Source organism: Serratia sp. ME47, from assembly GCF_903970925.1.
Taxonomy (GTDB): Bacteria; Pseudomonadota; Gammaproteobacteria; order Enterobacterales; family Enterobacteriaceae; genus Serratia; species Serratia ureilytica.
This window is the reverse complement of sequence record NZ_CAJCKE010000029.1, coordinates 1-56086: the sequence shown is the minus strand read 5'-3', so window position 1 is coordinate 56086 and position 56086 is coordinate 1. Positions and strand designations below refer to the sequence as shown.

Below are 56086 nucleotides of genomic sequence, written 5' to 3'. Positions count from 1 at the left end.
CTGTCGCAACCGGCCTCAATGCGGTATGGCGGAGGGAGGGAAGTTGGCAAAGCCAACCGTCTGATAGGGCAAAGGCGCGGGTTGCCAGGGGCCGCGCCTTCGGCCCCTGGCTCGGTCGAGGTGCGGGAGTCTCATGATGCACCTCTCATTTATCGACCGAAAGCGTCACGAGTACTTCAAAAAAACGCTAACTGACACGCATTACGGCATCGCCGGGATTTTTTTATCGCGCAGCGCGGTTCAGTGCTTCGCTCACGCGTTCGACGACGTGCTGGGCGGTGACGATGCCGCCGGACAGATACACCTCGGCCGCCGGCAGGTAAACCACCTGGCCTTTTTTCACCGCCGTGGTTTTCTTCAGTGCGGTGCCGGTGAGGATTTTCTGCGGCGCCACCGCGTTCGGCCGACCGGTCGCGGCATCTCTGTCGATGACGAACAGCCAGTCCGGGTTCAGTTTGGCGACCTGCTCAGGCGTCAGCTTATTGCCGCGCACGTCTTTTTCATCGGACTGCAGCGCGGACGAGAAGCCTAGGGCGTCATAGACGAAGCTGAAACGGCTCTTGGGGGCGTAAGCGCTGATCTTGCCGCCGGAGAACAGCACCACCAGCCCGCGTCCGGCCTGGGCGGCCTGCGGTTTGACCGCCGCGATCTGCGCATCCAGCTTATCGATCGCCGCCTGCGCCTGTTGCGGTTTATCGAACAGCTCGCCCAACTGGCGGGTGCGCTGTTTCAGGCTGCCCAACTGATCCTGCTGATCGACGGACATGTTCAACGTCGGCGCCAGCGCGTTCAGCTCGTCATAGGCTTTGGACGCCCGGCCGGCGATCAGGATCAGATCCGGTTTGGCGGCGCGCAGCACGGCCATATCCGGCTCGAACAGGGTGCCGGCATTGAGGTATTTGTCGTTCTGATAGCGCTTCAGGCTATCCGGCAAGTTCTTGCGATTGCCGGGCAGCGCCAGCGGCTCGACGCCCAGCAGCTGCAGCGTTTCCAGCGAAGCGTAATCCAGTACCACGATGCGCTGCGGGTGCTTCTGCACCTCGGTGCTGCCGTTCAGGTGCTGGACGTTGACGGTGGCCGAGGCCGCCGGCGCGTCGGTTTTGCTGTGGCAACCCGCCAGTGCCATCGCGGCCAGCAGGGCGATCATCAGGGGGGAGCGGCGTAATCTCATGGGGCTTCCTCTCGGTGATGGAATGAAAAGGGCGCGCAGCGCGCGCCCGGGGGCATCAGAAGTTGTAGGTCATGCCGACGGTGTAACGGCGGCCGTCCAGCGTGGTGCGGTAGTGATCGTAATCCACGGTCTTGTCGAGAATGTTGTAGACCCCGCCGGTCAGCTGCAGGTTTTTCGCCGCCTGGTAGCTCAGGCCCGCATCGACGAAGGTATAGGATGGGGTGCTGGTCTCCATCGACGTGCGGCTCAGGTAGTCTGAGGTGCGGCTGCGGAAGTTAACGCGCGACCACAGGCTGAGGTCTTGCGTAGCCTGCCAATCCAGCACGGTGTTGATCATGTGCTTAGGCATTTGGTTCAGCGCCTTGCCCTGGAACTCGCCGCTTTTCTGCTCGGAAGCGGTGTAGGTGTAGTTGGCGTTCCACTTCCAGTCTTTATTGATCTGCCAGCCGAAGGTGGCCTCTACGCCGCGCATATTGGCTTTGTCGACGTTGACGCGATCGCTGATAAAGTCATAGGGCGTACCGCCGATGGTGCAATCCGGCGTGTCTTCGCAGCGGCGCACTTCGGTGATCTTGTTCTTGAAGTCGGTGTTGAAGACCGTCACCCCGGCGTTGACGCCTTTCAGGCTATCCCACATCAGGCCGATCTCTTCGCTCAGGCTCTTCTCCGGCTGCAGATCCGGGTTGCCGACGATGATGCCTTTACGCACGCCGCCGCCCGTCGACTGGCCCCAGCTGGCGGAGGATTGGCGCAGATCCGGCGAACGGTAGCCGGCGGAGACGCCGCCTTTCATTGTCCACTGTTCGGTCAGGTGCCACACGCCGTACATGCGCGGCGACCAGTGGCTGCCGAAGTTCTGATCGCGATCCATACGGATGCCGCTGGTCAGGCTGAAGTCGTTGGTCAGCGCCCATTCGTCCTCGGCGAACAACGCCCAGCTCCAGCGCGTCAGCTGGTTGACGTCTTGCGCCGAGCTCAGCTGGTTGCCGCTGTCGCCCAGTTTCTCATAGCGGTATTGGCCGCCGAGGTTCAGCATGTGGGCACCCAGCTCGAACTGGTTCTGGGTGTTGAAGATGGTGTTGTACATCTTCATCTTGCGGCCCGGGTTGTTGGTCTCTTCGCGCTGAACGTAGCTGGTGGAGTTGCCGAAGTCGTAATAACCGTTGTGGGTCAGCGAGTAGTTGGTGCGGGTGTAGAGATCTTCGCTGCGTGAGGACGGTTTGCACTTGCCTCTGCTGCAGCGCTCCGCCGCCACCGATTTGCCCGGCGTGCTGTTGCGATCCTGCAGCGAGCGGCCGATTTCAAAGTCGAATTCGTTTTTCTCGTCCGGGGTCAGGGTGAACACCGCGGTGCCGCTGCGCATGCGCTGTTCGTTGTAACCGTTGACGATTTTATCTTCCGCGCGGCGCGACAGCAGGCCGTTGACCCGCACGCCGAGCAGGCCTTCAATCAGCGGACCGGACGCGTAGGCGTTGGTCTGGAACAGATCGCCGGAATCGCGGTTTTCCTGGAGGGTGGCGTCGCCGTGCAGCGAGCCTTTCCACTCGGTGCGGGAGGTCTTGCGGGTGATGACGTTGATCACGCCGCCCATGGCGTCGGAACCGTACAGCGAAGACATCGGCCCGCGTACCACTTCGATGCGCTCGATGGCTTCCATCGGCGGCAGCCAGCCCTGTTCGATGCCGGCGTTATCGCTGTTCGGCCGGGTGCCGCGGGTATCGACGCGCTTGCCGTCCACCAGAATCAGCGTGTACTTGGAGGACATGCCGCGGATGCTGATGTCGCTGCTGCTGGCGCCGCCGGTGACGACCACGCCCGGCACGTCTTTCAGCGCATCGGTCACATCGCGATAGGCTTTATCTTCAATTTGCTGGCGCGGGATCACTGAGATGGAAGCGGCGGAGTCCTGAATTTTTTGCTGAAAGCCGGAGGCGGTGACGACCATGGTGTCCTGGGCGTCAGTCTGCGGCGCGGCCAGCGCGGCGGTGGCGCTGAGCGAGGCGATGACCATGGCGGCGAGCTTGCTGTAACGTGGCGTTTCCATGAGGTAAACCTTTCCTGGATTGAAGTGAAAGTAATTAACCAATTGAATTTCTGATGAAATTATTCATCGTTCGCTGAGAAATCCGGTGCTTCGTCAGCGTTGCGTGAGGGTATTGTAAGGATTTTTTACTTAATGTAAACGCTAATGATAATTCATATCATTTGTATGCTTGTTATTCTGGCGGGAAAGAGTAACCGGATGAATTAAAGGGAAAACCGGCGCAGCGGATGTGCGCCGGGCAGGATCAGCGTTTCTGGATGTAAGTGATGGCCAGCGCCAGCGCCAGCACCAGGCCTTTGATAATGTCCATGGCGTAGTAGGGCACCGACAGCATCACCAGGCCGTTTTGCAGCACGCCGAGGATCACCGCGCCGATCAGGGTGCCGAGCGCATTGGGTTTGCCGGAGCCGGCCAGCGAGAAGCCGATGTAGGCCGCCGCCACCGCATCCATCAGATAGCCGCCGCCGGCGTTGACCTGCGAAGAGCCGATACGTGACGCCAGCAGGATGCCGCCAAGCGCCGCCAGCCAGGAAGAAATGACGTAAGCGGCAACCCTGTAACGCACGGTGCGAATGCCCGACAGGCGCGCCGCCTCGGGGTTGCCGCCGATGGCGTACATGCGGCGGCCGTGCTTGGTCAACGACAGGAACAGCTGCACCGCCACGGTGACCGCCAGCATGATCAGCACGATCACCGGCACCTGGCCGAGGGCGGAAAACATTTCCGGGATCAGGCCTTCGGCCATGTCGCCATTCGGCAGCACCATGTTTTGGGTGATGGAGCCGCCGTAGCTGTAGGTCATCGCCACGCCCTGGATCACGAACAGGCTGGCCAGCGTCGCCAGCATATCGGGGATTTTGAGCACCACGATCAGCAGGGCGTTGAACAGGCCGACCAGCGTGCACAGCAACAGCGTCACCACGATGGCGCCAGCGGTGCCGAACCCGTGCCAGACGAACAGTGAAATCACCAGCGCGTTGGCCAGCGAGGCGGTCGAGCCGACCGACAGATCGAAACCGCCGACCGACAGCGAGATAGAGACGCCGATGGCGATCACCGTCACGATGGCGATCGAACGCAGGATATTGATGATGTTGTTGGCATCGAGAAAGTTGTCCGACGCCAGGCCAAACAGGGCGACCAGCGCCGCGACGGTCAGCAGCATGCCCCACTTGTAGAGGAAATCAAACAGCTGTTGGCGCCAGGGCAGCGCAGGCCGCAAGGCAAATTCTTTACTCACGCAGGGGTTCCTCCGGTGGAATAGAGCAATAAGGTTTCTTCGTCGGTATCGGCGGCGTTCAGCTCCGCCACGATGCGGCCATCCCACAGCACGCAGATGCGATCGCACAGGCCAACCAGCTCGGCGAACTCGCCGGAGGCGTAAATCACGCCTTTGCCGGCGCGGGCCAGGCCGTCGATCAGGCTGAACAGTTCCTGTTTGGCCTTGATGTCCACGCCCTTGGTCGGCTCATCGAAGATCAGCACGTCGGCGTCGCCGCGCAGCCACTTGCCGATCGCCACTTTTTGCTGATTGCCGCCGGACAGCCGCGCCAGCCGCTGTTGCGGGCCGGAGGCGCGAATGTTCAGACGCTGCATGATCTCGCGCGCCCAGCGCAGCTCTTCTCGCCGGCTGAACAGGCTCCAGCGCGAGAAGCTGTCATCGGCGCTGACGCTCAGGTTCATCGGGATCGCCTCATCGATAAAAATGCCTTCTTTGCGGCGTTCTTCCGGCACCAGCGCCAGCCCCTGTTCGACCGACAGATGCGGCGCACGCGGCGCCCAGGGCTGCCCGCGCAGTTCGCCGCGTTCCAGCTGCGCGGCGCCGGCGCCGAACAATGCCTTGCACAGCTCGCTTTTCCCGGCCCCGGCCAGACCGGCGATGCCGAGGATCTCGCCTTCATGCAGCCGCAGCGAAACGTCGCGCAGCTTATGGCGATCGCGCAAGCCCTCCACCTGCAGCAGCGTACGCTCCGCGTGCGGCGGGCGCGGCGGCGGGAAAATGTCGTCCAGCCGGTGGCCGAGCATTTTCTCGACGATCTGTTCGCCGCCGAGGCCGCGCATGGCGTCTTCGCTGACGCGGCGGCCGTCGCGCAGCACCGTCAGCCGATCGCAAATGTCGCTCAGTTCGTGGATGCGGTGAGAAATGAACACGATGCCGATGCCTTCGGATTGCAGGCGGCGCACCACGTTGAACAGGCGCTCGCTCTCGGCGCGATCGAGCGGCGCGGTCGGTTCATCGAGCACCAGAAAACGGCAGCGGTGCGACAGCGCGCGCGCCAGCAGCACCTGCTGTTTTTCCGCCAGCGTGCAGTCCGCCAGACGTCTGCGCGGATTGAGCGGCAGCGCCCATTGCTGCAGCAGCTGTGCGGCGCGGCGGTGCAGCTCCGCCCAGTTCAGCCAGTGGCCCGGTTCGTTCAGCCAGTCCAGCATGATGTTTTCCGCCACCGACAGCGTGGGGATCAGCGCGACATCGACTTCTTGCTGCACCACGTGGATGCCGTGGCGGCGCGCCTGCAGCGGGGAATGAATTTCCACTGCCCGGCCGTCGATCAGGATCTCGCCGCGGTAGTGATCGTGGGCGCCGGAGAGGATCGCCATTAGCGTCGATTTGCCCGCGCCGTTGGCGCCGACCAGCGCGTGGATTGAGCCGCCGTGCAGCGTGAAGTCCACGTCCTGCAGCGCGTTGAAGCCGGCGAAGGCGATCGAGATATTGCGCATCTCGAGGCGCGAAGGCGTTGCGGTTGACATTGCGTAGTGAGGCCGTTTAGATGTTTAGATGGCTGTTTTGCTCTGTTGTAACACAGATTGCGCCGTTGGCAACCAACAAAATGGCATAACGGCGATGAAAAGCGTGGGCGGGCAGGGGCGCAACCCGCGTCAGGCTGCGCCGGAGCGATAAACGGTCAGAAGGTGGTGGGGGTGTGTGCGCTGACGATGCGGCAGATGCGCGCCGAGGTATTGCTGAAGCTGTGCGGAATGCCGGTGTTGATGGCGTAGCTCTGACCGGCGGTCAGGCAGTAACTCTGGCCGTTGATGGTCAGCACGATCTCGCCCTCCAGCAGGGTGCCTATCTCTTCGCCCTGATGTTTGATCTTTTCGCCGGTGGTGGTGCCGGGCTGGTAGGTTTCCAGCATCATCGCCAGGTTGCGCGTCGGGCTGCCGTTGTGCACCAGCTTCATCGACACCCCCTGGCTGCCGATCTCAATCAGATCCTCGGCGTCGATCACCACGCGCGGCTCGTCGACGGCCTCCGGTTCGGCAAAGAATTCCGACAGCGACAGGCCATACACCTTAAGCAACTTTTGCAGCGTGCTGATGGCCGGGCTGACTTTGTCCTGTTCGATGGTGCTGATCGCACTGTGGGTTAACCCGGACAGTTCGGCGACCCGGCGCTGCGACAAACCCAATTGCTGGCGGATCTGCGACAGGCGTTTGCCCGGTGCCAAGCTGGCTTCGCTCATAGCGGTACTTCCTTCTGGTAAGGGCGACAGGCAGAAATGACGATCGGTATCGGGCGCCTGCCTGGTCGATAACGATGCTGCATGATATCGGTAGTTAGGGTAGGTTTGGAAAATATATTGCCCATGCTCACCGTCGGCGCGGCGGACAAAATAGTTGACGTGAAAATGGCATCAAGGCCTTTTCGGTCAATATTTTATCAATTTAGCAGCCGGTGGCGAATAATCAAACAGGATTGTAACATTTGCAAACCCATTCTGTTAAGACTATGTTTCATGTTGTGGATGTTATTTTGAGCGCCCGCAGCGGCGCGACCTGGCGAGAAATCCAATCATGTGTTGAATCGAACGGCGGACGGGCGCCAATGCGCCTTAAGAGCATAATGGCGGGTGACGTATGCAAACCAATAGCGCAGCAGTTGAACATTTTGCACAGCATCATGAAGAGAGGCGAAGTAGCGCGTTCCAAAATGAGGTCGCTCATTATTTGGAACGCCATCCCGCCACGCAGTATATCGATATCCTTCTCACCGATCTCAATGGTTCCTTCCGCGGCAAACGCATACCCGTCTCAGGGTTGAAAAAACTGGAAAAAGGCAGCTACTTCCCCGCGTCGGTGTTCGCTATGGACATCCTCGGCAACGTGGTGGAGGAGGCGGGCCTTGGGCAGGAACTCGGCGAACCGGATCGCGTATGCCTGCCGGTGCCCGGTTCGCTGACGCCGTCGGCGGCCGATCCGCAGCACATCGGCCAGGTGCTGCTCACCATGCTGGATGAAGATGGCACTCCCTTTGACGTTGAACCCCGCAATGTGCTGAACCGCGTGTGGCAGGCGCTGCGACAGCGCGGCTTGTTCCCGGTGGCAGCGGTAGAGCTGGAGTTTTATCTCATCGATAGGCTGCGCGACGCGGAAGGCGATTTGCAACCGCCGTGTGCGCCCGGCACGCAGGAGCGCAACACCCAAAGCCAGGTGTACTCCGTTGATAACCTGAACCATTTCGCCGAGGTGTTGAACGATATCGACGCGCTGGCGAAGCTGCAGGGGCTGCCGGCGGACGGCGCGGTGGCGGAGGCCTCGCCGGGGCAGTTCGAGGTCAACCTGCGCCATACCGACGATATCTTGCAGGCCTGCGACCACGCGCTGGCGTTGAAGCGGCTGGTGCGGCTGGTGGCCGAGAACCACGGCATGCACGCCACCTTTATGGCCAAGCCCTATGAGGATTACGCCGGCAGCGGCATGCACGTGCACGTCAGCATGCAGGATGGCGCGGGCAACAACCTGTTCGCCGACGGCGAAGGCGAGGATTCGCCGCTCTTGAAACAGGCGCTGGCCGGGATGATCACCCTGATGCCGGCGTCGATGGCGCTGCTGGCGCCGAACGTCAACGCCTACCGGCGTTTCCAGCCGGGGATGTATGTGCCGATCCAGGCCGCCTGGGGCCACAATAACCGCACCGTGGCGCTGCGCATTCCCTGCGGCGAACCGGAGAACCATCGGGTGGAGTATCGCGTGGCCGGCGCCGATGCCAATCCGTATCTGGTGATGGCGGCGATCCTGGCCGGCATGCTGTACGGGCTGGACAACCTACTGCCGCTGCCTGAGCCGGTGACCGGCAACGGGCTGGAGCAAGAGGGGCTGCCGCTGCCGATCCGCCAGAGCGACGCGCTGTACGAGTTTGAACATCAGCACGCGCTGACGCACTATCTCGGCGAGCGTTTCACCCGCGTTTATCACGCCTGCAAGACCGACGAACTGCTGCAGTTTGAACGGCGAGTGACGGAAACCGAGATCGACTGGATGTTGAAAAATGCCTGAATAGGCGTATAAAGTAAGAGGTATGTGCGGGCGACTGGCCTGCCGGCAGCGGATTAATTCGCCTGCCGGGCTGGTTTTCCGTGCGATCGACAAAAAGAATTTGTATTTGAGGGTTTCCGGATCTTGTCATTCGGAGGCATTCTGGTGCAAAATATCTCAAATGCAGATAGCCGACGTTTTGAAAGCGTCGGTTATTTTTTTTGCATTATGTTTTACCAACGTAGCGTTTCATCCACCAAGCGAGGCCGGACACCGATCCGGATAGATAAATAGTTTCGTGCACGATCAAACAAAACTTTATGGTCGTGACTCATGAGGATTAGAAAGATGGGGCAATTTTTCACTTTAGCGCCGGTGCCCGCCGGTTTCCGCTGTGGCCGCAGCGACTATGGAGCAGCCGAGGTTACCTCGACCCGTTATCCAGCTTACAACCCCCTTCTTTTAGAATTAAGTCGCTCGTTGCGAAGTTTCCCCGCAACCTTAAGTCTTGGCGTGTCCGCCATCCGCAAGGCTCAAGGTAAGGGGGGGCTGAACAATGTCCGATAACACCCTTAACGCCGCTCCGGCTCAGCGCACTCAGCTGCGTAAAACCCTGACTTTAGTTCCGGTAGTGATGATGGGCTTGGCTTATCTGCAGCCAATGACCATCTTCGATACCTTCGGCATCGTATCCGGCCTGACCGATGGTCACGTCGCGACCGCGTACGCCTTCGCTCTGCTGGCGATCCTGTTTACCGCCCTGAGCTACGGCAAGCTGGTGAAGAAGTTCCCTTCCGCCGGTTCCGCCTACACCTACGCCCAGAAAGCCATCAGCCCGCACGTCGGCTTTATGGTGGGCTGGTCATCGCTGCTGGACTACCTGTTCATGCCGATGATCAACATTTTGCTGGCCAAGATTTACCTGGAAGCGATCTTCCCGGGCGTACCGTCCTGGATCTTCGTGGCGGTGCTGGTCGGCTTGATGACGATTTTCAACCTGCGCGGCATCAAGCTGGTGGCTAACCTGAACTCCATCATCGTGGTGGTGCAGGTGGCGATCATGATCGTGTTCCTCGGCCTGGTGATCAACGGCATTTACCACGGCGAAGGCGCCGGTACGCTGGTCAGCAGCCGCCCGTTCTGGTCCGATAACGCTCACGTGGTGCCGATGATTACCGGCGCGACCATCCTGTGCTTCTCGTTCCTGGGCTTCGACGGCATCAGCTCGCTGTCCGAAGAGACCAAAGACGCGGAAAAAGTGATCCCGAAAGCCATCTTCCTGACGGCGCTGATCGGCGGCATCATCTTTATCGTGGTGTCTTACTTCGTGCAGCTGTACTTCCCGGACATTTCGCGCTTCAAGGATCCGGACGCGTCGCAGCCTGAAATCATGCTGTACGTGGCGGGCAAATTCTTCCAGTCGGTGATCCTGGTGTTCTCCTGCGTGACGGTATTGGCGTCGGGCATGGCGGCGCACGCGGGCGTTTCGCGTCTGATGTACGTGATGGGCCGCGACGGCGTGTTCCCGACTCGCTTCTTCGGCTATGTGCATCCGAAGTGGCGTACCCCGGCGCTGAACGTGCTGCTGGTAGGCGCCATCGCGTTGTCCGCGGTGTCGTTTGACCTGGTGACCGCGACCGCGCTGATCAACTTCGGTGCGCTGGTGGCCTTCACCTTCGTTAACCTGTCGGTGATCTCGCAGTTCTATATTCGCGACAAGATGAACCGCACCGTGAAGGACACGTTCAACTACCTGATCCTGCCGGTGATGGGCGCACTGACCGTCGGCGCGCTGTGGATCAACCTGGAAGCCAGCTCGATGACGCTGGGCCTGGTTTGGGCTGCCATCGGCCTGATCTACCTGGCCTTCGTCACCCGCAGCTTCCGTCTGCCGGTGCCGCAAGCGAGCGAAGACGCCGCCTAAACGCGAGCCGTCTCCTCAGCCACAAAAAAGGCCGCTTTCGCGGCCTTTTCCTTTTCTGCTGCGGCGGATTTTATCCCACCAACTCTTTGCCGTAATCGAACAGCGCTTTCAGCAGGGCGGTTTTCTCTTTGTCGCCTTCGTGCAGGTTATACAGCGATTCGAGCTGCAGCAGATAGCTCTGCACGCGCTCCGCGCTCAAGGCTTCCTGACGATGTTGCAGCCAGCGGCGCTGCTCGGCGTCGTCCAGCGTATTCGGGTAGTTGCGCGCGCGGAAGCGGAACAGCAGCTCTTTCATGCGGCCGTCGCTGAAGGCCAGATCCAGCGCCGGCAGGTTCTGCGGCTTGGTCTGCTGGATAATCCTCATCGCCGCCTTGTCGGCGTCGCTGAAGAAACCGTCGTACAAGCGGGCGTCGACGTCCTCGGAACCTTTGAACGGCTCGGCTTCGGCGAACAGCGCGACCACTTTCTCGCGCACTTCCGGATGCTGTTTCAGCAGCTGCAGATTTTGCAGGCACGCCTGACGATCGATGCCCAGCCGCTCGGCGTTCTCCGGCAGCAGGGTTTTGGCCGGCGCCAGCACCGGGCATTTGTTGATGTGCACCAGCTTGATCGGCACCGGCGCCTGATCCGGCGCCAGATCGTCGCGGCGGGTGTACAGCCGCTCACGCAGCTGCTCGGCGCTCAGCGTCAACAGCGGCGTCATGTCGCCGGCCAGATCGCACATGATCACCGCGTTCTTGTTGTCCGGGTGCCAGGCCAGCGGCGATACCCAGCTGGTATTGCCGCGCGCCGCGCCGAACATGCCGGAGACGTGCACCAGCGGCGTCATGTCGGCGACGTCGATCAGGGCGTTCAGCTTGTGTTTATTACGGTGCTGCAACAGGAAATCGAACAGCCGCGGCTGCGCCTGCTTGACCAGCTTGGCCATGGCGATGGTGGCGTAAACGTCCGACATCGCATCGTGAGCCTGCGTGTGCTCGACGCCGTTGGCGCGCGTCAGGTGTTCCAGGCGGAAGCTGGGGAAACCGTCTTCGTTTTCCGGCCAAACGATGCCGTCCGGGCGCAGAGCGTAGCAGGCGCGCATCACATCCAGCAGATCCCAGCGCGAGTTGCCGTTTTGCCAGCTGTAGGCGTAGGGATCGTAGAAGTTGCGATAGAAGATATTGCGGCTCACTTCGTCATCGAAGCGGATGTTGTTGTAACCGAGAATGCAGGTGCCGGCCACGCTGAAGGCCTGATGGATTTGGCGGGTGAACTCGGCTTCGTTAACGCCTTTGGCGCGCGCCACCTGCGGCGTGATGCCGGTGATCATCACCGCCTCCGGTTCCGGCAGGTAATCGTCGGCCGGGGCGCAGTAGATGACCAGCGGCTCTTCGATAATGTTGAAATCCATATCGGCGCGCACGCCGGCGAACTGCGCCGGGCGGTCCAGCGACGGGCTCTTGCCGAAGGTCTCGTAATCGTGAATATAAAATGTGGCCGTTGCCTTGCTGCTCAAAATCGCGTCTCTTCAGTGGCGGATACAATATGCCTCTATTGTAACGGCGTGGGGAGCGATGCCAAGCGGCGGTTAGCGAAATGCGCGCAATTACGCACGGCGATAATAATTCAGCCGTTGATGAAAGTAGGGGAGCAGGTGGTCGGGAACCTGTTGTTCTGTTTCCGCCTGAGTGGAGGCGATGCCGTAGCGTTCGTTGTAGATCACGCTGATGGCCAGCAAATCGGTTTCTATTTTCTCGCGTTGCGCCTGCGGTAAGCTATCCAGCTTTCGAGCCATCGTTATCTCCCTGTCAACCTTAGGGCATAATAGGATCGTTAGCGGATATTGTCCCTACCCATTCCGGGGGGCAGTCGACGCCTGAGCGCCGGGTTGCGCGCAAGGCGCCTGGCTGTGGCGGGCGGCGAACTCGCTCTCTGCGTGATGTGCCTGGAAGCGATCCACGCGTTGATACAGCGAACAGGCGCCGCCGATCACCGCCACCCAAAACAGGGTGCATAGCAGCAAAACCCCCAACCAGATTTTTTGGTTATAGGTCATAAGTCCTCCACGGACGCTAAGAGAAATAACATTGACCATTAAATTAAATCAGGGGTTACATCAATGGTATTTAAACAGTAGGGATTAATCGTAATCTTGTCCCGACTCTTTTGTTACTAAACCCATGATGGATGTTTCAAAAGATTCCTTAAGATAATATTAAGAAAAGTGTTTAAGGGCGCCGTAATTCTATTTAATAATTGTTTAATTATCCGCAGATACAATCTTCCACATTCAATGCCAATGTGGGTGACAATTATGAAAACGCTGCTGTTGACCGGCGCTACCGGCTTTCTCGGTGGTGCGGTTCTTGAAAAATTATTGATTGAAAATCAGTCTATTAATTTTCTTTTACTGGTGCGCGCCGACGATGCGCAGCAAGGGCTGGCCCGTATTCGCGCGAATATGGAAAAGTTTAATATCGACGCGAATCTGCTGTCTAAAATTACGATAGAAAATATATTGTTGGGCGACCTTTCCGAGCCGGCCAACTTTTTAACTGACGCACGCATTAACAAAGTCACGCACGTTATTAACTGCGCGGCCGTTGCTTCTTTCGGTAATAACCCGCTCATTTGGAAGGTAAACGTAGAAGGCACACTGGCCTTTGCCGAAAGAATGGCGCAGGTGCCGGGATTAAAACGCTTCCTGCACGTCGGTACCGCCATGTCCTGTTCGCCGGAGCCGGGTTCACTGGTGTCGGAGAGCGGCGAGTTTGAGGAAGACGCCGAGCACCTGGTGGAATATACGCGTTCCAAATCCACCATCGAACAGCTGATGCGCCAGCGCTGCCCGCACATGCCGCTGACCATCGCCCGTCCGTCGATCGTCGTTGGCCACACTCGCCTGGGCTGCCAGCCTTCCAGCAGCATTTTCTGGGTGTTCGGCATGGCGCTGATGCTGCGCAAGTTCATGTGTTCGCTGCAGGACAATATCGATGTGATCCCGGCGGACTACTGTGCGGATGCGTTGGTGATGTTGATGAACAGCGAAACGCTCGAGAACGACGTTTATCATATCTCCGCCGGTGAGGAGAGCAGCGTCAGCTTTGCCGAAATCGACCGCGCCATGGCGGCGGCGCTGGAAAAGGCGCCGGTGGGCGATGAGTATGCGCAGGTGACGTATGACGCGCTGGTGAAAATGCGCCGTCAGTTGAAAGACATTTTCGGCCCGTGCAACGAGCGGCTGATGCTCAAAGCGATGCGCCTGTATGGATCGTTCGCCATGCTCAACGTGCGTTTCAGCAACGAGAAAATCCTCAAGCTGGGCATGCCGAAACCGCCGCGCTTCACCGACTACATCGCCGGCTGCGTGCAGTCGACCCGCGGGCTGTCCATTCAGCAGCAGATGGTGGTGGACTTCAAATAACCGCCGGGCGCCCTGGGCGCCCGACGCTGTGGTCCGTTACCAGGACGAAGATGACCAGAAGACGCGGCCGAGCACCACCAGTTGCTCTTTGCGCTGCTGATAGCTGAGATGCTCGTCCTGGTACTCTTCCCGGTTGAGGGAGCGGATGATGACGCCGCCGTCCGGCTGCTCGATAAGCACCTTCACCCGCAGCAAATTGCCGTGGCGGATGGCGTAGGTCTTGCCCTCGCGGATGCGCGTGTCGTCGGTGTTGATGCCGACCACATCGCCGTCCTGCAGGCGCGGTTCCATGCTGGAGCCGGAGATGCGGATAATGCGCGCGGCGTTGACCGCCACCCCCATCTTGTGCAGATAGTAACGGCGAAAGATCAGCGAAAACTCCTCGCGATCGACGATTTCGTAGCAGCCGTCGCCGGCGGAAAAATCGATATCCAGCAGCGGGATCTCCACAAACTCTTCCTTGTCTTGTTCGGTATCTTCCCATACCACCGGTTTCAAGCGGGCGGGTTGGAAGTCCGACTCCGCCGCCACGTTGTCAAACGGGCGCACCAGCTGCTTTTCATGAAACACGTCGAACCAGCCCTTGGGCAAATTCAGCTTGGCCTCGATCCGCCTGGCCAGATTGTCGCCAAGATTGCGGGAGGATTTCTCCCCGATGATTTGGCTCAGCGTCGGCGCGGAAGACTCAACCAGCGTGGCGAATTCATTCTGGTTGACGCCTTGCCGGGCGTAGCGGGCCATCAATTCGCGCAGATTGTTGCGCCTGATTTCTTTAGTTTCCATCGTGCAATGATCGCACTCTTTAGCAAAAAGGTAAATAACGATTTTGCTAAAAAAGACTTGCGCATGATTTAGCAATTAGCTAAAACAAAAAGGGTGAGCCAAGGGTTCACCCGTGCGGGGCGGTCTGTCATGATGAGGGGCCGCTCAGTGAAATCAAACGAGAGAGGGACTTTACGATGTACAAGATTGATTACAATAGCTACCGATCGGTCGCCAGCTTCGGCCACCGCGTGCGCTTTCTGGTGCTGCACTACACGGCGCAAAACTTCGCCGACTCGGTGAAGTCGTTGACCGGAAAATCGGTCAGTGCGCACTATCTGGTGCCGGATCCGACCGAGGCGACCTATCAGGCGGCCGGCTTCAGCGGCGTGCGCATCTTCAACCTGGTGGACGAGAATGAGCGCGCCTGGCATGCCGGCAGCAGCCAATGGGGCACCCGCAGCAATATCAACGACACCTCGATCGGCATCGAGATCGTCAACCTGGCGAGCGGCGACGGTGGAAACATCACCTTCCCGCCGTTCAATCCGCAGCAGATCGAGGCCGTCACCCAGCTGGCGCAGAACATCCTGCAGCGTTATCCGGACATCTCGCCGGTGAACGTGGTGGCGCACTCGGACATCGCGCCGGGCCGCAAGAGCGATCCGGGCCCGCAGTTCCCGTGGCAGCAGCTGTATCAGGCCGGCGTCGGCGCCTGGTATGACGAAGCGACCAAGCAGCAGCGCCAGCAGGAATACTGCAGCCAGGGTCTGCCGGCGCAGGCCGATCTGCTGAAACTGTTCGCCCAATATGGCTACGACACCTCGGCGGCGAACACCGCAGAAGGCTATCGCCAGCTGGTGCGCGCGTTCCAGCTGCACTTCCGTCAGCAGAAGTATGACGGCGTGATGGATGTTGAAACCGCCGCCGTTCTGCGCGCGCTGGTCGACAAGTACGTCGCCTGAGCCTGAAGGTGAATGGGGGACGCCTCATTCGCCTTTTCCTCGCCGGGCTTCCTCCGCTAAAATAGCGGCCTGGCTGGTCTTTATCGGAGGCACTGTGCGCCTCGATCGAAAAATCTCTTCCCTTGAACTGCTGACCTATCGCCACTACCGCATCGTACACGGCGTGCGCATCGGGCTGGCGTTTATCCTGACCTTTCTGCTGATCCGCCTGCTGGCGGTGCCCGAAGGCACCTGGCCGCTGATCACCCTGGTGGTGGTGATGGGGCCGATCTCGTTTTGGGGCAACGTGCTGCAGCGCGCGCTGCAACGCATTGCCGGCACGGTGTTCGGCGCCGCCTCCGGCCTGATCGCCCTGTATCTGGAGCTCTATTCGCTGCCGCTGATGCTGGTCTGGTGCGGCGTGGTGATGTTCGTCTGCGGTTACCTGACGCTCGGCAAACGGCCGTATATGGCGCTGCTGGTGGGGATCACGCTGGCGGTAGTGTGCGGCGCGGGCGCCGGCGACATGCACACCGCGCTGTGGCGCAGCGGCGACGTGATCTTCGGCTCGCTGTTGGCGTTGCTGTTCACCAGCATCTACCCGCAGCGCGCCTACATTCTGTGGCGCATGCAAATGGCGGACTGCCTGCAAACCGCCGCCCGCCTCTACGGCGCGTATTTTTCGCCGAACGTTATCGAGCGGCCGCGGCTGGAGCCGCAGCTCAAGGATCTGTTGAATCAGGTGGTGAAGCTGCGCAGCCTGATCGTGCCCGCCAGCAAGGAAACCCGCATCCCCAAAGCGGTGTTCGAAGCGGTGCAAACCCTCAGCCGCAATCTGGTGTGCACGCTGGAGCTGATGGCCGATGCTTACTGGGCCTCGCGCGAAACGCACTTCATCATGCTGAATGCCCGCACGCTGCGCAGCACCCAGCTGCTGACGCTGAGCTCGCTGGAGTCGCTGGCGGTGCTGATGCGCGAAGGGCCGCAGGCGCAGCGCCAGGCGGCGGCGGGGCAGCTGGCGGAAATCGCCGGCGAGCTGAAAACGCTGATGCAGGAAGTCAGCGTCGGCCAACACGGCGAAGCGCCGATTTACGGCTACGTTTGGCTCAGCATGGAGCTGGCGCAGCAGCTGGAAGAGCTGGGGGATTTGCTCCAGGTTTGCACCGCCGCCGGGCGCGAATAAGGGGTCAGATCATGAAGGCGGCGCTTTGGGTTTTGGCCGCCGGGGCAAAGTGGGTAAGATAAGCCAATCACTGTTGTGCCGGACCGCCACAAACCTGTATCTTGGTGCCATGTGGCCGTAAGCAAATGAATCTGTGTATTACTAAAGCAAGGGTATAAAGATGGATAATGCAAATAAGCCGAGTTTCCAGGACGTGCTGGAGTTTGTGCGTATGTTCCGCCGCAAAAACAAACTGCAACGCGAGATCGTCGACAACGAAAAGAAAATTCGTGATAACCAGAAGCGCGTGCTGCTGCTCGACAACCTGAGTGAGTACATCAAGCCCGGCATGAGCATTGAAGACATTCAGGGCATCATCGCCAACATGCGCAGCGACTACGAAGATCGCGTTGATGACTACATCATCAAAAATGCCGATCTGTCCAAAGAGCGCCGCGAGCTGTCCAAAAAGCTGAAAGCGATGGGCGAAGTGAAGTAACCCGCTTTATCGGGCCGGGCGCGATGCCTGGCCCGCATTCCTGCCAATCATTCTCTTCCCGCCGTTTCGATCATCTCCCGATCCGCATCGATCCTGTAAATGGGATCGCGATCCGCATTTGTAGCATTTTTAGCCGCAATGTTAACGAACTGTGATTTTGCTCAAACAATTCTTTTTGCAGCTTTGGTTATATGTCGATCAATGTTCACGTTGTCATTTTGAGTTTTCGGGATGTGTGATGATTAATTCATTGAAATTTAACATGTTGTGTCGTTACTCATTTTTTGTTGAATAAAAATGACAACGTCAACATTAATAAAATTCAAGCGTTTAACGAATGTATTGGAGGAAGAGATGAGCCAGTTGCCGGAAAAAATGCGCGCGGTCGTTTGCCATGGCCCGCAGGATTATCGTTTCGAACAGGTGCCTACGCCGCTGCCGAAGGCGCGCGAGCTGGTGATCAAGGTGGAAGGCTGCGGCATTTGCGCCGGCGACTGCAAATGCAAGAACGGCGCGCAGATGTTTTGGGGGGAGAACCCGTGGGTTAAACCGCCGGTGGTGCCGGGCCACGAGTTCTACGGCCGCATCGCCGCGCTGGGCGAGGGCGCGGAAGGCAAATACCGGCTCGGCGAGCGGGTGATCGCCGAGCAGATCGTGCCGTGCTGGGAGTGCCGCTACTGCAAATCCGGCAGCTACTGGATGTGTGAGACGCATAACATTTACGGTTTCCAGAAAGACGTGGCGGAGGGCGGCATGGCGGAGTACATGCGCTTTTCCGAGAACGCCATCGTCCACAAGATCCCGGAAAGCCTGAGCCATGAAGACGCGGTACTGATCGAACCGATGGCCTGCGCCATCCACACCGTGGCGCGCGGCGACATCCAGCTGGACGACGTGGTGGTGCTGGCCGGCGCCGGGCCGCTCGGGCTCTGCATGGTGCAGGTGGCGCGCCTGAAGACGCCAAAGAAACTGATCGTGATCGACGCCATCGACGAGCGGCTGGCGCTGGCGAAGGAATTCGGCGCCGACGTGGTGATCAACCCGCTGAAGGAAGACGCTGACCAGATCGTCAAATCGCTGACCGGCGGCTACGGCTGCGACGTCTACATTGAGGCCACCGGCGCGCCGATCGGCGTCACCCAGGGGCTGCAGATGATCCGCAAGCTGGGCCGCTTCGTGGAGTTCAGCGTGTTCGGCAAGGAAACCACCGTCGACTGGTCCATCATCGGCGATCGCAAGGAGCTGGACATTCGCGGCGCGCACCTGGCGCCCTACAGCTACGAAATCGCCATCGATCTGTTCGAACGCGGGCTGGTGACTTCCAACGGCGTGGTCACCCACAGCTATTCATTGAACGACTGGGACGAAGCCTTCGCCCTGGCGGACTCGACCGACTCCATCAAGGTAATCCTGGTTCCCTGACCCTCCCGCCGTACCGCTGTTGCAGTCACGACCGCCGGCCCGTTCCGCAACGGAAGGGCCGGCCGGTCGGCCAAACGTAAAGACATGCTGTTGCTCTGATAACCACAACAAGAAGCTTCCCTACAGGAGAATTGGCTATGTTTTCATTATTCAAAAAGACCCTGCCTTTTATCGTCGCCGGTGGAATGTTGGCGGCCAGCCAGGTGGCGCTGGCCAAACAAATCACGATCGGTATGTCGTTCCAGGAAATGAACAACGACTACTTCGTCACCATGAAGCAGGCGCTGGATCAGGCGGCGGCGGATATCGGCGCCAAGGTGTACGTGGCCGATGCGCGCCATGACGTCGCCAAACAGATCGGCGACGTGGAGGACATGCTGCAGAAGAAGGTGGATATCCTGCTGATCAACCCGACCGATTCGGTGGGGGTGCAGTCGGCGGTGATCTCCGCCCATAAGGCCGGCGCGGTGGTGGTGGCGATCGACGCGCAGGCGGAAGGGCCGCTGGACGCGTTCGTCGGATCGGAAAACTACGACGCCGGCTTCCAGGCGGGCGAGTACCTGGCGAAAGCGCTGGGCGGCAAAGGCAAGGTAGCGATCCTCGACGGCATCCCGGTGGTGCCGATCCTGGAGCGCGTGCGCGGCTTTGAAGCGGCGATGAAGAAATACCCCGACATCAAGATCGTCACCAAGCAAAACGGCAAGCAGGAGCGCGACACCGCGCTGACGGTGACCGAAAACATGCTGCAGTCGGCGCCGGATCTGGCGGGCATCTTCAGCGTCAACGACGTCGGCGCGCTCGGCGCCCTGGCGGCGATCGAAAGCAACGGCGCCAAGGTCAAACTGGTGAGCGTCGACGGCCAGCCGGAAGCCATCAAAGAGATCCTCAAGCCGAACTCGCCGTTTATCGCTACCTCAGCGCAGTTCCCGCGCGACCAGCTGCGCATCGCGCTCGGCATTGCGCTGGCCCGCTACTGGGGCGCCACGGTGCCGAAAACCGTGCCGGTCAAAGTGAAGCTGATCGACCGCAGCAATGCGGCCGGCTTTAGCTGGTAACAGCGGCCGGGTTCGCCCCGCTGCGGCGGGGTGTTCGGCGCGGAGGGCAATGCGGTGACACCTTTACTGGAACTGAAGCGAATCAAGAAAAGCTTTCCCGGCGTGAAGGCGCTGGACGGCATCGATCTGGCCATTCAACGCGGCGAAGTGCACGCCCTGCTGGGCGAAAACGGCGCCGGCAAATCGACGCTGGTAAAAATCATGTGCGGCATCTATCAGCCGGACGAGGGCGATATTTTTATCGACGGCGAGCAGCGCCGCTTTAACAACTATCGCCAGGCGATCGAGGCCGGGGTCGGCATTATTTTTCAGGAATTCTCGTTGATTCCGTACATGAGCGCCATCGACAACATCTTCCTCAACCGGGAGATCAGGAACCGCTGGGGCCTGCTGGATCGCCGGGCGATGCGGCGCAAGGCCGAGGCGATCTTCAAGCGGCTGACGGTGGCTATCGATCTCGATTGCCCGGTGGAGCAGCTGAGCGTGGCGCAGCAGCAGTTCGTTGAGATCGCCAAGGCGCTGTCGCTGGAGGCGCGGGTGCTGGTGCTGGATGAACCGACCGCCACGCTGACGCCGGGCGAGGCCGAACACCTGTTCAGCGTAATGAACGATCTGCGGCTGCTGGGCGTCGGCATGGTGTTTATCTCGCACCACCTGGACGAAATCTTCACCATCTGCGATCGCATCACCGTGCTGCGCGACGGCGCCTACATCGAAACGCTGGCCACCGGCGACACCAACGTGGAAGAGCTGGTGCGGCTGATGGTCGGGCGCAAAATCGAGAACGCCTTCCCGGTGAAACAGCACCCGGTCGATACCGCGACGGTGCTGCTGGAGGCGGAGATCCAGCGCGAGAAGCACGGCGCGACCGACCGCTTCCACCTGCACAAGGGCGAGATCCTCGGCTTCGCCGGGCTGGTGGGCTCCGGGCGCACCGAGACCGTCTCGGCGCTGATCGGCGCCAGCCGCTGCCACCGCAAACGCGTCAGCCTCGGCGGCCAACCGGCGGCGCTGCGCTCCCCGGCGCAGGCGCTGGCGCAGGGCATCGGCCTGCTGCCGGAGAGCCGCAAAACCGAGGGCCTGGTGCTGCCGTTCTCGGTGGCGCAGAACATCACCCTCAACCGGCACCACCGGCGCGGCAAGATCTTCGTCAGCGCCCGCAAAGATCGCGACGTGGTGCAGCGGCTGATCCGCGCCGTGGGCGTGAAAACCCCGGATGCCGAGACCGCCGTCAGCACCCTGAGCGGCGGTAACCAGCAGAAGGTGGTGATCGCCCGCTGGCTCAACAACGACTGCAACATCCTGATCTTCGATGAGCCGACGCGCGGCATCGACGTGGGCGCCAAGGCCGAGATCTACCAGCTGATGCAGCAACTGACCCAGCAGGGCATCTCCATCATCATGATTTCTTCCGAACTGCCGGAGATCATCGGCGTGTGCGACCGCGTGCTGGTGTTTCGCGGCGGCCACATCGTTGCCGAACTGACCGGCGACGACATCGAATCCAACCACATCATGCTTCACGCGACCGGGAGTGCCTTATGATCGGAATTGAACAACCCGCCGTGGCGCGCCGCGCCGCCGGCCCCAGCCTCGGCAAGCGCTGGGAAAAACTGCTGCATCACCCGGCGGTCTTGCCGTTTATCGGCTTCGTTGTCCTGTTCGTGCTAATGAGCCTGCTGAACGACAGCTTCCTCAGCGTCAACAACCTGACCAACGTGGCGCGCCAGGTGTCGATCAACGCCATCATCGCGGTGGGCATGACCTGCGCCATCCTGACCGGCGGCATCGATCTCTCGGTGGGGCCGGTAATGGCGCTGGCCGGTTCGGTCGCCGCCGGGCTGATGCTGGCGGCGGTGCCCATCCCGCTGGCGATGGTGGCGGCGCTGGCGCTCGGCGCGCTGTTCGGCCTGGCCAACGGCGCCTGCATTGCCTACCTGCGCATGCCGCCGATCATCGTCACCCTGGCGTCGATGGGCATTGCCCGCGGCCTGGCGCTGCTCTATACCGGCGGCTACCCGATCTCCGGCCTGCCCGACGTCTTCTCCTTCTTTGGCCGCGGCACGGTGCTGGGCATCCAGGTGCCGATCCTGATCATGATCGGCGTGTACCTGCTGGCCTGGCTGATGCTCAACCAGCTGCCGTTCGGCCGCTACGTCTACGCGATGGGCGGTAACGAAGAGGCGGCGCGCCTGAGCGGCATCCGCGTGCCGCGCTACAAGATGCTGGTGTACGTGATCAGCGGCCTGACCGCCGCGCTGGCCGGGCTGGTGCTGACCTCGCGCCTGATGAGCGGGCAGCCCAACGCCGGCGAAGGCTTCGAGCTGGACGCCATCGCCGCGGTGGTGCTGGGCGGGGCGGCGATCTCCGGCGGGCGCGGCGCCATCGTCGGCACGCTGGTGGGGGCGATGATGCTCGGGGTGCTCAACAACGGCCTCAATCTGATGAACGTATCGCCGTATATCCAGAACGTGGTGAAGGGCGGCATCATCCTGGCCGCCATCTACCTCAGCTCCGTGCGGCGCAAATAGGAGGCGCGATGTCAGTCTTTCTTGGCATAGACGTCGGTGGCACGGTGATCAAGGCCGGGCTGTACCGGGCAAGCGGCGAAGAGCTGGCAGTCGCCGAGCGCGACGGCGCGGCGATTGCCGCCCAGCCGGGCTTTAGCGAACGCAATATGGACGCGCTGTGGGATGACGTTTGCGCGGCGATCCGCCAGACGCTGCATGCGGCGGGGCTGGCGGCCGGGCAGGTGCGCGGCGTCAGCTTCTCGGCGCACGGCAAAGGGCTGTACGCCATCGACCGCCACGGCAAACCGGTCGGCAACGGCATCCTCTCTTCGGACAACCGCGCGGCGGCAACAGTGGCTGAGCTGCGCCGCGCCGGCGTGGACGCGCAGACCTACCCGCGCAGCCTGCAGCCGCTGTGGCCCAGCCACCCGGCGCTGCTGCTGCGCTGGCTGAAGCAGCGGCAACCGGCGCAGTACGCCGCCGTCGATCGCATCCTGATGGCGCACGACTACCTGCGCTTTCGCCTCACCGGCGAGGCGGCGGCCGAGGTGACCAACATCTCCGGCAGCAACCTGTTTAACCAGCGCAGCGGCGCTTACGATCCGGCGCTGATGGCGGCCTTCGGCATCGAAGAGGCGCAGGAGAAGACCGCGCCAACGATCGGCTCGGCGCAGCTGGCCGGGCGGGTGACGGCCGCGGCGGCGGCGCAGTGCGGCCTGCGAACGGGCACCGCGGTGTACGGCGGCCTGTTCGACGTGGTGGGCGCGGCGCTCAGCTCCGGCGTGGCCGACGATCGCACGCTCAGCGCGGTGGCGGGCACCTGGTCGATCGCCACCTGCGTGACCGAGCGCATCATTCCTGCCGATTACCCCTACGCCTGGGGGCGCTACTGCATCGACGGCCGCTATTTCGTGCACGAAGGCAGCCCGACCTCGGCCGGCAACCTGGCCTGGTTCCTGCGCCAGTTCTGCGCCGACGACCGACAGCGCTACGCCCAATTCAACGCCTGGGTGGCCGAGCGCCGCGAGCAGCCGAGCGGGCTGCTGTTCCTGCCTTATCTGTACGGCTCCAACCTCGGCGGCAACACGCCGGGCGGGCTGATCGGCCTGAGCGCCCACCACGAGATGGCGGACGTGGTGCAGGCGATCTACCAGGGCATCGTGTTCTCGCACCTGATCCATCAGGAGCGCATGGTGCAGCTGAACCCGCGTATCGAGCGGGTGCGCATGACCGGCGGGCCGACGCAGTCCGAGGTGTGGATGCAGATGTACGCCGACGCCGGCAACCTGCCGCTTGAGGTGGTGGAAACGCGCCAGAGCGGCTGCCGCGCCGCCGCCTTGTGCGCCGCCGTCGGCGCCGGGGAGTACGCCGGGTTCGCCGAAGCGATCGCCGCCGCGCCGCCCAAACTGCGCTGTTATTATCCCGCGACCGCCACCCATCGGCGCCTGCGCGCCCAGCAGGCGCGCTATCTGGCGGTCGCTCAGGCTTTGAGTGAGGTGACTGATGCAAACGACTAACGCCGCCTGTCTGGGGCTGTATGAAAAGGCGCTGCCCGCCAATCTGAGTTGGCCGCAGCGGCTGGCCACCGCCGCCGAGCTGGGCTTTGAATTTGTGGAGATGTCGATCGACGAACAGCCGGCGCGCCAGCAGCGGCTGGACTGGGATCGCCGCCAGCGGCTGGCGTTTATCCAGGCGCGGCTCGACAGCGGGGTGACGGTGCCGAGCCTGTGCCTGTCGGCGCACCGGCGCGATCCGTTCGGCAGCGCCGACGCCGCCACCCGCGAACGGGCGCGGGTGCTGATGAGCAAGGCGCTGGAACTGGCGACGGATCTCGGCATCCGCAACATCCAACTGGCGGGCTACGACGTCTATTATGAACCCGCCGATCGCCACAGCCGCGAGCGCTTTATCGAGGGCATGCAGTGGGCGGCGGCGCAGGCCGCCAGGGCGCAGGTGATGCTGTCGGTGGAGGTGATGGATACGCCGTTCATCAACAGCATCAGCAAATGGCGCGACATCGCCCGCCACGTTAACAGCCCGTGGTTCACGGTGTATCCCGATCTCGGCAACCTCAGCGCCTGGGGCAACGACGTCGCCGCCGAGCTGGCGCTGGGCATCGGCAGCATCACCGTCATACACCTCAAAGACACCGTCGCGGTGGGGCCGGGCAGCGCCGGGCAGTTCCGCGACGTGCCGTTCGGCGAGGGCTGCGTGGATTTCGCCCACGCCTTTTCCGTGCTCAACGCGCTCGGCTATCGCGGCCCCTACCTGCTGGAGATGTGGGCGCGCGAAGACGGGCAGGATAAGCAACGTATCGCCCAGGCCAAGGCCTGGATCGAACAACAGATGATCGAGGGAGGCATCGCATGCTGAACGAACTCAAGCGGCAGGTGCTGGCCGCTAACCTCAGCCTGCCGGCATACGGGCTGGTGACCTTTACCTGGGGGAACGTCTCGGCGATCGACCGCCAGAGCGGGCTGGTGGTGATCAAGCCTTCGGGCATCGCCTACGAGGCGATGACGCTGGCGGATCTGGTGGTGGTGGATCTGGAGGGCAAGGTGCGCGAAGGGCACCGCAAGCCTTCATCCGACACCGCCACCCACCTGGCGCTGTACCGCGCCTTCGCCGATATCGGCGGCGTGGTGCACACCCACAGCCGCAACGCCACCATCTGGGCGCAGGCCGGGCAGCCGATCCCGGCGCTGGGCACCACCCACGCCGACTACTTTTACGGCGACATTCCCTGCACCCGGCCGATGAGCGAGGCGGAGATCGCCGGGGATTACGAGGGGGAAACCGGCAAGGTGATTATCGAGACCTTCAAGCAGGCGGGGCGCGATCCGCAGCAGGTGCCGGGGGTATTGGTTTACTCCCACGGCCCGTTCGCCTGGGGCAAGGACGCGGCGGATGCGGTGCACAATGCGGTGGTGCTGGAAGAGGTGGCGATCATGGCGATGGCGACGCGCCAGCTGGCGCCGGCCATCGCCCCGATGCAGCCGGAGCTATTGGACAAACATTTCCTGCGCAAGCACGGCAAACACGCCTACTACGGGCAATAGCGCCCGTCAGCGATTCAACAGCGAGCCGGTGAAGAACTCTCTGCGCACCGGCAACTCGCCGCGCGGGCTGTTAATGGCGCTGAACAGCAGCTCCGCGGCGATCTCCCCCAGTTTCTGCGTATCGTGATACACACCCGGAATGTGCAGGCCGTAAGCGCCGGCGCGCGGCGGCTCGTCTATCGAAAAGAACTTCACCTGCTGATAAAGCCCCATCTCGTGGCAGATGGCGATGGCGCCCAGCGTGATAATGCCGTTCAGGCCGATGATGTAATCCGGGCGGTTCTCCGGCTGCGCCAGATAGGCGCGCACCTCGCTTTCCTGTGAGGTGAAATCGTAGTCGCCGTTGATGATATGAATCTCACGGCCGCTGCCCTGCAGCGCCGCGACGATGCCGGCGGTGCGCGTTAAGGTAATTTCCGAATCCGCCGGGCCGCCGATAATCAAAAGCTTCTGCTCCGGCTGCTCCGCCAGATAACGCCCGGCCAGCACGCCAATCTCGCGGTTATCGAGGAACACGCCGCTCAGGTGCTGATCGTAGAGATCGCGGTCGATCAGGATCAGCGGCACGCCGTACACCTCGGCCAGCTCGAGATAGGCGGGGCGGTAGCGCTTATCATCGCGCACCGCCGACAGCAGGATGCCGCGCGCCTTATAGCCGAACAGCGCCTGAATGGCGCGCATTTCCGCCTCTTCGCTGCCGTCGGTGTCGAACAGCATGATCTGATAGCCCTGCTGACGCGCAATGCGCGACACGGTCTTGATCAGGCCGGAATAGAACGGGTTGTACATGCTGCTGGTGACGATGCCGATAATCTGGCTGCTGCTGCTTTTCAGCCCCTGCGCGAACGCGTTGGGCACATAGTTCAGCTCTTTGGCGATGGCGTGAATGCGCTCGCGGGTTTCCGGCTTGACCAGCTCGGGCTTATTGAAGGCGCGGGAAACGGTGATATTGGTCACCCTGGCGCGGCGGGCGATATCCACGATAGTGGCATTGGGATTGGCTTTCGACACCGTCTTTCCTTGCGTTATGCCTCAACAGATCCCTTATTGTAGGGAAAGGGCGGGGGCGGTGCTAGGGGGGAGTGGGGGGGAGGCTGGAGTTGGGGAGAGGGAAAACAATGGAATGAATATAGAGGTAATAATGTTGTTGGTTTATTAATTATGAATTTAATCATTTCATGTGGCTGTATTTTGTTGCGGGGAATTTGATAAGGTGTGTTTCATGTTCGAAGCTAGGTATCAATGGCAGCTTTGTGCCAGGAGCGGATATCCCCATATTGAAAACAAAACCGCTAAGCTGTATTTTTGGTGGTTATAAAAATGAAAAAGGGTTCTCAGATGAGTGAGATGTTTGAAATTGCATATGCAGCAGCCACAAATAGGCTTTGTCTATTTACCGGAACAGGTTTTTCTAAGGAGGTGTCTAATGGTGATGCCCCAACATGGAAAGGTCTTCTCGAAGAACTGTGCGGCATTTTACCAAATGCAGATAAATTAAATATGTCACTTTTTCCAAAAGAAAAGTCATCACCTTTAAGCCTAGAAGAAACAGCGCAAATAATCTCAATAAAGCTGGCAGCTCAAGATAAGGACATTCATGAAGAAGTTGCTAAGATTATTTCCAAGATACAATTAGGTGGTGGTAATGAGGAAATTGAGTATTTTTTTTCTAACCGTTCTTTCCGAGTTGTAACAACCAATTATGATAAGTTAGCTGAAAGTTTAACATGTGAAAATACTTCTCAATCAATTACACCGGGGTTACCGATACCAAGATCTTCTGCGAATGTTAAAGTCTATCATGTACATGGTTCCATAGATTCTCCCCAAAACATGGTGATCACATCAGAGGATTACTTTAAATTTATAAATAGTGATTCATATTTTTCTCGAAAATTAAGCACTGTTTTGTATGAAAACACTGTTGTGATTTTGGGGTATTCTCTTGGGGATACAAACCTAAAAGCAATTATTAGTGATTATAAAGGTTTTTCTAAAAGTCATGTGGTTGGCTCGAATATATTTTTGATTTCTAGATCCTCAATCGACCAAAATGTGAAGGATTATTATTTTCACTGCTACGGAATTAGAGTTTTAGATGCCCTTGAAATTAATCTTTTCTTTAAGAATTTAAACAGGGAAATACCGAAAGCAGAAAGAATTTCTGAAATGTCTTTAAAGTCCATCCGGAAAGTTGTATATGAAAATCACTCATTCAAAGACACGTACTTAAAGCTCGAAGACTCATTCTATCAGATTATTTCTGCAATTGCTGCTGAAGGGCTGAGCTGGAATAATACAATGGTAGTAGCAATGATTGGCGATATTATTGAAACAAAAACAAATTTAACCAACGAGCATAATGCCTGGGAACAATATGAACATCTAGCTCGTTGGCTAATTTACCTCGGAACTATTTTTGAAGTGCATAAAACTTCAATAGAGGCGAAATACCTTGATGCAGTACTACGCTCGATGACAACAATGAGAAAAGATTACTATATTGGATACTCTTGGCATGCATACCGCTCTTGGAAGAATCGTTGGCCATCTATGATTGTGTCAAACCGGATGCTAATTAAAAAACACATTGAGGAGAATACCACATGGCCTGATGCTCTAACCATAGTAAACGATATTGATTAATGATATATGGATAACATGCACTTATAAAAAATGATAGTTTTCGAACGGTTTAGAGCTATAAGAGGATATACTAATTTAATGGTATATTCGTTGAAGGAGAACACTTTTGAATCAAAGTAAAGATGGATATCCACAGGGCCCATTGGTACGAGCTGTGTGGGACTGCTGTGATGAGCTTTATGATAAATTGGGTCGAGCTCCATCCCGACAGGAACTTAATGATGAAATCGGCAAGCGCGAACCCCATCGCGTAGGCATTAGCACACACTCACGCCAATGGGGAGAGTGGATGCGTCATCATAATTTCTCAACATTTGTGGCTGATGCACCAGGTATCATCCCTGAAGAAATGCTCTATCCACAATATCTCCGTGTATGGTATGCCGTAATACAACTAAATTCCGCTTCTGCTGCAGATATTGTTAAGTGGATCCGGAACAGCAACGCGCCCTTGAAAGAGACTGAGATCCGCATTCAACTGGATGCACTGACTGTCAATAGCAACTCTCGGTATCGATATCTTGGTAGCCGTAAAAGTGCTCGTACTGACCTAGGTAACCCATACGACGTTTTATTTCGTACTGGAAAACTACGAAATACACGGTATGAACTTTATGCCCAAGAGCTGCACGGTATATGGGATATTGGCGATGATGGCAGAACGCCAGTTCAGATTGCTGTCCCAAGGTCATGTGATCGGTTAGTGCTCGAAGCGAGAGACGAAGTATTCACGGAACTCCCTGAGGATGAAGGTGACATCCGTCTAAAGGCTCTGCGTGAAGTTATTGTTCGGGAAGGACAACCCGTATTTAGACGAAAACTCATTGAAGCTTATGAGGGCAGATGTGCGGTAACAGGCTCTTCGATCCAGGTGTTACTTGAGGCTGCTCATATCATCCCTTATGCCGGTGCCTGGCATACCCGCGCCCAGCACGGTTTGTTACTCAAAACAGATATTCATACTTTATTTGACCGTGGTTTGCTCTGGATTGATACCGAATTGAAAATAAGGATATCAGAACAGTTAGCTGGGACAGAATATGCAGAGTTAGATGGACGATACCTAAGGTTACCAAAAGATAAAAAAGATTGGCCGTTAATCAATCATTTGATAAATCATCGGCAATATTGGAGTGAAAAACATGATGACGATGAATGCTCTTAACCTAGTAATGTCCGATTCTTGCTCAAAGCCGCCCCTCAAATGTCGCCTATCAACGCAATAAACCAGCACTAGTAGTGCTGAGGCAAAGGAGGTGAGGGGCTTATTAGGTGAAAACAATAATCCCCGTTTAAGAATGCCCGAATAAGCAACGTGGATGATGAACTCCACGATCGACTACCGGTAACAACACCGCTAATCTAGCAGCGACTTTTCACTTCCCCAACCTCCCGCCACAACCCCGGCAACAGCGCCAACGTATCATCAATCAGCGTCCGTCGGTCATTGCCCGGCTTCCAGATGGTCACCATGGTTTGGCTGATCCCCTGGCTGCCCACTTCGGTGCGCAGCGTGTTGACGTTTTTCCACTGTTCGGCATGCATATGCGTCGGCAGGAATCCCCAGCCGCAGCCCTGTTCGAGCAGGGCGCGCAGCATCTCCAGCTCGTTGGTGAAAATGGTATGCCCGGAAATTTGCAGGCGGCGCGCCACGGGTTCGTCAGAGTCCGGGTGCATGATCACCTGCGGCGCGAGCGAGAGCTCCAGCAGCGAAAGCGACTGTTCCGCGCCGGGGAAAAGCGCTTTAGACGCGTAAAAATCCATCTCTATCGCTCCTAAGGCGCGCCACTCCATGGCGTCGCCCACGCTGCGGTGGCGCGCCTGGCAGATGCCCAGATCGGCCTGGCCGTTTGCCAGCAGGCTTTCCGCTTCGTCGCGCGAGGCGTTAATCAGGCTCAGGCGCGTGTTGCGTTGGGCCATAGCGGCAATCAGTGCCTGCAGCAATGCGCGGGGCGTAAAGGGATCGTAGACCAGCGAGATTTCCTGCGCCGCGCTCTTGGGCACGTCTTTGGCAAATGCCTCAAACGCTTTCACCTGGCGCATAAGCAGGTGCGCCTGGCGCTGCAGCTGTTCGCCTTCCGGCGTCAGGTGCAGGCTGCGCCCCTCGCGCAGGAACAGCGCATAGCCCAGCCCATCCTCGAGAAAATCAATCAAATCGCGCAGCGTCGTGCGGTCTTTGCCCAGCTTGAGCGCGGCTTTCGCCAGGCTGCCGTGCTCGGCCACGGCGGTGAAGGCTTCCAGTTGGGCAAAGGAATAAATCAGGCTCGGCACGCGGTTCCCCCGTCGATTTTGCAGGGGATTTTCCCCCATCAGGCGTTTTTTATTATAGGCCGCGTTTTTTTAAGCTGAACGCCTTCCTGAGCTAAGCGAGAAAAAATATGAAAAGCAAAGTGTTTAACCGCAGCCTGCTGGCGGGCGTTGTCATCAGTCTCTGCAGCGGCCTGCTGGCACCCGCCGCGCTGGCCGCCTGTGCGGGTACCGAACTCAGCGCCTGTCCCGCGCCTTTCGATGCGCAATTGCCGGACACGCACAAGATGCTCACCTGGAGCCAGAGTGACCGGGTGATCGGTTTTCGTAACGACTACCGCAACTATGCGGGGGATGTGTTTCATCACGGCAATGCCATACCGCTGTTGGCTGCCGCTAAACAGCTAACGGACGCCAGCTATCGGGTGAATGGCAAAACCTACCACCTGCAGGATTACCTGCAGCGCCAGAACGTCAGCGGCATGCTGGTGCTGAAAGATGGCAAAATCGCCTGGAAATATCTGGGGCAGGGCAATACCGACGCCACCCTGTGGACGTCGCGCTCCGTGGGCAAATCCGTGGTCGCCACGCTGGTGGGCGTGGCGATTAAACAGGGCAAGATCCACTCGCTCGACGATCTCATCACGCAATACGAACCCGATCTGAAAGGCACCGCGTGGGACGGTGTGACCCTCAGGCAGCTGATCACCCACACCTCCGGCGTGGCGTGGAATGAGGATTACACTAACCCGAAATCGGACTTCGCGCAGCTGACCGAGTGTGAAGCCCGGCCCGGTACCTACGCCTGCGTGCGCAAGCTGGTGGCCGGTTTGCACCGCGCGCATCCGGCCGGGCAGAACTGGTCTTACTCCTCCGGTGGCGCGTGGCTGCTGGGCGACGTGCTGGAGCGCGCCACCGGCATGCCGCTGGCGGCCTATCTGCAGCAAAGCATCTGGCAGCCCTACGGCATGGCGAGCGACGGCGTGTGGCATGCCTACGCCAAAGGCCAGCACGATGTGGGCGCGCACGGCTTCAACGCCACGCTGGAAGACTGGGGGCGCTTCGGTGAGTTCATTCTGCATAACGGGACGTTGCCGAACGGCAAACAGATCCTGCCGGAAAATTGGGTAGCACAGTCGGCCAACTGGACGCGGGCGGCGGGCTCGGTGTCGGCGGCGCATCCCAACGGCATCTACGGCTTCCAATGGTGGAACAACGAAGTGCCGGTGAATGCGGCCAACGTTGAGCCTGCTCCGCAGACCTCCCTCAAACATTCCCTGTGGGCGCTGGGGATCTTCGGCCAGATGATTATGGTCAATCAGGCGGAGAATCTGGTGATCGTCCAGTGGTCCACCTGGCCGCAGGCGGAGCCTTCTTTCAGCGCCCAACCGCTGGAGGCGTCGCTGATGTTTAGCGCGATAGCCAAGGCATTGCGTTAACGTCGGCTGGGCAAGCAGGGGCTGGATGGCGGTTGCCATTCTGCCTCTGAGCGGCATATTCCATGTCTTCGACGCTGACCTTAAGGGAGTCTCAATTCTCTACAGGTAGAGGAGGCCAGTCTCCACCGTTTTTAATTAATAACTCTTTTATCTTGTTAATTTTCTCTTTATCCTCGGCATCGCCTACCCCTCTATCTATAAAGCGTTGGAGCTGATTGCCCATAGTCCAACCAAACTTACCCTTGATTTTATTATCTGCACCTCTCTCCAATAAGAGAATCGTATGATCAAACGAACGAGAATCCAGGGAGCTTATTAATATGGTATTCCCCAATGAATCCATTGTGTTTATATCCGCACCATAATCCAGCATCACCTTTAACGTTTCAGTGTTTTTCGCGTCTAACGCTTCGAATATAATGGGTTGGTTGAATACCTTATCTTTTGCATTTGGCGGTAAACCACCGTCGAGCATGGCCTTGATCCAAATTCCCTTGTCGGCTTTCATGACAAATTCTGCCGGGCTGCTTCCCCCTTCCGGTCTGGGCTGCAACGGGTCCGCACCCGCTTTAACCAGGTCGGTTATTATTTTCAGCCTTTCCGGCGTATTTTTATCATAGATTGCGTTTAACACCGACCAAAAAAGCAGGGTCATGTCTGCTTTCACCGGTCGATTCAGTTCTTCCTTGCTTATAGAGGGAAGCTTCTCTTTCAGTTTCACCTCATCACCATCATAAATCAGCTGTGCGATGTCCAGTTGACGACCTTCAAAAAAATCCTGTGGCTCATATTCCATGCTTTTGTTGCATCCTTGCACCATGAGAACAGTAAACAGTAGCGCTATCGCCATTATCAATTTTCTCATCTTCTCCCCCTGAGAATGGTGGCATCCTCGTCTCTTCAATCCGTTTTATTGCGTAGTCTATAGCGTGTTTATCGAAAGCCAGATGTAACCTGACAGCTTCAGTATAAATAACCGGCAGCTGTCAGAACCGAGTTGATGAAATTACGGCGTTTCCTTTGCTCCTTTCAAAAGCATGATCTCGAGTATTTTCTTACACTGTTCATTGTATTCTGAGCCATCTTGGCTGTCTTTTATTTGCCGATTCACTGCTGTTAACAGCGAAAGATTGTTTATATTTACCGGGTTAGGATTCGCACCCCGATTGAGCAGTAGGGTCATGTGCTCAAAGGCTGAGCTAAAAAAAGCATCCATTAATAAGGTTTGTTGCAAGGAGTCTCTGATATTTATGTCCGCGCCATAATCCAGCATCACCTTTAACGTTTCAGTGTTTTTGGCTTTGATTGTTTGGAATACAATGGGCTCATTGAATACCTTATCTTTTGCGTTTGGCGGTAAACCGCCGTCGAGCATGGCTTTGACCCAAATTCCCTTGTCGGCTTTCATGACGAATTCCGCTGGGCTGCTTCCTCCCTCTGGTCTGGGCTGCAACGGGTCTGCGCCAGCTTTAACCAGGTCGGTTATTATTTTCAGCCTTTCCGGCGTGTTTTTATCATAGATTGAGTTCAACACCGACCAAAACAGCAGGGTCATGTCCGCCTTAACCTGTCGATTCAGTTCTTCCTTGCTTATAGAGGGAAGCTGCTCTTTCAGTTTCACTTCATCGCCATCATAAATCAGCTGCGCGACTTCCAGTTGACGGCCTTCAAAAAAATCCTGTGGTTCATATTCCATGTTTTTTTTGCATCCTTGCATCATGAAAACAGTAAACAGTAACGCCATGGCCATTATCAACTTGCTCATATTCTCCCCCTGATAGTGGCGACATCCTCGTCTTTCTGATCTTCAATCATCAGGCGAAATAATATCATCGGCGATATACAGCAGTTTCAAACTGGAAAACATAGCGTGTCTCTTCCTTTGCTTGCTGCGTCTTGGCCAATTCAGGCGGGCGCTCGCACTCCTTGCACTCGATGGCGCCCTGAGGGGGCATGTTATCGAACGGCAATCAGCGATAGCTAACGGCGCATAGGACACCAGATAAGGGATGATAACGGCTCAGGCCAATTTGTAAAGCCGGCCAAAGGTTAACCGGAAAGTTCTTGTTTTCCAAAGTTTGATACGGTGTTTTGAGCTCATCTCCCAGTACAACTGCCCCTTCGTACTGGCGGAACACCCCCAACGGCATCTACGGCTATCAGTAGTGGAACAACGAAGTGGACTGACCCCATTAAGAGCATTGTTTACCATTGCATCTATAGGGAGCAGGCATTCTGTAGTAGTTCTAGGCCATGTGAGCGGACCTGCCAAGAATTAAGTTTTATTGCCTTGTTAATTAATTAAATATCAATTAATTATTGGTGATAGGAATTTTTGTTGGTCTTCTGGACCGTGTGAATGTCAATGAAGTAAATTGAGAAAAACTTAAAGGAAATCCATGCTCGCCTATGGCAATTTTGCTAAGGTCATGAATTGATTTTTTAGTGGGAGACACTGGGGACTGAGATGGGACGCAGATCGGGATTTGAAGGTTTTATCCGCGCGACAGCTAGAGCCGTAGCAGCAGCAGAGCGAGAGCGCAAGAGATCAGAGAGAAATCATTTTGCAGAGATTCGACGGTTAGAACGTGAAGCTAAAAGAGAAAATGCTCAGATATTACGTGTGCATAAAGCAGCTGAAAAAGCAGCTAAGGTTGCGTATTTAGAAGGGCGACTCGATGAAGTGTCCGACCTGAACGCTGAGTTGGAAGAGGTTATCATTGCTCTTTCAACCTTGCTTGAACATACACTCGAGTTTGACGATTCGATAGATTTCTCCGCCTTAAAAAAAACTCCTCAGTTCGAAGATTTCAAAACGCCTGGACACCTATTACCAGAGGCAGAGCCTGAACTGAAAATTGTTAATTCTCCTCCCGCATGGAAAAATATTTTCCCATGGGTGAAGAAAAAATATCAACGTGAGTTAAAAAGTGCTGAAGAAATTTTCGCTAGAAGAAAAGAAGAATATCTGCGAAGAACCTCTAACCAGAAGGCTGAGCTAAATACGTTGGTTGAAGAATATCAAAAGCATAGAGTGGCCTATTTTGACGAGCTTGAAAAACAACATGAGGAAGTTAATCAGTTTGAGCTAGACTATCTGGAGTGTGTTCCTGACAGTGTGCTGGCTTATTGTGAGATGGTTCTGACTCGTTCTGAATATCCGGAAGTTGGTTTCCCTCAATCATTTAGACTCGCATACTTACCTGAAAATAAAGAATTGGTAGTTGAATATAGCTTGCCAGACATATCTATTGTCCCAAATCAGCTTGAGTATAGATACGTTAAGACAAGAGATGCTATCGAATCAAAGGCGAGGAAGGCTAATGAAATCAAAGAAATATATCAAAATGTAATTGCGGCAATTACGCTTCGAACTTTGCATGAGTTATTCGAAGCAGATAAAGCCTCAGCTTTAACTTCTGTTCTTTTTAACGGTGTTATCGAGACCATTGATCCGACTAGTGGCCATGACGTCGTTGTTACGTTGGTTTCAGCTCGAGCGCACAAAGATGATTTTATGCAAATAAAACTCGAACGAGTTGAAAAAATTGCATGTCTCCGAAGCCTGGGGGCCCAAGTTTCAGGACGACCTGATGAACTCCAGGCAGTCAAACCTATTCTTGAGTTTGATATGGTTGATAAACGCTTTATTGAGCAGGGGGATGCTCTTTCTGGCCTTGAAACTCGCCCAAATCTTATGGAGCTTTCCCCATCTGAGTTCGAAGTATTGGTTTCAAACCTATTCACGCAAATGGGTTTAGATACAAAACTTACCAGAGGTACAAAGGACGGTGGTGTTGATGCGGTTGCATTTGATACACGTCCAATTCTGGGAGGCAAAGTTGTTATTCAAGCCAAAAGATATAAAGACACAGTCGGGGTCAGTTCTGTAAGAGACTTGTACGGTACAATGATGAATGAAGGAGCAAACAAAGGGATTTTGGTCTGTACCAGCCAGTACGGCAAAGACGCTTATCGGTTTTGTGAGGATAAACCCATAGAACTCATTGATGGTGGGGGCCTTCTTTATCTTTTAAAGGAACACGCCGGCGTATCTGCCCGTATTAATCCAAATTTTTAAGTAATTTTAAGAAGCTCATAGTTGAATGGTAGCGCTTTCGTTAAGTCGATTGCCTTATCTGAGTTGTGGCGTATCGATTAGCATCAAGAGCTATTAGTATCTGATGCTCCTAAACCTTAAGTGGACTGATAAGCCCGTCTTTGCAGACGGGCTTATCTCACACATCTGTGCTCATCCCTGCTTACTCCCCCCCTAACCCCGCCGATCAAACCGATAAACCAGCGCCAGCGCCAACGCCAGGAGCAACAGGGGCGGAGCGAGGGCGGTGAAGGGCGCGTTGAGGGCGAACAGCAACCCCAGATTGAGGACGATCTGGTAAGCGATGTAGGTCAGCAGCCCGATGATGACGCCGAGCGCTAATCGGCTGCCCATGCCGGGCGCGCGCGGGGCGGTGAAGGTAAACGGGATGGCCAGCAGAATCATCGCCAGCACCAGCAGGGGCTGGCCGAGTTTTTTCCACAGCGCCAGGCGGTATTCGGTGCTGGGTTGCCCAGAGCCCTGCAGATAATCGATATAGCGATCCAGCTGTTGGAGTGAGAAGCTGCCGGCCGGCAGGGTCAGCTCTTTCAGGCTCGGCACGGCGAACAGCGAGCGCCAGAGCAGGCTATCTTGCCGATTAATCGTCTCCTTTCTGCCTTGCCAGCTTTTTTGCATCACGTTGTGCAGCAGCCAGTTGCCGTCGGCGGCGGTGCTGGCGCTGTCGGCGTAAATGTAAGATTCCAGCGCGCGGTTGGCCTGATAACGGAAGATCTCTATGCCGTGGGGCTGGTCGTTCTCATCGACGGTTTTGACCGTAACAAACTCGTTGCCGCGCCGCGCCCACAGCGGGTTAACGGTAACATCATTACTGTTCGACTGCGCCAGCGCGTTGTTCTTCATCTGCAGCGCGCGTTGCTGCAGCGGCGAAGCGGCCCATTCATCGAGGGCGCCGAGCGAGAGGTTCATCAGCAGCCCGGCGGCGAGCATCACCAGCGCGATGCGGAATATCGACATCCCGGCGGAGCGGATCGCCGTCAGCTCCAGAGTTTTCGACAGCTGCCCCAGCCCGACGATGCCGCCGAGCAGCGCGATAAACGGCCCCAGATCGACCAGGCTGCGCGGCAGGGTCATCACGGTCACCAGCAGCGCCTGCTGCCAGCGGTAGCCGCCCGGGGTCACATCCTCCAGCTCGTTGATCAGCGTAAAGGTGGTGAACAGCGGGATGAGCAACCCGGCCGCGGCGGCGAAGCCGATGAACACGTTGCGCATTAGGTAGCGGCTAAAAATAGTCATCGGGAGGGTTTCCGCAGCAGGGATAAGTCGCGCGCCAGCAGCAGGGCGATGCCGACAGCCATCGCTATCGGCACCAGCCAAACGCCGGGGATCGTTGGCAGAGAGCCGTTGGCCACCAGCGTGCGGCAAATGTTGCCGCCATAGAAAATCACGGTAAACAGCACCGTCAGGGGCAGCAGCGCGGCGTAGCGCCCCTGCCGCGGCTTGATGCGGCTAAAGGGGATCGCCAGCAGCACCATCAGCACGGTGGTCAGCCCACGGCTCTCGCGCCATTGCAGTTCGGCGGCGTCGCCCGGATCGGCGGAGCGCGCCAGTTCCGCCGGCGAGGCCGACTTGTGCCGGCTCTCGGCGCTGGGCACGAACGGTTTGAGCGCGATGTCAAAGTTGTCGTAATTCTGCCCGTTGTCGTCGGCGCCCTCACGATCCAGCACATAGGCGGTGCCGGTTTTCAGCCGCACGGCGGGGCTGGCGGGAGAGGCGTCGAGCACTTCCACCGACTGCGCGCGGTACAGGTTGGTGTGATGGCCGCCGCGCACATAAATCAGGGCGTCCGTCAGGTGGTTGGCCGTTTTATCGACGTGATTGGCGAGGATCATGCGGCCGTTGCCGCTGACGTTGAATTTGTCGGCCTGCAGGTGGCTCACGTCCAGCACCGACTGCGACTGTTGTTGCAGCTGATAAATATTGGCGTACGCCCAAGGCCTGCCATACAGCGACAGCAGCGTGACCGCTATCGCCAGCGGCACGGCGAGCAGCAGCACCGCCTTGTACAGCCGCAGCGGGCTGGCGCCGGCGGCCAGCATGGCGGTGATCTCCGCATCGCTGTACATCTGGCTCAGCGCCACCGCCACCGAGACATACAGCGCGACGGGCAATATCATCTCCAGCGCGATCAGCGACTTATAGAAAACCACGTCGGCCACCACCCGCAGCGCCAGCGTGCCGTTGGCGGCGTCGGTCAGGTAGCGCTGGGCGGAGTAGCTGGCGAACATGAAGATCAGAAACCCGGCGATCATCATCACCAGGCGGCGGATCTCAACCGTGATATAGCGTTCAATCAAAGGCATGCGTTATCGGCTCCCGGCGGCGTGCGCTTCATGGCGCCTCCCGCGCGATCAGCGCGCGCAGCAGGGCGATCACCTGGTCAACTTCCTGCGGGGTGAGTGCGCCGTCCTTCGCCCACTGCACGCGCCCGGCCTTGTCCAGCACCACGATGGTGGAGCTCTCCTCCGGCAGCCGCCAGGCCATGCGCCCCAGCCCGTCGCTGTCGACGATAAATTGCGCCCAGGGGTAATGCCGCTTGTTTTTCTCGATCTTGCCGCGCACGAAGAAGCCGGAGCCCGGTATCGCATCGTCGGTGTTGACGATGGTGGTGGGCTGGAAGCGATCGCCCGGCAGGTTCGCGTCCTTAACGGCGTTGATCAGCAACGAGTTCTTCTTTTTGGCGGAGGTGCGCCCGGCGATGTACTGGATCACCCGCACCTTGCCCGCCAGTTTTGCGCTGTTCCACGGCCGGTAGCTGAAATCGCCGTTGCGCAGCAGCAGCTCGCCGCGATCGGCGATGGCGATCGGCGCCACCGGCCGGCCATGCACGAAGTTATGCGCGGATGCCGCCAGCGGCGACAGCAGCAGCGCAAGGGCCAGCAAGCGAGGTAACGTCATCATGGCTACGGGCAATGCGCTTATCTGCCCGCCGCGATGGCCGGCTGGGAAAACGACAGGGGAAAGCGCGCCAGCAGCAGCTCCAGACGCTGGCGGATGTCGATATCCAGGATCGCCGGCCGATCATAGATATCGCCGCCGGCCAGCTTGTCCGCCACCATCACGTCATGCCGGTCACCCATCAGGCCGTTAATCGCCGCCAGGAAGCGCGAGATCTGCCGGGCCTCGCGGTTGTCGGGATCGATCGATCTCAGCGTGTCGTAGAACGAGACCTGGCGGCTGACGATTTTGCGCACGTCATGGAACTGATGCCCGGTCAGCGCCGGGGCGGCGATCAGCGTTTGCAGCTGGCGCATTTGCTCCTGACGGTAGGTGATAAAGCCCTGTGCGCTTTCCAGCCGGGTGTGGCGCAGCGCATAGCGCACGTAAGACCACACCGGCTTGCTGAGCAGCAGCCGCAGCAGGTTGCCGTACAGCGTCAGGTTCTTCTGGTTGCCGTTGCGAAACGCGTCCTGAAAATGGCCGAGCACCACGGTGGTGGTGTGGAACAGGCGGTTGGCGCGGTGGGGGGCGCCGTACAGCTGCTGGGCGAAGCGCAGGTGCTTATAGCGGGCGCGGATATATTTGTAGCGCATGCGGGCCGCCGCCGCCAACTGCGGGTCTTGCAGGAAACCGTTCACCAATTGCAGCAGCTCGCGACGGGAAAAGCCGTCTTCCCAAAACTGCAGGCACAGCGCGTAGTTGTCCCGAATGCTTTCGGGGGAGCATTCCAGATCGATCTGCTGCGGCAGGCTGATATTCGCCTCAACCAGGTCGTCCTCTTCCACCGCGACAAACAGCGCCTGGGTGGTTTCGGCGGAGAACTTTTTCCAATTATTGCTAGCGGTCATTGATTACTCTCTTTGGGCACATTCAGCCCCAACATAAAGCGATTGCGGTAGGCGCCGATCGTCGGTATCAGGGATAACAGAACGTCTAAACATTGCCCAAGTAAATAAGCGAAGGCGGCGCCCTGCACGCCGAAGGCATACGCCATCGACACCAGCAGCGCAATGTAGGCCGCCGAGGCCGTCGCCTGCGCGATCAGGAAAGCGCGCTGCTTGCCCGCCATAAACAATAAGGATTCCTGCGGGAAGCCCATCATGGAGACGATGATCGCGCCCAGCATGATTTGAATCAGGTCATAGGCTTCCAGGTATTGCTGCCCGAAGACCGCGGAAATAAGCGGCTTGCCCACCAGCAACATCAACACCGCGACGGCCAGGCCGATGCCGCCGGCCAGCAGCGAGGAGCGCAGGCCGAGCAGCCACGGGGTCTTGGTGCGCGGATCCAGGCGCATGATCTCGGGATAGAAGCTTTTCTCCAGCAGCTTGGCCGGGGTGCCCGTCGCATCGAAGAAGGTCATGGCGATCTTGAACAGCCCGGCGGCGGCCGGCCCGAGCACCACGCCCACCAGCACGGTGGTGCAGGAGTTGCGCGCGGCCCAGATGGTATGGGCGATGTTGGTGGTCCAGACGAAGTTCCAGGCACCCTCGATGCGGCGCGCGACGTTGAACAGGCGCGGCCTCAGCGCGCCGTGGATATCGCGGCGGCGCAGTTCGCGCGCAGTGAACCACCAAAACAGCGTGCCGCCGATCAGGTTCGAGGCGTACCAGGTGACGATAAAGCCGGGGAACCCCAGATCGAAATAATAGGAGATGACGCTGCCCACCGCCTGCAGGAACGGCTTGATCGCCTGCTGGATGGCGATGAGATCGAAGCGGTTGAAGGCGCGCAGCACGCCGGTCGGCGTGGACGAGGTCATCGACGGGATCAGGGTGCAGTACAGCATGGCGAGCCAGAAGCTTTCGCTGTCCAGCCCCAGGGCGTGCGACAAGAACGGCAGCATGATCATGCCGCCCAGCACGGCGATGACGCCGCTGGCGATATCTAGGCCGAAGGAGAAGGCGACGACGTCGCGGAAGCGCCCGGTATTTTGATGCTCCAGCGCCGGAGTGCCGAATTGCACCACAAACTGCCAGGTCTGGAATTTGATGAAATCGCTGACCGCTTTGGTATAGGCCTGGATCACCACCAGCACGCCGAACATTTCAGGCGACATGCCTTTACCGGCGCAGGAGAGCGCCAGCAGGCCGAGCAGCGCGCTGGCGACGCTGCCGGAGCCCAGGTAGGCGGCATTACGTAAAATGGAACGAAACGCGCCGTCGGAAAACCACCGTTTCATAGCCCAAACCAGCCGTTATCGTTGTTTTGCTGCATTTTGTGTTCCGCAGTCATGCGCTTGCCCTGTATTCGTTTAATAAACCTGAGTTTCTTTACCGGCGTTCTCGCCGGGTTGCCCGAGATCGCTCTGCGGGCGCTTCGCGGGGTTCACCACGGCGGAAATGGCGTTGAGCGCGTTGCTCAGCACCTCGTCGTAAGGGGCTCTGGCGTCCAGCTCGATGATGCGCGAGCCGTTGTATTGCAGGCGCACCATGGCGGCGATCTTGTCTTTCAGCTCTTCGTAACTGTGATCGGGCTTGCGGGAAAACGCCGTATCGACGTCGATATCCAGGCGAATGATCAGCTCCGGCCGATAGACGGCCATGCGTTGATATAAACGGCGTTCGCGTGCCGCCAGGCGGCGCAATAGCCGGCCTTTTGCGCGTTCCACGCCGATGCCGGGCCCATCGTAGTAAAAACCGGAAATTTCCGCCTGCGGGTAGCGATCGCTGATCACCAGCACGCCGCTCTGCGCCAGCCGCCGCACCTTGCGCAGGTTGGCGGCGCGCCACAGCGAAAAGCCGTACATGATCAGCGCCGCCCACAGCGCCGGCGGCCTGTTGCTCATGCGCTGGGTTTTATCGGATTTGGCCGCCAGGCGCCGCTCCAGCCACACGCCGATGAACGGCAATTTCTTGATTTTGTCGCCGTCTTCGCCGGAGATCAGCCCTAAATAGCGGCGCTCCGTGGGGCGATGCTGCTGCAGGTTTTTCACCAGATCGGCGGTCAGCGTGGACTTGCCTGTGCCGTCGCTGCCCACCACGGCAATCAGCCCGGTGATGCAGGCGGGAGAGGTATCCTGTGCGGCAGTGAGTTTATTTTTTTTCATCTGTTTCGGTACGAAAAGGTTATTTGGCGGCTAGGCATTGGCGGCCCTCAGCGATATTTTAACGGCGCGCAGCGAAGCATCGAAAATATGCTTGGCCGGCTCGCGGCCGTCCAAATCCAATATGTTAGCGCCGTTAAACGTCAGGTGCGGGATGACGGCGATCTTTTCACGCAACGCCGCCAACGAGTGATCGGGTTTGCGTGAATAGGCCGTTTGCTCGTCAATATCCAACCGAATTAATAATAAGGGCTGATAAGACGCCATCCAGTGGTACAGACGTTGTTCGCGTTTTCTCAGCCAGCGTATCCAGCGATTGCCGCCGGCGGTTTTCGCCAGCTGCGGGCCATCGAAACGAAATCCAGCCACTTCGGCCTGCGGATAACGATCGGTAATCAGCAATGCGCCGCGGCGACTTTTCTTCAGCATGCGGCGGAATTTAAAAACGCGCCAATAGGAAAGTAAAAAGATCACCAGCGCCGTGGCATTATCCGGCGGCGTAGCAGGGCGATCGTGCACGCGCTGCGATTTCTTCAGCAAATAACGCCCGAAGGGCGCGCCAATAATCGGCAGCGAACTGATCCATTCGCCGATACGCCCGGAAGACTGGCCGAGATAAAGCAGTTCGGCAGGTTCTTGCGCCGATAAGGCCTCGACCAGACTGGCGGCCAGGGTGGATTTTCCCGAGCCGTCACAGCCGGTTATCGCTATTACGCGCACGGGCGAGCGATCAGATGAAGGTCTTATCTGCTGACTCACAATAATTAATCCAATGCGAAAAAAACTATTGTATTCCAATACGCCTTGGGTTCAAGATATTTATTGTGCTTTGCCGCGATAAAATAATGGGTTCGGTATTCCTGTTTGTTATTCGAATTGATATTTATGGCGTTCGTTCTTGTTATTTTGTGCTAATTGTCCGGGCGTGAGCCGGTTTCGCTTTTTATGTTAACTTTCGGCCTGGCTCACGGCGAAAAAAGAGCAGAGGTTTTCCATTTTCGCTTAATCTTTTGTGCGGTTTGGCGCGGCGTCATGGCAATTATCTTCGCGCTGCCGTCGCGGCCGTGAGCGATATTTCGTTGCAAATAGGGCATGCCGTTTCTGGTGTATTGAAAGAGAGTCTGATTATGAATGCAAAATTTCCGCCGCTGATTGCGGTTATCGGCAGCGACGGATCGGGTAAGTCCACCGTTTGTGAACATCTGATCGAATATGTGAAACATTATGGCCCGGCGGTGCAGGTGCATCTGGGCAAACAGGCGGGCAACGTCGGGCGCGCGGCGGCGAAACTGCCGCTGCTCGGGCGCTCGGTGGGCAAGGCTATCGAAAGCAATACCAAAAAAGTCAAAACGAAGAAATCCCGCATCGGCCTGTTGCCGTCGGCGGTGATCATCGCCTTCGTGGGGCGGCGGCTGCTGCGGTTTCGCCGCATGCTGGCGTTTCGGCGGCAGGGGTATATCGTGCTGACCGACCGTTTTCCGCAGGCGCAAATCCCCGGCGCTTATGACGGCACGGTATTTCCCGTCGATGTTGAAGGCAGCCGTTTCGTCCGTTGGCTGGCGGCGCGGGAGCGGGCGGCGTTTCAGTGGATGGCGAAGCAAAAACCGGATCTGGTGCTCAAGCTGAATGTCAGTCTGGACGTGGCCTGCGCCCGTAAACCCGATCACCGCAAAGCGGCGCTGGAGAAGAAGATCGCCGTCACGCCGTTATTGACCTTCGAAGGCGCCGACATCGTGGATCTCGATGCCGATCGGCCGATCGAGGAGGTGCTTTCGGCGGCGGAAAAAGCCATCGCGGAATTTATGGCGGTGCAGGGGTATCGCTATTCGGCTGATGGGGCATCACCGGCTGCGCGCTGAGGCGCAGCGATTCGGCAGGGCGGCGATACCATTTTGGCACCGCCGCCCTGCCGAGAGGGGAGGCTTTATTTTTTCAGCGCCGCAAAGGCGCGCACGATGGTGTCTATCTCTTCATCGCTGTGCGCGGCATTGACGCTGCAGCGCAGCAGGGTGACGCCCGCCGGCGCGGCCGGCGGCAGCACCAAATTCACATACACGCCGTGGGCGATCAGCTCACGCCAGAAACGCAGGCCGTCCTCCTTCGAACCGATCATCACCGGCACTACCGGGCTGATGCGCGGCCCCAGGGTATAGCCCAGCTCGGCGAGGCCGTGATACAGGCGGTGCGCGTTGCTCCACAGTTTTTCCCGCAGCTCGGGTTGGCGCGCGATTTTTTGCAGCGCCGTGCGCACCGACGCGATGCTGGACGGCGACGGCGAAGCGGTAAAGATATACGGCCGGCTGCTGTAGCGCAGCACGTCCATCCCCTTGCCGCCGACGGCGAAACCGCCGATCGAAGCCAGGCTTTTGCTGAAGGTGCCCATGATGATATCCACGTCTTGCTCGACGCCCAGCGCTTCGGCCAGGCCGCGGCCGTGTTCGCCCATCACGCCGAAGGAATGCGCTTCGTCGACCAGCAGATACCCGCCGAGCCGCCGCTTGATATCGACGATTTCCACCAGCGGGGCGACGTCGCCCAGCATGCTGTAGATGCCTTCCACGATAATGAGCGCCTCGCGGGCGCGTTCGCCCAGGCGCACCATGCGGCGCTCCAGATCGGCGGCGTCATTGTGGCGAAAGCGAATAATCTCCGCGCCGCCGAGGGCGCAGGCGTCGTAAATGCTCGCGTGGCTGTCCGCGTCGATCAACACCACGGATCCCGGCCCCGCCAGCGTGCTGATGACGCCCAGGTTGGCGGTGTAGCCGGTGGAGAACACGATGGCGCTCGGGCGATCGAAGAATGCCGCCAGCTCCCGTTCGAGCGCCAGGTGCGCTCCGTAGCTGCCGTTCGCCATGCGCGAGCCGGTGGTGCCGGTGCCGAGTGCGGCCAGGGCCGATTGGCCGGCGGCGATCGCCTGCGCATCGAACGTCAGGCCAAGGTAGTTATTGGTGCCGGCGAGGACAATCTTTTGATCGCCGATGCGCCCCTGAGTGGCGGAATAGACTTCGTCGATGCAGGTACCGAACGGATTCAGGCCGGAGGTTTGAAACTGTTCGCGGTCGCCCGCGAGCCGCGCAAACTTATCATACAGTCCCATGGTTTTTCTCCAGATAAGGGCGCAGCGCGTCAAGCAGTTGCTCAGGCGTTCTGACATCAAGCAATATATTGATCGGAATGGAGATATCTAATTCATCTTCCAGCATCATCAGCAGATCCAAGACTCTGATGGATTCCAGGCCAAGATCATTGACGAGATCGCTATCAGGTTTTATTTCCACTCCGCCTTCGACGATACCTTGCAAACACGTCAGGATATAATCCATTACAGCATCGCGATTTAGCATAAGAACGTTGACACACCTCTACTTGGAATAATTAAAACAGCCCTTCACGCAGCGCGCGTTCCAAACTCACCTGTGGAAACCAATTAATCTGTTGCGACAGCGCTTGATTGTTGGCGGACCAGTCTTGATGGGTTAATTCGCGTATTTTGCTGCGCGTCAGCATCGGCTCCTGTTTTATCAGGCGGTTCCACACCACGCTGATATCCGCCAGGGCTTTCAGCAGCGGCAGCGGAATACCCACCAGCCGCACCGGCCCGTGACGCACGGCGGCGCCGATGTCCCGCAGGCGCAGCCAGTCATAGCCTTCGGCCACGCCGTCGCACAGTTCGTAAATATTCGGCTGCGCGGGCTGCGCCAATAACCATTGGCCGACCGCCTTCGCCAAATCGCTCACGTGCAGAAAAGAGAGTCTGGCGTCAGGCGCGCCCAGCCGGGGCAGCACGCCGCGCAGCAGGCCGTTGAACAGCGGTTTCAGCTCTTTATCGCCCGGCCCGTAAACCGCCGTCGGGCGGAAAATCCCCAGCGCGATCTCGCCCGAGGCGGCGATCAACTGCTGCTCGGCGGCCTGTTTTGAATGGGCGTACCAGGACAGTGCCGGATGGCGCGCCGCCAGCGACGACATGAACAAGAAACGATTGCAGCGGCCGTTTTGCCTGGCCGCCTGCATCAGGTTCAGGCTGCCGGTCACGTTGCAGCGGGTGAACACCGCTTCCGCATGCCCGCGCACCTGGCCCGCACAGTGCACGACGCACTCGGCGCCGCGCACCAGTTCGGTGAGCGAAGGCCGATCTTCCAGCGCGCCGGGGATCCACTGCAGGTTGTCCGCGGCGGCTTTGTCGGCTTGCCGCGTCAGGGCGCGCACGCTAAACCCCTGCGCCAGCAGTTCCCGGACGATATGCCGGCCGATAAAGCCGGTCGCGCCCGTCACCGCCACGGTGCCGCTCATTGCGCGAAACCGGCCAACTGCGGCATTTGCGGGTAGAGCGAAGCGCTCAGCCAGCGTTTCTTGGCTTCGGCGCGGGCGGGTTTGCCCGACGACGTGCGGGGAATGCTGTGCGGCGGCAGCAGCTCGATGTCCACCGCGATGCCGAATTCGCTTTGAATGCGCGCGCTCAGGGAATGCACGATCTGCTCCCGGCGCTCTTCCGAACTGACTCGGCATTGGATCTGCAAAATGATCCTGGCCGCTTCGTCGTGTTCTTCGGTCACGAAGGCGATCGCATCGCCGGAACGGATTTCCGGTTCGGATTCCGCGACGTACTCGATATCCTGCGGCCAGATATTGCGGCCGCGAATGATGATCAAATCCTTCTTGCGGCCGGTGACGTACAGATAGCCGTCCAGCAGGTAGCCCAGATCGCCGGTATCCATCCAGCCGGTCACCTGAATTTGCTGCTGGGACTCAGCATCGCAGAAATAGCCGTTCATCAGGCTCGGGCCGGAAATTGTGATATGGCCGACCTGGCGCTCCGGCAGCGGTTGCCCGGTTTCGCTGCGGATCTCGATGCGGTGGCCAGGCAGCGCACGGCCGCAGTTGACGAAGGTCGAGACGGCGCGGGTTTTTTTGCCCGGCGCGACCGCTTTACCCTCGTACTCCAAAATATCGCGGTCGACCGCGTTGGTTTGCGGGCCGGAGCAAGGATCGGAAAAGCTCACCGCCAGGGTGTTCTCGGCCAGCCCGTAGCACGGCATGAAGGCCTTGCTGTCGAAGTTGATGCTGCTGAAGTGTTCGCCAAACTGGCTGAGCAGCTCGGCCGGGATCGGCTCGGCGCCCACGCCGGCGACCCGCCAACTGGAGAGATCCAGATCGGCCAGCTCTTTGGCGTTGCTGCGGCGCAGACACAGATCGTAGCCGAACGGCGGGGCGACGGACACCGTGCCGCGATTCTTGGCGATCAGTTTCAGCCACTGCATCGGGCGCATGGCGAAATCTTGCGTGCGCAGATAATCGACGGACAGCTGGGTCGCCACCGGCGTCAGCAGGAAACCGACCAGGCCCATATCGTGATAGAAGGGCAGCCACGACACGCAGCGATCGCCCGCGCGCAGCTTGATGCCGTCGCGACTGATCGCATTCAGGTTCGCCATCGCCGCCCGCTGGGTGATGATCACGCCGCGCGGGAAGCGGGTGCTGCCCGAAGTGTATTGGAGATAGGCGATATCGTCGGGCGAAGGCGCCGGCAGCGCGATCTCCGGCTCCGGCAATGCGTTGAAATCCGCGTCGCTGAGGATGTGCATCGCTGACGCGTTTTCCGTGGCGGAGGCGATGAGCGGCGTCCACTCTTCGCTGCTGATAATAGCCGCCGGGTTGCAGCTGGCGATCAGCCCTTTCAGTTTGGCGGTGTAGGAGTCGCGCTGGCCCACGCCCATCGGGATCGCCAACGGCACCGCCACCAGGCCGGCATATTGGCAAGCGAAAAAGGCTTCGACGAACCCCGCGCTGGTTTCGGCGATAAGCGCCACGCGATCGCCTTTCTTGAGCTTCAGGGACAATAAACGCCGCGCGCCCGAGATCGCTTTTTGCTGCAGCGTGCGATAATCGAGAACGGTCACGAGTTGATTGCGCCGATCGTAAAAATTCATTCCCGTATTACCGAGCGCCGCGTAATCCAACGCGTCCACTAAAGTGGGGAAGTCCGCATAGCGCATGGGAAGAGAATGAACGGAACTTGTTTCAGACATAGACAAACTTAGCCATAGATTAAAAATCACCAAAAGAGTTAAATCACTCTTGGCGAGGTAATTGATGTTTTACTATGAATAGGTTTTGAATAAGTTTGTTATTCAACCATCTTCATTCCGCGAATTGCGTATATTGCCGTACTTGAGCGGCACGCCGGTTATTAACCCGGTAGCGCGTGAGCGGCCTGCATTATCAGCCTTGAGCGGCGACCTGGAGATATACGAGAGGTGATTGTAATACCCGAGGTTCGCCGTTCTTTAGTCTGCATCTGTCGGGCAGGAAATACCTGTCTGCTCATAGGTTATGACCTCATGCATGGCTATCTTCGAACTTAAACACTTCCTAAACAGTATGCCGCAAGAAATCAAAAAGTGAATGCCTCATTTAAGTTGATTCTTAAAAAGAGCATTAAGTGGTAAAAATGGCGGCGCGCCACCTGATTAAAGTCGGTACACTTAAAGCGGCGGGTTTCTTTCGCCCAAATAGCACTAAATAATAAAAGAGCACGCATAGCGTAGCATGTCAGCGCCGCTTTGGGCTTTCCTTTTTTTGTTTAATCACGCCGCCTCAGTGCGCGTGATAGGCAAATTATGCGCTGGTTCATAGGGGGAAATATTCGGTTTTTCTTATCGTTGAACCGGAGGCGATACACAATCCAATAAAAGAGAACAGCATAAAAAATGCTAAAGGCGTTGTCGCGCTCATATTTAATTATTTTATTAAAACGTAAGGCTATTTATGATCCGTATTGAGAAAGTTCTGGATAAACGCGAACTTAAAGAATTTATTGCTTTCCCTTCGTTACTGTTTCGTGATGACCCGAACTGGATTGAGCCGCTGTATTTAGAGCGCGAAGAGCACCTGTCAAAGAAGAATCCCGGCACCGATCATATCGAATGGCAGGCGTGGGTGGCGAAAAAGCAGGGGAAGGTCGTCGGGCGCATCACCGCGCAAATCGATTCTCTGCACCGGGCGCTGCACGGAGAAGATTCCGGTCACTTCGGCATGATCGACGCCGTTGACGATCCCGCCGTGTTCAGCGCGTTATTCACGGCGGCGGAGGAGTGGTTGCGGTCCAAGGGCACGCGGAAAATCACCGGGCCGTTCAGCCTCAATATCAATCAGGAAAGCGGCCTGCTGGTCGAAGGGTTCGACACGCCGCCGTCGGCCCTGATGACCCATGCCAAACCTTACTACGCGGCCCAGATAGCGCAGCAAGGGTATAGCGAAGGGATTGATTTGCTTGCTTATTGGATGAAAAGAACCGACCTGCATTTTTCGCCGTCGCTGACCCGGATGATGGATCAGGTGCGCAAAAAGGTGACCGTTCGCCGCCTCAACCGCAAGCGCTTTCGCGAGGAGATGCAGGTGCTGCGCGAGGTGTTCAACTCGGGGTGGCAGCATAACTGGGGGTTTGTTCCGTTCACCGAGCATGAGTTCGCCACCATGGGGGATCAGCTGAAGTTCCTGGTGCCCGACGATATGATCCATATCGCCGAGGTGGATGGCGCGCCCTGCGCCTTTATCGTCGGGTTGCCGAACATTAATGAGGCGATTGCCGATCTGCAGGGGCGGTTATTGCCGTTCGGTTGGGCGAAGTTATTGTGGCGGCTGAAAGTCAGCGGCGTTCGCACCGCGCGCGTGCCGCTGATGGGCGTTCGCCAGGAATATCAATTCAGCCGCATCGGGCCGATTATTGCATTGCTGTTGATTGAGGCGCTGCGCGAGCCGTTCGCCAAGCGCAATATCGACGCGTTGGAAATGTCCTGGATCCTGGAAACCAATACCGGCATGCGGACGATTTTAGAACGTATCGGCGCGGTGCCTTATAAGCGCTACCGTTTGTACGAAAAGACGCTTTAATCGACTGATATCGCATCGCCTTTTAACGCCATCAGGATAATAAGCGCATTGCGTGCGGCGCCGTTCGTTTTGGGGGACTGAGCGTGAGTGAAAGCATTGTCCCCAGAGTGGAACGGTTAAGGCCGTTAATTAATAAACCCGAGATAAATTCACGGCGCGTGATTTATTGAACCGCGATCGCCGTGATGCTGAAGAGAGCAGAATGCATGCCTGTGGAAAAGAAAAAGGGAATAAGCCGATTAACCTACAGCATAAGGAACTCCTGGGCCGGCTTTATTGACGCCGCGCTGACCGAAAATGCGTTTCGTGAATTATTGGTTATTAACGCCATTTTACTGGTTGTTACATTTACTCTGGATATTACAAAAATGGAGCGGTTGTTATTAATCGCCTGCAGTTTCCTGCTGCTGGTGGTTGAGCTGCTTAATACGGCGATTGAAACCGTGGTCGATCGCATTTCGCTGGCGTTGCATCCGTTATCCAAACGCGCCAAAGATCTGGGCGGCGCAGCGCAGCTGGTGGCGGTGATAATGACCATCATTATTTGGGGGACGGTGCTGCTGGGAGGATAACGGCGAGGCGCGCTCCGGCGTTAAACCGGTTGCTGCGGCTAAATAAGCGGCTATTATCGTTGCTTTACGCCTTTGGCGCCATGGTAAGGATAGGTTGCCGTTATGCCCGTGAATTTTGATCTCAACGATCTTTATGCGTTTCGCGCGCTGGTGGAGTACGGCAATTTTCGGCTGGCCGCAGAGTCCATCTGCCTGTCGCAGTCGGCATTGAGCCGCAGGATTGAGAAGCTGGAAAACGCGCTGGGCATCAAACTGTTCGATCGCACCACCCGGCGCGTGACCTTGACGCTGTACGGGCAGGCCTTCGCCGAACGTTCGGAGCAGCTGCTGATGAACGTCGAAGCGGTGATGGCCGATATCGATAAGGTCAGCCAGGAGCGGGTGGGGCTGGTCACCGTCGCCACGGTGCCGTCGGCGGCCTACTATTTCATGCCCGACGTGATACGCCGTTTCCGGCTTCGCTATCCGCGCGTGCGCGTTAAGCTGATTGACGGCAGCGCAGGCAATGTAATCGAGGCGGTCACCGGCGGCCAGGCCGATTTCGGCATCTGTTTCGCCGGGCGGCTGCAGCCTAATCTTGAGTTTGTGCCGTTGGTGGGGGACGTCTACGTGGCCGCCTGCCGGCGCGACCATCCGCTCGCCGGTAAAAAGAGCCTCACCTGGCGGGAGTTTTATCAGCAGGATTACGTGTCGCTGGATAAAACCTCCGGCAATCGCAATCTGCTCGATCAGCGCCTGGAACACCTCGTGCCGGAACGCCCCAGCGTGTGTGAAACTCGCCATGTGACGACCATGCTGGGCATGGTTGAGGCGGGCATCGGCATTGCCGCCGTGCCCGCCATGTCGATGCCCGCTTCAGAGCACTCGGTGTTGACGTCGGTGCCGCTGGTCGATCCGGTGGTGAAACGCACCGTAGGCCTCATCAGACGCGGCGGCCGCATGCAGTCTTTCGTCGCCGCCGAGCTGGAAAAGCTGATTACTGAACAGTATCACTCTGCCTGACCGGCTGCGGCGCCGGCACGGTTCGCATGCCGGTCGCGCGAATGGTCGGCTGGGCCTGAGAGGAGGCGAGGAAGTCCAGCAGCGCTTTGCCTTCGCGGCGATGTTCCGCCTTGGCGGTTACCGCGCCCGCGAAGCGGGTGATGTACTGCACGTTTTCAGGCAGCTCGCCGATAAAGGTCACGCCCGCCACGGGCAGCAATTCGCTGACCTGCTGGAAACCCAGCGCGTATTTCCCCTGCGCCACTTCAGAGGCCACCGGGATGCGCTCAACCTTATGCGCTTTCCCTTTCACCTGTTCCTCGATGCCCAGCTTTTTGAACAGTTGGCCGCTGACATAGCGGCCGCTGGCGCTGTCGGAATAGGCGAAAGAGTCCGCCTGCAGCAAGATATTGCGCAGGTCGGCATCCGTTTTTATCACCGGCTTGGGCGCGCCCTGTTTAACCACCATGCCGATCGGCGAATCGGCCAGCTCCACGCGCGAACCCGGCTGGGTCCAGCGCTCTTTTTCCAGTTGGGTGAGCGCGTCGCCCACCATGATCAGCACATCGGCTTGCTCTCCGCGCGCCAGCCGCGCGGGGATCGCCTGCGGCGTTTTGCCCATCGAGGGGCCGGACACCAGAATGATTTTGTCGCCGCTTTGGGCTTCATACTCCGGGGCCAGCTTCTCCAGCGCGGCTTTGAAGCCGCCGGAGATCATGACGGTCACGTCTTTGGCCAGCGCCGCCGTACTGCAGGAGGCGCACACCAGCGCGGCGAGGATCGAACGAGTGAGTTTTTGCATGGCATCATTCCTTTTGAGATGGCGGCTTAGCGCGCGGTTTGCAGCGGCATGGCGATGCGGCGATACATATACAGCGTCGCCAGCAGGGCGCACAGCGCGGCGAAGCTCATCCAGTAGCCCGGTGAAGCCTTGTCGCCGGTGTATTCGATCAACGCTGTGGAGACTACCGGCGTAAAGCCGCCGAACACCGCCGTCGCCAGGCTGTAGGCCAGCGAGAACCCGGCCACCCGCACTTCCGTTGGCATGATCTCCGTCAAGGCCGGGATCATGGCGCCGTTGTAGAGGCCGTAAATGAAGGACAGCCACAGCAGCACGGCCAGCATCATGCTGAAGCTGGGCGCGGCGGCGAGCAGGCTCAGCGCCGGGTAGGCGGTGGCCAACGTCAGCAACGTCATGGCGACCAGCACCGGTTTGCGGCCGAAACGGTCCGACAGCGCGCCGCCGATGGGCAGCCAGATGAAGTTGGAGATCGCCACCAGCAGGGTGACCAGCAAGCTGTCGGAAGCGCTGAGCAGCAGCACCTTTTTGCCGAAGGTCGGCGCATAGACGGTGATGAGGTAAAACGCGGTGGTGGTCATGGCGACCATCAGCATGCCGGCGATCACCACCGGCCAGTTTTTCAGCAGGGTTTTAAACACGTCGCGCATCGCCAGGTGGTGACGGCGAGCGGTAAATTCCTGCGTCTCTTCCAGCTTGCGGCGCAGGAAGAAGATAAAGGGAACGATCAGGCAGCCGAACAGGAAAGGCAGGCGCCAGCCCCATTCGCGAATGGCGCTTTCTTCCAGCGCCGCATTGAGCGCGAAGCCCATGGCCGCCGCCACCATGATAGCCACCTGCTGGCTGCCGGACTGCCAGCTGGTGTAGAAGCCTTTACGGCCCGGCGTGGCGATTTCAGCCAGATAGACGGACACGCCGCCCAGCTCTGCGCCCGCCGAGAAGCCTTGCAACAGACGCCCGCACAGCACCAGCAGCGGCGCCCAAAGCCCGATGCTTTGGTAAGAGGGGATCAACACGATCAGGAAGGTGCCCGCGGCCATGATCGACAGGGTCACGATCAACCCTTTGCGGCGGCCGACTTTATCGATGTAAGCGCCCAGCACGATGGCGCCGATCGGGCGCATCAGAAAACCTGCGCCGAATACCGCGAAGGTCATCATCAGCGAGGCGAACTCGCTGCTGGCCGGGAAAAAGGTGTGTGCGATGTAGGTAGCGTAAAAGCCGAACAGGAAAAAATCGAACTGCTCTAAAAAGTTGCCGGAGGTGACGCGCAGTATCGCGCCGGTTCTGGCCCGGGTGGTCATGGGTGAGGTAGAGGAATGCATCTTTATCTCCAGTTTGTTATTGGCGCTTGACGCCGCGCCTGTTGCTGAAGACTCGCTCAGGAAAATAAAGTAAATAAGCGCAATAAACTCATGGCGCGATGCGTTTGACGCATCAATCGGCGTTAACAATGTTGCCTAACCCGATGTAACGTGGCGTTAACAAGTTTGTCGCTCATCGCCCGCTGCGCAGAACGCCGAAAACGTTATGCGCTTTTTGTGACAGGGTTCATAAAGGGGCGGCGGGGGAGCGCCCCGTGCCTCTGAACGATTGTTCGATACCGTGCGTAAAAAGGTGAATGCCTCGCACTGCGTTTGCAAAATACGTGGATGTACGTTCAGCCTTGCAGTCACCACGCATGCCTTTGCATGCTATCCCAGCGCCTCTCTGCTATAGCTTTACATCTATATAGTTACTGGTCTATATTTTAGGGAGGTCCCGTGTGGGAAATTAAAACAACGGATGCATTTGATCATTGGTTCAGATCGCTCAGCGATGCCGATCGGGCCGGCGTACTTGCCGCATTGATGGTCCTGCGGGAAAAGGGGCCGGGGCTGCCCAGACCCTATGCCGATACGGTTAAAGGCTCACGTTACAGCAATATGAAAGAGTTGCGCATTCAGTGCCGAGGCGAACCGTTGCGGGCATTCTTCGCTTTCGATCCGTACCGTATTGGCATTGTGCTTTGCGCGGGCAATAAAGCCGGTAATGAAAAGCGTTTTTACGATCGGATGATCCAGGTTGCCGATCGGGAATTCACGAACTGGCTGAACACATTAAACGAGAAGGAGTGACGCGATGGGCAGAACGTTGGAACAGCTTATTGCGGATGAAAAGCCCGAGGTCGTGGCCAAAGCGCAGGCGCTGGCGGCGGACATCATGCTGAACATTCACCTTGCCGAGCTGCGTGAAAAAGTACAGAAAACGCAGGTTGAAATGGCGCAGGCGCTGGGGATCAGGCAGCCGACCGTTGCCGTGATGGAAAAACCGGGCCGCGATCTGAAACTGTCTTCGCTTAAACGCTATGTTGAGGCGGCCGGCGGCAAACTGCGCCTGGACATTGAACTGCCGGACGGCTCTCACTACGAGTTTGTACTGTAAGCGCTAACGGCAGAAAGGCACAAAGCCCGCTCAGATTCCCCGGTGCGGGCTTTGTGCTTTGACACAAGCAGGCGGCCGTGAAAGCAACGAGGCTCAAGACGGGCAGGCTGTCTGAGCGCTTTCGTTTGGGCCGGATAGCGTTAAACAAGCCACCCGCACTCCCTTCGCGATGTCTTGCTTGCCCGTAACTGTCTTTTTGCTCCTTAGCTGAAACGATACAAATTATGTTGATAAACAGCTCGTTTCATGTGCAAAAACTCAACGTCTTTCATTAAAACTGCGATGAAATTCGTATTTTTATCGCGCTATTTCGTCAAATACTCACCCGGTGAAGCTCATCACATTTCTTTAACCTGCTTAACAGTAGATTTTCCTTGTTTATAAAAAAATCGATTCAGCTAAAGGGGAAGGGAAATGAAAAAGACATGGGTTATGGCGGTGTTTTCGGCCCTGATTTCAGGGCAGGCGGCGGCGCAGAGTTGGGTGCTGACCAGCGCTGAAGATGGCGTGGAGAAAGGAAACTGGAAGATTTCGAGTGAGGCGCTGAAGGTGAAGGATAAAACGTTCAGCATTGAGCAGAAAGTGTTGCACGGCGGCAAGCAAGAAGGCAGCAAAGTCGTCATTATCCGCAGCGAGGATGGCCTGACCATCATGCTGAGTCCCACCCGCGGCATGAACCTCCTGCGGGCAGAAGGATTTGGCGCGAAAATGGGATGGGATTCCCCGGTCAAAGAGGTGGTCAACCCCGCCTTTATCAACCTGGAAAGCCGCAATGGGCTCGGCTGGCTGGAAGGTTTCAATGAGATGATGGTGCGTTGTGGCTATGAGTGGACCGGGCATCCGGTGACCGACGCAGGACAAATTTACACGTTGCACGGCAAAGCGGGCAATACGCCGGCCTCGCGGGTTGAGGTTGAGGTAGCGGATACGGCGCCGTATGAAATTCGTATTCGCGGCCTGATCAAAGAGAGCACATTCAAAAAAGCCGATCTGCAAACCCTGACCGAATTGCGCTATGTGCCTGGCAGCAACAGTTTCAGCCTGCATGATGTGTTAACCAACCGGGCGGATTATCCCCATGACTACCAGATTATTTATCACAGCAATTTCGGCGCGCCGATTCTGGAAAATGGTGCCCGCTTCCTGGCGCCGATCGCCAGCATCAGCCCGTTTAACGACTATGCCAAAGCCGGGCTGAAGACCTGGGGAACCTATGCCGGCCCAACCAAAGGGTTCGATGAAATGGTCTTTAACATTAAGCCATTATCGAATCCGAATCATCAAACGCTGGCGGCGCTGGTCAATAACGCGGGCGACAAAGGGGTGGCGATTCAGTTCGATACCCGCCAATTACCCGTCCTGACGCTGTGGAAGAATACCGATACGTTAAAACAGGGGTATGTGACGGGGATTGAGCCGGGCACCAGCTATGCCTACCCGGTCACTATTGAGCGCGAACAAAAACGCGTTAAGCAGCTGCAGCCTGGCGCCAGTGCGCAGTTTGATCTGACCTATACCTTGCTGCACAGCAAAGCGCAGGTGGCGGATCTGGAGAAGAAGATTGCGGATATTCAGGGCAAGGTAAAAATTGAAGAGAATGACGCGCCGATAGCCAAGGAGTAACGCTGCCTGTCGACGCATTCAGCGTTAAAGCAAAAAGCCCGCTTAAGTTTCCTTAAGCGGGCTTCTCTAAATATGGCTCCTCTGACTGGACTCGAACCAGTGACATACGGATTAACAGTCCGCCGTTCTACCGACTGAACTACAGAGGAAT

At 58.0% G+C, this 56086-nt stretch carries 50 protein-coding genes and 1 tRNA gene; 24 read left to right on the top strand and 27 right to left on the bottom strand.

The features are described 5' to 3' along the window. Positions 1-223 precede the first annotated feature (223 nt). The 5 genes from H7A77_RS21855 to puuR form a co-directional block, all read right to left on the bottom strand. Positions 224-1171 (bottom strand): siderophore ABC transporter substrate-binding protein, encoded by a 948-nt coding sequence (locus tag H7A77_RS21855; RefSeq protein WP_147838303.1) that lies wholly within the window; start codon positions 1169-1171, stop codon positions 224-226. Between the two features lie 55 nt (positions 1172-1226). Then, positions 1227-3215: a ligand-gated channel protein gene (locus H7A77_RS21850; protein WP_182074642.1), complete on the bottom strand. Its 1989-nt coding sequence runs from the start codon at positions 3213-3215 to the stop codon at positions 1227-1229. 244 nt (positions 3216-3459) lie between these two features. Further along, complete coding sequence (locus H7A77_RS21845; RefSeq protein ID WP_182074641.1) at positions 3460-4455, bottom strand: ABC transporter permease; 996 nt, start codon at positions 4453-4455, stop codon at positions 3460-3462. Continuing rightward, positions 4452-5963: a sugar ABC transporter ATP-binding protein gene (locus tag H7A77_RS21840; RefSeq protein ID WP_182074640.1), complete on the bottom strand. Its 1512-nt coding sequence runs from the start codon at positions 5961-5963 to the stop codon at positions 4452-4454. The genes H7A77_RS21845 and H7A77_RS21840 overlap by 4 nt, the downstream gene beginning before the upstream one ends. A gap of 155 nt (positions 5964-6118) precedes the next feature. Then, a complete protein-coding gene (gene puuR, locus H7A77_RS21835; protein ID WP_016927000.1) occupies positions 6119-6676 on the bottom strand; it encodes an HTH-type transcriptional regulator PuuR in 558 nt (185 codons plus the stop codon). Positions 6677-7070: 394 nt separating this feature from the next. Between puuR and H7A77_RS21830 the strand changes: the two genes are divergently transcribed. Both H7A77_RS21830 and H7A77_RS21825 read left to right on the top strand, forming a co-directional pair. Further along, a complete protein-coding gene (locus H7A77_RS21830) occupies positions 7071-8489 on the top strand; it encodes a glutamine synthetase family protein (RefSeq protein ID WP_182074639.1) in 1419 nt (472 codons plus the stop codon). 535 nt (positions 8490-9024) lie between these two features. Continuing rightward, a complete protein-coding gene (locus H7A77_RS21825; protein ID WP_099784150.1) occupies positions 9025-10392 on the top strand; it encodes an APC family permease in 1368 nt (455 codons plus the stop codon). A gap of 70 nt (positions 10393-10462) precedes the next feature. Here H7A77_RS21825 and sbcB read toward each other — a convergent pair whose 3' ends face one another. The 3 genes from sbcB to H7A77_RS21810 all read right to left on the bottom strand — a co-directional run bounded on the left by sbcB (position 10463) and on the right by H7A77_RS21810 (position 12430). Beyond that, a complete protein-coding gene (sbcB, locus tag H7A77_RS21820) occupies positions 10463-11890 on the bottom strand; it encodes an exodeoxyribonuclease I (RefSeq protein ID WP_182074638.1) in 1428 nt (475 codons plus the stop codon). 90 nt (positions 11891-11980) lie between these two features. Further along, entirely contained in the window at positions 11981-12169 is a 189-nt protein-coding gene (locus tag H7A77_RS21815) for a DNA polymerase III subunit theta (protein ID WP_033643787.1), read from the bottom strand. A 54-nt stretch (positions 12170-12223) separates the two neighbouring features. Continuing rightward, positions 12224-12430: a hypothetical protein gene (locus H7A77_RS21810; RefSeq protein ID WP_046896373.1), complete on the bottom strand. Its 207-nt coding sequence runs from the start codon at positions 12428-12430 to the stop codon at positions 12224-12226. A gap of 258 nt (positions 12431-12688) precedes the next feature. Here H7A77_RS21810 and H7A77_RS21805 point away from each other — a divergent pair, with 258 nt between their 5' ends. Beyond that, positions 12689-13798, top strand: coding sequence for an SDR family oxidoreductase (locus H7A77_RS21805; RefSeq protein WP_182074637.1), 1110 nt, complete (start codon positions 12689-12691; stop codon positions 13796-13798). 36 nt (positions 13799-13834) lie between these two features. On the opposite strand, the gene H7A77_RS21800 is transcribed toward H7A77_RS21805, so the two are convergent. After that, positions 13835-14581 (bottom strand): helix-turn-helix transcriptional regulator, encoded by a 747-nt coding sequence (locus H7A77_RS21800; RefSeq protein ID WP_033643785.1) that lies wholly within the window; start codon positions 14579-14581, stop codon positions 13835-13837. A 176-nt stretch (positions 14582-14757) separates the two neighbouring features. On the opposite strand from H7A77_RS21800, the gene H7A77_RS21795 reads away from it, so the two are divergent. From H7A77_RS21795 to araD, 10 genes are all read left to right on the top strand, one after another. Continuing rightward, positions 14758-15525: an N-acetylmuramoyl-L-alanine amidase gene (locus H7A77_RS21795; RefSeq protein ID WP_033651900.1), complete on the top strand. Its 768-nt coding sequence runs from the start codon at positions 14758-14760 to the stop codon at positions 15523-15525. A 94-nt stretch (positions 15526-15619) separates the two neighbouring features. Then, positions 15620-16687 (top strand): FUSC family protein, encoded by a 1068-nt coding sequence (locus tag H7A77_RS21790; protein WP_033643781.1) that lies wholly within the window; start codon positions 15620-15622, stop codon positions 16685-16687. Positions 16688-16847: 160 nt separating this feature from the next. Beyond that, entirely contained in the window at positions 16848-17165 is a 318-nt protein-coding gene (tmaR, locus tag H7A77_RS21785) for a PTS system regulator TmaR (RefSeq protein WP_004935612.1), read from the top strand. A gap of 354 nt (positions 17166-17519) precedes the next feature. Continuing rightward, entirely contained in the window at positions 17520-18587 is a 1068-nt protein-coding gene (locus tag H7A77_RS21780; protein ID WP_033643780.1) for an alcohol dehydrogenase catalytic domain-containing protein, read from the top strand. Between the two features lie 137 nt (positions 18588-18724). Then, positions 18725-19642 carry an ABC transporter substrate-binding protein gene (locus tag H7A77_RS21775; protein WP_060660459.1) on the top strand — a complete coding sequence of 306 codons (918 nt, stop codon included), beginning with the start codon at positions 18725-18727 and terminating at the stop codon, positions 19640-19642. A gap of 54 nt (positions 19643-19696) precedes the next feature. Beyond that, positions 19697-21187, top strand: a complete 1491-nt coding sequence (locus H7A77_RS21770) for a sugar ABC transporter ATP-binding protein (protein ID WP_033655112.1) — start codon at positions 19697-19699, stop codon at positions 21185-21187. After that, positions 21184-22173 carry an ABC transporter permease gene (locus H7A77_RS21765; protein WP_033643777.1) on the top strand — a complete coding sequence of 330 codons (990 nt, stop codon included), beginning with the start codon at positions 21184-21186 and terminating at the stop codon, positions 22171-22173. Before H7A77_RS21770 ends, H7A77_RS21765 begins: the two co-directional genes overlap by 4 nt. A gap of 8 nt (positions 22174-22181) precedes the next feature. Then, positions 22182-23669 carry an FGGY-family carbohydrate kinase gene (locus H7A77_RS21760; RefSeq protein ID WP_182074636.1) on the top strand — a complete coding sequence of 496 codons (1488 nt, stop codon included), beginning with the start codon at positions 22182-22184 and terminating at the stop codon, positions 23667-23669. Continuing rightward, positions 23656-24525: an L-ribulose-5-phosphate 3-epimerase gene (locus H7A77_RS21755; RefSeq protein WP_182074635.1), complete on the top strand. Its 870-nt coding sequence runs from the start codon at positions 23656-23658 to the stop codon at positions 24523-24525. Before H7A77_RS21760 ends, H7A77_RS21755 begins: the two co-directional genes overlap by 14 nt. Continuing rightward, positions 24519-25211 (top strand): L-ribulose-5-phosphate 4-epimerase, encoded by a 693-nt coding sequence (gene araD, locus H7A77_RS21750; RefSeq protein WP_042785035.1) that lies wholly within the window; start codon positions 24519-24521, stop codon positions 25209-25211. The genes H7A77_RS21755 and araD overlap by 7 nt, the downstream gene beginning before the upstream one ends. Before the next feature lie 6 nt (positions 25212-25217). Here araD and H7A77_RS21745 read toward each other — a convergent pair whose 3' ends face one another. Continuing rightward, positions 25218-26222, bottom strand: coding sequence for a LacI family DNA-binding transcriptional regulator (locus H7A77_RS21745; RefSeq protein ID WP_047574453.1), 1005 nt, complete (start codon positions 26220-26222; stop codon positions 25218-25220). Positions 26223-26549: 327 nt separating this feature from the next. Between H7A77_RS21745 and H7A77_RS21740 the strand changes: the two genes are divergently transcribed. Further along, a complete protein-coding gene (locus tag H7A77_RS21740; RefSeq protein ID WP_147879937.1) occupies positions 26550-27857 on the top strand; it encodes an SIR2 family protein in 1308 nt (435 codons plus the stop codon). Between the two features lie 106 nt (positions 27858-27963). Then, complete coding sequence (locus H7A77_RS21735) at positions 27964-29022, top strand: HNH endonuclease (protein WP_103100956.1); 1059 nt, start codon at positions 27964-27966, stop codon at positions 29020-29022. A 197-nt stretch (positions 29023-29219) separates the two neighbouring features. Here H7A77_RS21735 and H7A77_RS21730 read toward each other — a convergent pair whose 3' ends face one another. Next, complete coding sequence (locus tag H7A77_RS21730) at positions 29220-30128, bottom strand: LysR family transcriptional regulator (protein WP_182074634.1); 909 nt, start codon at positions 30126-30128, stop codon at positions 29220-29222. Positions 30129-30235: 107 nt separating this feature from the next. On the opposite strand from H7A77_RS21730, the gene H7A77_RS21725 reads away from it, so the two are divergent. Then, positions 30236-31543 (top strand): serine hydrolase, encoded by a 1308-nt coding sequence (locus tag H7A77_RS21725; RefSeq protein ID WP_182074633.1) that lies wholly within the window; start codon positions 30236-30238, stop codon positions 31541-31543. A gap of 91 nt (positions 31544-31634) precedes the next feature. Here H7A77_RS21725 and H7A77_RS21720 read toward each other — a convergent pair whose 3' ends face one another. Both H7A77_RS21720 and H7A77_RS21715 read right to left on the bottom strand, forming a co-directional pair. Beyond that, positions 31635-32408, bottom strand: coding sequence for an ankyrin repeat domain-containing protein (locus H7A77_RS21720; RefSeq protein WP_147838293.1), 774 nt, complete (start codon positions 32406-32408; stop codon positions 31635-31637). Between the two features lie 141 nt (positions 32409-32549). Further along, on the bottom strand, positions 32550-33308 hold the full coding sequence (locus H7A77_RS21715) for an ankyrin repeat domain-containing protein (RefSeq protein WP_182074632.1): 759 nt from the start codon (positions 33306-33308) through the stop codon (positions 32550-32552). A gap of 702 nt (positions 33309-34010) precedes the next feature. Between H7A77_RS21715 and H7A77_RS21710 the strand changes: the two genes are divergently transcribed. Further along, the gene (locus H7A77_RS21710; RefSeq protein ID WP_164057602.1) at positions 34011-35624 is read left to right on the top strand and encodes a restriction endonuclease; all 1614 of its coding nucleotides are present in this window, start codon (positions 34011-34013) and stop codon (positions 35622-35624) included. Positions 35625-35816: 192 nt separating this feature from the next. Here H7A77_RS21710 and lptG read toward each other — a convergent pair whose 3' ends face one another. The 7 genes from lptG to H7A77_RS21675 all read right to left on the bottom strand — a co-directional run bounded on the left by lptG (position 35817) and on the right by H7A77_RS21675 (position 42405). Next, positions 35817-36896: an LPS export ABC transporter permease LptG gene (gene lptG / locus H7A77_RS21705; protein ID WP_033651887.1), complete on the bottom strand. Its 1080-nt coding sequence runs from the start codon at positions 36894-36896 to the stop codon at positions 35817-35819. Then, positions 36893-37963 carry an LPS export ABC transporter permease LptF gene (gene lptF / locus H7A77_RS21700; protein ID WP_099784456.1) on the bottom strand — a complete coding sequence of 357 codons (1071 nt, stop codon included), beginning with the start codon at positions 37961-37963 and terminating at the stop codon, positions 36893-36895. The genes lptG and lptF overlap by 4 nt, the downstream gene beginning before the upstream one ends. A gap of 28 nt (positions 37964-37991) precedes the next feature. Beyond that, a complete protein-coding gene (locus H7A77_RS21695; RefSeq protein ID WP_182074643.1) occupies positions 37992-38558 on the bottom strand; it encodes a YtfJ family protein in 567 nt (188 codons plus the stop codon). Positions 38559-38578: 20 nt separating this feature from the next. Next, complete coding sequence (locus tag H7A77_RS21690; RefSeq protein WP_182074631.1) at positions 38579-39448, bottom strand: hypothetical protein; 870 nt, start codon at positions 39446-39448, stop codon at positions 38579-38581. Further along, positions 39445-40782 (bottom strand): lipopolysaccharide biosynthesis protein, encoded by a 1338-nt coding sequence (locus tag H7A77_RS21685; RefSeq protein WP_004935553.1) that lies wholly within the window; start codon positions 40780-40782, stop codon positions 39445-39447. The genes H7A77_RS21690 and H7A77_RS21685 overlap by 4 nt, the downstream gene beginning before the upstream one ends. Before the next feature lie 72 nt (positions 40783-40854). Next, positions 40855-41649 (bottom strand): hypothetical protein, encoded by a 795-nt coding sequence (locus tag H7A77_RS21680; protein ID WP_182074630.1) that lies wholly within the window; start codon positions 41647-41649, stop codon positions 40855-40857. A 30-nt stretch (positions 41650-41679) separates the two neighbouring features. Continuing rightward, the gene (locus H7A77_RS21675; protein ID WP_033643765.1) at positions 41680-42405 is read right to left on the bottom strand and encodes a lipoprotein; all 726 of its coding nucleotides are present in this window, start codon (positions 42403-42405) and stop codon (positions 41680-41682) included. Positions 42406-42773: 368 nt separating this feature from the next. Between H7A77_RS21675 and H7A77_RS21670 the strand changes: the two genes are divergently transcribed. Then, positions 42774-43505, top strand: a complete 732-nt coding sequence (locus H7A77_RS21670) for a thymidylate kinase (RefSeq protein WP_151265134.1) — start codon at positions 42774-42776, stop codon at positions 43503-43505. A 65-nt stretch (positions 43506-43570) separates the two neighbouring features. Here H7A77_RS21670 and H7A77_RS21665 read toward each other — a convergent pair whose 3' ends face one another. From H7A77_RS21665 to H7A77_RS21650, 4 genes are read right to left on the bottom strand one after another with little or no spacing between them, the layout of a single operon-like run. Continuing rightward, entirely contained in the window at positions 43571-44743 is a 1173-nt protein-coding gene (locus H7A77_RS21665) for an aminotransferase class I/II-fold pyridoxal phosphate-dependent enzyme (RefSeq protein WP_182074629.1), read from the bottom strand. After that, complete coding sequence (locus H7A77_RS21660; RefSeq protein WP_015378483.1) at positions 44730-44990, bottom strand: acyl carrier protein; 261 nt, start codon at positions 44988-44990, stop codon at positions 44730-44732. Before H7A77_RS21660 ends, H7A77_RS21665 begins: the two co-directional genes overlap by 14 nt. 31 nt (positions 44991-45021) lie before the next feature. After that, the gene (locus H7A77_RS21655; RefSeq protein WP_033651881.1) at positions 45022-45936 is read right to left on the bottom strand and encodes an NAD(P)-dependent oxidoreductase; all 915 of its coding nucleotides are present in this window, start codon (positions 45934-45936) and stop codon (positions 45022-45024) included. Then, complete coding sequence (locus tag H7A77_RS21650) at positions 45933-47672, bottom strand: fatty acyl-AMP ligase (protein WP_033643761.1); 1740 nt, start codon at positions 47670-47672, stop codon at positions 45933-45935. Before H7A77_RS21650 ends, H7A77_RS21655 begins: the two co-directional genes overlap by 4 nt. Before the next feature lie 739 nt (positions 47673-48411). Between H7A77_RS21650 and H7A77_RS21645 the strand changes: the two genes are divergently transcribed. The 3 genes from H7A77_RS21645 to H7A77_RS21635 all read left to right on the top strand — a co-directional run bounded on the left by H7A77_RS21645 (position 48412) and on the right by H7A77_RS21635 (position 51110). After that, on the top strand, positions 48412-49536 hold the full coding sequence (locus H7A77_RS21645; RefSeq protein WP_033643760.1) for a DNA-binding protein: 1125 nt from the start codon (positions 48412-48414) through the stop codon (positions 49534-49536). A gap of 206 nt (positions 49537-49742) precedes the next feature. Next, positions 49743-50108: a diacylglycerol kinase gene (locus H7A77_RS21640; RefSeq protein WP_033643759.1), complete on the top strand. Its 366-nt coding sequence runs from the start codon at positions 49743-49745 to the stop codon at positions 50106-50108. A gap of 102 nt (positions 50109-50210) precedes the next feature. Beyond that, complete coding sequence (locus tag H7A77_RS21635; protein ID WP_046896395.1) at positions 50211-51110, top strand: LysR family transcriptional regulator; 900 nt, start codon at positions 50211-50213, stop codon at positions 51108-51110. Here H7A77_RS21635 and H7A77_RS21630 read toward each other — a convergent pair. Then, complete coding sequence (locus tag H7A77_RS21630; RefSeq protein ID WP_033651878.1) at positions 51085-51891, bottom strand: substrate-binding domain-containing protein; 807 nt, start codon at positions 51889-51891, stop codon at positions 51085-51087. The genes H7A77_RS21635 and H7A77_RS21630 overlap by 26 nt on opposite strands. Before the next feature lie 26 nt (positions 51892-51917). Continuing rightward, positions 51918-53213, bottom strand: a complete 1296-nt coding sequence (locus H7A77_RS21625; protein WP_033643756.1) for an MFS transporter — start codon at positions 53211-53213, stop codon at positions 51918-51920. A gap of 438 nt (positions 53214-53651) precedes the next feature. Here H7A77_RS21625 and H7A77_RS21620 point away from each other — a divergent pair, with 438 nt between their 5' ends. From H7A77_RS21620 to H7A77_RS21610, 3 genes are all read left to right on the top strand, one after another. Beyond that, positions 53652-54005: a type II toxin-antitoxin system RelE/ParE family toxin gene (locus H7A77_RS21620; RefSeq protein WP_089194950.1), complete on the top strand. Its 354-nt coding sequence runs from the start codon at positions 53652-53654 to the stop codon at positions 54003-54005. A gap of 4 nt (positions 54006-54009) precedes the next feature. Further along, the gene (locus H7A77_RS21615; protein WP_016927038.1) at positions 54010-54312 is read left to right on the top strand and encodes an XRE family transcriptional regulator; all 303 of its coding nucleotides are present in this window, start codon (positions 54010-54012) and stop codon (positions 54310-54312) included. Between the two features lie 414 nt (positions 54313-54726). Beyond that, positions 54727-55935 carry an aldose 1-epimerase family protein gene (locus H7A77_RS21610; protein WP_182074628.1) on the top strand — a complete coding sequence of 403 codons (1209 nt, stop codon included), beginning with the start codon at positions 54727-54729 and terminating at the stop codon, positions 55933-55935. Between the two features lie 73 nt (positions 55936-56008). Here H7A77_RS21610 and H7A77_RS21605 read toward each other — a convergent pair. Further along, a tRNA-Asn gene (locus tag H7A77_RS21605) sits at positions 56009-56084 on the bottom strand. Positions 56085-56086 lie beyond the last annotated feature (2 nt).

Bases quoted from the DNA above. Each gene is read 5' to 3' on its own strand.
- H7A77_RS21855 (WP_147838303.1), bottom strand. From the start codon at position 1,171: ATGAGATTACGCCGCTCCCCCCTGATGATCGCCCTGCTGGCCGCGATG.
- H7A77_RS21850 (WP_182074642.1), bottom strand. From the start codon at position 3,215: ATGGAAACGCCACGTTACAGCAAGCTCGCCGCCATGGTCATCGCCTCG.
- H7A77_RS21840 (WP_182074640.1), bottom strand. From the start codon at position 5,963: ATGTCAACCGCAACGCCTTCGCGCCTCGAGATGCGCAATATCTCGATC.
- puuR (WP_016927000.1), bottom strand. From the start codon at position 6,676: ATGAGCGAAGCCAGCTTGGCACCGGGCAAACGCCTGTCGCAGATCCGC.
- H7A77_RS21830 (WP_182074639.1), top strand. From the start codon at position 7,071: ATGCAAACCAATAGCGCAGCAGTTGAACATTTTGCACAGCATCATGAA.
- H7A77_RS21825 (WP_099784150.1), top strand. From the start codon at position 9,025: ATGTCCGATAACACCCTTAACGCCGCTCCGGCTCAGCGCACTCAGCTG.
- H7A77_RS21815 (WP_033643787.1), bottom strand. From the start codon at position 12,169: ATGGCTCGAAAGCTGGATAGCTTACCGCAGGCGCAACGCGAGAAAATA.
- H7A77_RS21810 (WP_046896373.1), bottom strand. From the start codon at position 12,430: ATGACCTATAACCAAAAAATCTGGTTGGGGGTTTTGCTGCTATGCACC.
- H7A77_RS21805 (WP_182074637.1), top strand. From the start codon at position 12,689: ATGAAAACGCTGCTGTTGACCGGCGCTACCGGCTTTCTCGGTGGTGCG.
- H7A77_RS21800 (WP_033643785.1), bottom strand. From the start codon at position 14,581: ATGGAAACTAAAGAAATCAGGCGCAACAATCTGCGCGAATTGATGGCC.
- H7A77_RS21795 (WP_033651900.1), top strand. From the start codon at position 14,758: ATGTACAAGATTGATTACAATAGCTACCGATCGGTCGCCAGCTTCGGC.
- tmaR (WP_004935612.1), top strand. From the start codon at position 16,848: ATGGATAATGCAAATAAGCCGAGTTTCCAGGACGTGCTGGAGTTTGTG.
- H7A77_RS21780 (WP_033643780.1), top strand. From the start codon at position 17,520: ATGAGCCAGTTGCCGGAAAAAATGCGCGCGGTCGTTTGCCATGGCCCG.
- H7A77_RS21775 (WP_060660459.1), top strand. From the start codon at position 18,725: ATGTTTTCATTATTCAAAAAGACCCTGCCTTTTATCGTCGCCGGTGGA.
- H7A77_RS21765 (WP_033643777.1), top strand. From the start codon at position 21,184: ATGATCGGAATTGAACAACCCGCCGTGGCGCGCCGCGCCGCCGGCCCC.
- H7A77_RS21760 (WP_182074636.1), top strand. From the start codon at position 22,182: ATGTCAGTCTTTCTTGGCATAGACGTCGGTGGCACGGTGATCAAGGCC.
- H7A77_RS21755 (WP_182074635.1), top strand. From the start codon at position 23,656: ATGCAAACGACTAACGCCGCCTGTCTGGGGCTGTATGAAAAGGCGCTG.
- araD (WP_042785035.1), top strand. From the start codon at position 24,519: ATGCTGAACGAACTCAAGCGGCAGGTGCTGGCCGCTAACCTCAGCCTG.
- H7A77_RS21740 (WP_147879937.1), top strand. From the start codon at position 26,550: ATGAGTGAGATGTTTGAAATTGCATATGCAGCAGCCACAAATAGGCTT.
- H7A77_RS21725 (WP_182074633.1), top strand. From the start codon at position 30,236: ATGAAAAGCAAAGTGTTTAACCGCAGCCTGCTGGCGGGCGTTGTCATC.
- H7A77_RS21720 (WP_147838293.1), bottom strand. From the start codon at position 32,408: ATGAGAAAATTGATAATGGCGATAGCGCTACTGTTTACTGTTCTCATG.
- H7A77_RS21715 (WP_182074632.1), bottom strand. From the start codon at position 33,308: ATGAGCAAGTTGATAATGGCCATGGCGTTACTGTTTACTGTTTTCATG.
- H7A77_RS21710 (WP_164057602.1), top strand. From the start codon at position 34,011: ATGGGACGCAGATCGGGATTTGAAGGTTTTATCCGCGCGACAGCTAGA.
- lptG (WP_033651887.1), bottom strand. From the start codon at position 36,896: ATGACTATTTTTAGCCGCTACCTAATGCGCAACGTGTTCATCGGCTTC.
- lptF (WP_099784456.1), bottom strand. From the start codon at position 37,963: ATGCCTTTGATTGAACGCTATATCACGGTTGAGATCCGCCGCCTGGTG.
- H7A77_RS21695 (WP_182074643.1), bottom strand. From the start codon at position 38,558: ATGACGTTACCTCGCTTGCTGGCCCTTGCGCTGCTGCTGTCGCCGCTG.
- H7A77_RS21690 (WP_182074631.1), bottom strand. From the start codon at position 39,448: ATGACCGCTAGCAATAATTGGAAAAAGTTCTCCGCCGAAACCACCCAG.
- H7A77_RS21685 (WP_004935553.1), bottom strand. From the start codon at position 40,782: ATGAAACGGTGGTTTTCCGACGGCGCGTTTCGTTCCATTTTACGTAAT.
- H7A77_RS21680 (WP_182074630.1), bottom strand. From the start codon at position 41,649: ATGAAAAAAAATAAACTCACTGCCGCACAGGATACCTCTCCCGCCTGC.
- H7A77_RS21670 (WP_151265134.1), top strand. From the start codon at position 42,774: ATGAATGCAAAATTTCCGCCGCTGATTGCGGTTATCGGCAGCGACGGA.
- H7A77_RS21665 (WP_182074629.1), bottom strand. From the start codon at position 44,743: ATGGGACTGTATGATAAGTTTGCGCGGCTCGCGGGCGACCGCGAACAG.
- H7A77_RS21660 (WP_015378483.1), bottom strand. From the start codon at position 44,990: ATGCTAAATCGCGATGCTGTAATGGATTATATCCTGACGTGTTTGCAA.
- H7A77_RS21655 (WP_033651881.1), bottom strand. From the start codon at position 45,936: ATGAGCGGCACCGTGGCGGTGACGGGCGCGACCGGCTTTATCGGCCGG.
- H7A77_RS21650 (WP_033643761.1), bottom strand. From the start codon at position 47,672: ATGTCTGAAACAAGTTCCGTTCATTCTCTTCCCATGCGCTATGCGGAC.
- H7A77_RS21645 (WP_033643760.1), top strand. From the start codon at position 48,412: ATGATCCGTATTGAGAAAGTTCTGGATAAACGCGAACTTAAAGAATTT.
- H7A77_RS21640 (WP_033643759.1), top strand. From the start codon at position 49,743: ATGCCTGTGGAAAAGAAAAAGGGAATAAGCCGATTAACCTACAGCATA.
- H7A77_RS21635 (WP_046896395.1), top strand. From the start codon at position 50,211: ATGCCCGTGAATTTTGATCTCAACGATCTTTATGCGTTTCGCGCGCTG.
- H7A77_RS21630 (WP_033651878.1), bottom strand. From the start codon at position 51,891: ATGCAAAAACTCACTCGTTCGATCCTCGCCGCGCTGGTGTGCGCCTCC.
- H7A77_RS21625 (WP_033643756.1), bottom strand. From the start codon at position 53,213: ATGCATTCCTCTACCTCACCCATGACCACCCGGGCCAGAACCGGCGCG.
- H7A77_RS21615 (WP_016927038.1), top strand. From the start codon at position 54,010: ATGGGCAGAACGTTGGAACAGCTTATTGCGGATGAAAAGCCCGAGGTC.
- H7A77_RS21610 (WP_182074628.1), top strand. From the start codon at position 54,727: ATGAAAAAGACATGGGTTATGGCGGTGTTTTCGGCCCTGATTTCAGGG.